At 47.2% G+C, this 57,671-nt stretch carries 56 protein-coding genes, 1 tRNA gene, 1 pseudogene, 1 riboswitch and 1 other annotated feature; of the genes and pseudogenes, 46 read left to right on the top strand and 12 right to left on the bottom strand.

Annotated elements, in window-relative coordinates:
- The first annotated feature begins 29 nt into the window (after positions 1-29).
- Positions 30-127: riboswitch (THF riboswitch) on the top strand.
- 69 nt (positions 128-196) lie between these two features.
- The 9 genes from H6A32_RS04015 to H6A32_RS03975 all read left to right on the top strand — a co-directional run bounded on the left by H6A32_RS04015 (position 197) and on the right by H6A32_RS03975 (position 9,690).
- The gene (locus H6A32_RS04015) at positions 197-763 is read left to right on the top strand and encodes a folate family ECF transporter S component (protein ID WP_207651995.1); all 567 of its coding nucleotides are present in this window, start codon (positions 197-199) and stop codon (positions 761-763) included.
- A gap of 25 nt (positions 764-788) precedes the next feature.
- Entirely contained in the window at positions 789-1,637 is an 849-nt protein-coding gene (gene thyA, locus H6A32_RS04010; protein WP_087168304.1) for a thymidylate synthase, read from the top strand.
- 18 nt (positions 1,638-1,655) lie between these two features.
- On the top strand, positions 1,656-2,156 hold the full coding sequence (locus H6A32_RS04005; RefSeq protein ID WP_087252569.1) for a dihydrofolate reductase: 501 nt from the start codon (positions 1,656-1,658) through the stop codon (positions 2,154-2,156).
- Between the two features lie 70 nt (positions 2,157-2,226).
- Positions 2,227-2,479, top strand: a binding site (T-box leader).
- Positions 2,480-2,601: 122 nt separating this feature from the next.
- Positions 2,602-4,320: a biosynthetic-type acetolactate synthase large subunit gene (gene ilvB / locus H6A32_RS04000; protein ID WP_087168300.1), complete on the top strand. Its 1,719-nt coding sequence runs from the start codon at positions 2,602-2,604 to the stop codon at positions 4,318-4,320.
- Between the two features lie 11 nt (positions 4,321-4,331).
- Positions 4,332-4,847, top strand: a complete 516-nt coding sequence (gene ilvN, locus H6A32_RS03995) for an acetolactate synthase small subunit (protein WP_430749570.1) — start codon at positions 4,332-4,334, stop codon at positions 4,845-4,847.
- Positions 4,848-4,936: 89 nt separating this feature from the next.
- A complete protein-coding gene (locus tag H6A32_RS03990; protein WP_346342239.1) occupies positions 4,937-5,977 on the top strand; it encodes a branched-chain amino acid aminotransferase in 1,041 nt (346 codons plus the stop codon).
- Positions 5,978-6,092: 115 nt separating this feature from the next.
- On the top strand, positions 6,093-6,854 hold the full coding sequence (locus H6A32_RS03985) for a class I SAM-dependent DNA methyltransferase (RefSeq protein WP_204863815.1): 762 nt from the start codon (positions 6,093-6,095) through the stop codon (positions 6,852-6,854).
- A gap of 22 nt (positions 6,855-6,876) precedes the next feature.
- Positions 6,877-7,758, top strand: a complete 882-nt coding sequence (hslO, locus tag H6A32_RS03980) for an Hsp33 family molecular chaperone HslO (RefSeq protein ID WP_087168296.1) — start codon at positions 6,877-6,879, stop codon at positions 7,756-7,758.
- Positions 7,759-7,779: 21 nt separating this feature from the next.
- Positions 7,780-9,690, top strand: a complete 1,911-nt coding sequence (locus H6A32_RS03975; RefSeq protein WP_204863814.1) for an NAD(+) synthase — start codon at positions 7,780-7,782, stop codon at positions 9,688-9,690.
- A gap of 94 nt (positions 9,691-9,784) precedes the next feature.
- On the opposite strand, the gene H6A32_RS03970 is transcribed toward H6A32_RS03975, so the two are convergent.
- The gene (locus H6A32_RS03970; RefSeq protein WP_087168294.1) at positions 9,785-10,483 is read right to left on the bottom strand and encodes a S1 RNA-binding domain-containing protein; all 699 of its coding nucleotides are present in this window, start codon (positions 10,481-10,483) and stop codon (positions 9,785-9,787) included.
- Between the two features lie 194 nt (positions 10,484-10,677).
- Here H6A32_RS03970 and H6A32_RS03965 point away from each other — a divergent pair, with 194 nt between their 5' ends.
- The 5 genes from H6A32_RS03965 (at position 10,678) to H6A32_RS03945 (ending at position 15,798) form a co-directional block, all read left to right on the top strand.
- Positions 10,678-12,330 carry a putative manganese-dependent inorganic diphosphatase gene (locus H6A32_RS03965; RefSeq protein WP_087168293.1) on the top strand — a complete coding sequence of 551 codons (1,653 nt, stop codon included), beginning with the start codon at positions 10,678-10,680 and terminating at the stop codon, positions 12,328-12,330.
- A 10-nt stretch (positions 12,331-12,340) separates the two neighbouring features.
- Positions 12,341-12,928, top strand: a complete 588-nt coding sequence (locus tag H6A32_RS03960) for a flavin reductase family protein (RefSeq protein WP_087168292.1) — start codon at positions 12,341-12,343, stop codon at positions 12,926-12,928.
- A 117-nt stretch (positions 12,929-13,045) separates the two neighbouring features.
- Entirely contained in the window at positions 13,046-13,732 is a 687-nt protein-coding gene (locus tag H6A32_RS03955; RefSeq protein WP_242958952.1) for a polysaccharide deacetylase family protein, read from the top strand.
- Between the two features lie 15 nt (positions 13,733-13,747).
- On the top strand, positions 13,748-14,479 hold the full coding sequence (locus H6A32_RS03950; protein ID WP_087168291.1) for a tRNA threonylcarbamoyladenosine dehydratase: 732 nt from the start codon (positions 13,748-13,750) through the stop codon (positions 14,477-14,479).
- 2 nt (positions 14,480-14,481) lie between these two features.
- Positions 14,482-15,798, top strand: coding sequence for a replication-associated recombination protein A (locus H6A32_RS03945; RefSeq protein WP_087168290.1), 1,317 nt, complete (start codon positions 14,482-14,484; stop codon positions 15,796-15,798).
- Between the two features lie 106 nt (positions 15,799-15,904).
- On the opposite strand, the gene H6A32_RS03940 is transcribed toward H6A32_RS03945, so the two are convergent.
- The 3 genes from H6A32_RS03940 to H6A32_RS03930 are packed head-to-tail and all read right to left on the bottom strand — an operon-like array spanning position 15,905 to position 18,533.
- Positions 15,905-16,417: a DUF4364 family protein gene (locus H6A32_RS03940; RefSeq protein ID WP_204863813.1), complete on the bottom strand. Its 513-nt coding sequence runs from the start codon at positions 16,415-16,417 to the stop codon at positions 15,905-15,907.
- Positions 16,418-16,432: 15 nt separating this feature from the next.
- Positions 16,433-17,371, bottom strand: a complete 939-nt coding sequence (locus H6A32_RS03935) for a TIGR01212 family radical SAM protein (RefSeq protein ID WP_204863812.1) — start codon at positions 17,369-17,371, stop codon at positions 16,433-16,435.
- A 1-nt stretch (position 17,372) separates the two neighbouring features.
- A complete protein-coding gene (locus H6A32_RS03930) occupies positions 17,373-18,533 on the bottom strand; it encodes an NAD(P)-dependent malic enzyme (RefSeq protein ID WP_204863811.1) in 1,161 nt (386 codons plus the stop codon).
- A gap of 210 nt (positions 18,534-18,743) precedes the next feature.
- Here H6A32_RS03930 and rho point away from each other — a divergent pair, with 210 nt between their 5' ends.
- The 8 genes from rho to hisC all read left to right on the top strand — a co-directional run bounded on the left by rho (position 18,744) and on the right by hisC (position 26,672).
- The gene (rho, locus tag H6A32_RS03925) at positions 18,744-20,114 is read left to right on the top strand and encodes a transcription termination factor Rho (protein ID WP_087252632.1); all 1,371 of its coding nucleotides are present in this window, start codon (positions 18,744-18,746) and stop codon (positions 20,112-20,114) included.
- 113 nt (positions 20,115-20,227) lie between these two features.
- A complete protein-coding gene (gene rpmE / locus H6A32_RS03920) occupies positions 20,228-20,434 on the top strand; it encodes a 50S ribosomal protein L31 (RefSeq protein WP_087168467.1) in 207 nt (68 codons plus the stop codon).
- A gap of 87 nt (positions 20,435-20,521) precedes the next feature.
- Positions 20,522-21,475, top strand: coding sequence for a DUF1385 domain-containing protein (locus H6A32_RS03915; protein WP_087168466.1), 954 nt, complete (start codon positions 20,522-20,524; stop codon positions 21,473-21,475).
- Positions 21,472-22,353 carry a peptide chain release factor N(5)-glutamine methyltransferase gene (gene prmC, locus H6A32_RS03910; RefSeq protein WP_087168465.1) on the top strand — a complete coding sequence of 294 codons (882 nt, stop codon included), beginning with the start codon at positions 21,472-21,474 and terminating at the stop codon, positions 22,351-22,353. Before H6A32_RS03915 ends, prmC begins: the two co-directional genes overlap by 4 nt.
- Positions 22,346-23,419 (top strand): peptide chain release factor 1, encoded by a 1,074-nt coding sequence (prfA, locus tag H6A32_RS03905; RefSeq protein WP_087252578.1) that lies wholly within the window; start codon positions 22,346-22,348, stop codon positions 23,417-23,419. The genes prmC and prfA overlap by 8 nt, the downstream gene beginning before the upstream one ends.
- An 83-nt stretch (positions 23,420-23,502) precedes the next feature.
- Positions 23,503-24,417, top strand: coding sequence for a DUF2156 domain-containing protein (locus H6A32_RS03900; protein WP_087168463.1), 915 nt, complete (start codon positions 23,503-23,505; stop codon positions 24,415-24,417).
- Entirely contained in the window at positions 24,414-25,610 is a 1,197-nt protein-coding gene (locus H6A32_RS03895) for a pyridoxal phosphate-dependent aminotransferase (protein ID WP_204863810.1), read from the top strand. The genes H6A32_RS03900 and H6A32_RS03895 overlap by 4 nt, the downstream gene beginning before the upstream one ends.
- A 6-nt stretch (positions 25,611-25,616) precedes the next feature.
- On the top strand, positions 25,617-26,672 hold the full coding sequence (gene hisC, locus H6A32_RS03890) for a histidinol-phosphate transaminase (RefSeq protein ID WP_204863809.1): 1,056 nt from the start codon (positions 25,617-25,619) through the stop codon (positions 26,670-26,672).
- A 64-nt stretch (positions 26,673-26,736) separates the two neighbouring features.
- Here the strand turns inward: hisC and H6A32_RS03885 are convergent, their stop codons facing one another.
- Positions 26,737-27,087: a helix-turn-helix domain-containing protein gene (locus H6A32_RS03885; protein WP_087252580.1), complete on the bottom strand. Its 351-nt coding sequence runs from the start codon at positions 27,085-27,087 to the stop codon at positions 26,737-26,739.
- Positions 27,088-27,292: 205 nt separating this feature from the next.
- Between H6A32_RS03885 and H6A32_RS03880 the strand changes: the two genes are divergently transcribed.
- From H6A32_RS03880 to H6A32_RS03840, 9 genes are all read left to right on the top strand, one after another.
- A complete protein-coding gene (locus H6A32_RS03880; RefSeq protein ID WP_087168459.1) occupies positions 27,293-27,757 on the top strand; it encodes a hypothetical protein in 465 nt (154 codons plus the stop codon).
- Between the two features lie 82 nt (positions 27,758-27,839).
- Entirely contained in the window at positions 27,840-28,901 is a 1,062-nt protein-coding gene (gene ispG, locus H6A32_RS03875; protein ID WP_087168458.1) for a flavodoxin-dependent (E)-4-hydroxy-3-methylbut-2-enyl-diphosphate synthase, read from the top strand.
- 13 nt (positions 28,902-28,914) lie between these two features.
- Positions 28,915-33,414, top strand: coding sequence for a PolC-type DNA polymerase III (locus H6A32_RS03870; RefSeq protein WP_204863808.1), 4,500 nt, complete (start codon positions 28,915-28,917; stop codon positions 33,412-33,414).
- A 164-nt stretch (positions 33,415-33,578) separates the two neighbouring features.
- Entirely contained in the window at positions 33,579-34,889 is a 1,311-nt protein-coding gene (locus H6A32_RS03865; protein ID WP_087252583.1) for a phenylacetate--CoA ligase family protein, read from the top strand.
- A gap of 1 nt (position 34,890) precedes the next feature.
- The gene (gene iorA, locus H6A32_RS03860; protein WP_204863807.1) at positions 34,891-36,645 is read left to right on the top strand and encodes an indolepyruvate ferredoxin oxidoreductase subunit alpha; all 1,755 of its coding nucleotides are present in this window, start codon (positions 34,891-34,893) and stop codon (positions 36,643-36,645) included.
- Positions 36,645-37,214, top strand: a complete 570-nt coding sequence (locus H6A32_RS03855) for an indolepyruvate oxidoreductase subunit beta (RefSeq protein ID WP_087168454.1) — start codon at positions 36,645-36,647, stop codon at positions 37,212-37,214. Before iorA ends, H6A32_RS03855 begins: the two co-directional genes overlap by 1 nt.
- A 9-nt stretch (positions 37,215-37,223) precedes the next feature.
- Positions 37,224-37,640, top strand: coding sequence for an ACT domain-containing protein (locus H6A32_RS03850; RefSeq protein WP_087168453.1), 417 nt, complete (start codon positions 37,224-37,226; stop codon positions 37,638-37,640).
- Between the two features lie 12 nt (positions 37,641-37,652).
- A complete protein-coding gene (locus H6A32_RS03845) occupies positions 37,653-38,978 on the top strand; it encodes a phenylacetate--CoA ligase family protein (RefSeq protein ID WP_087168452.1) in 1,326 nt (441 codons plus the stop codon).
- A gap of 11 nt (positions 38,979-38,989) precedes the next feature.
- On the top strand, positions 38,990-39,424 hold the full coding sequence (locus H6A32_RS03840) for an amino acid-binding protein (RefSeq protein WP_087168451.1): 435 nt from the start codon (positions 38,990-38,992) through the stop codon (positions 39,422-39,424).
- Positions 39,425-39,542: 118 nt separating this feature from the next.
- Here the strand turns inward: H6A32_RS03840 and H6A32_RS03835 are convergent, their stop codons facing one another.
- Positions 39,543-39,743 (bottom strand): cold-shock protein, encoded by a 201-nt coding sequence (locus H6A32_RS03835; RefSeq protein ID WP_087168450.1) that lies wholly within the window; start codon positions 39,741-39,743, stop codon positions 39,543-39,545.
- Between the two features lie 234 nt (positions 39,744-39,977).
- Here H6A32_RS03835 and H6A32_RS03830 point away from each other — a divergent pair, with 234 nt between their 5' ends.
- A complete protein-coding gene (locus H6A32_RS03830) occupies positions 39,978-41,006 on the top strand; it encodes an ABC transporter substrate-binding protein (RefSeq protein ID WP_087252585.1) in 1,029 nt (342 codons plus the stop codon).
- Between the two features lie 195 nt (positions 41,007-41,201).
- Here the strand turns inward: H6A32_RS03830 and H6A32_RS03825 are convergent, their stop codons facing one another.
- The 3 genes from H6A32_RS03825 to H6A32_RS03815 form a co-directional block, all read right to left on the bottom strand.
- Positions 41,202-41,843 carry a formate/nitrite transporter family protein gene (locus H6A32_RS03825; protein ID WP_204863806.1) on the bottom strand — a complete coding sequence of 214 codons (642 nt, stop codon included), beginning with the start codon at positions 41,841-41,843 and terminating at the stop codon, positions 41,202-41,204.
- 200 nt (positions 41,844-42,043) lie between these two features.
- Positions 42,044-42,114 (bottom strand) — tRNA-Gly (locus H6A32_RS03820).
- Positions 42,115-42,221: 107 nt separating this feature from the next.
- On the bottom strand, positions 42,222-42,479 hold the full coding sequence (locus H6A32_RS03815; RefSeq protein WP_087168447.1) for an HPr family phosphocarrier protein: 258 nt from the start codon (positions 42,477-42,479) through the stop codon (positions 42,222-42,224).
- Positions 42,480-42,765: 286 nt separating this feature from the next.
- On the opposite strand from H6A32_RS03815, the gene H6A32_RS03810 reads away from it, so the two are divergent.
- Entirely contained in the window at positions 42,766-43,059 is a 294-nt protein-coding gene (locus H6A32_RS03810; protein WP_087252587.1) for a phage holin family protein, read from the top strand.
- Positions 43,060-43,062: 3 nt separating this feature from the next.
- Positions 43,063-44,487 (top strand): GH25 family lysozyme, encoded by a 1,425-nt coding sequence (locus H6A32_RS03805; protein ID WP_204863805.1) that lies wholly within the window; start codon positions 43,063-43,065, stop codon positions 44,485-44,487.
- A 48-nt stretch (positions 44,488-44,535) separates the two neighbouring features.
- Here the strand turns inward: H6A32_RS03805 and H6A32_RS03800 are convergent, their stop codons facing one another.
- Positions 44,536-45,738 (bottom strand): GGDEF domain-containing protein, encoded by a 1,203-nt coding sequence (locus tag H6A32_RS03800; protein ID WP_204863804.1) that lies wholly within the window; start codon positions 45,736-45,738, stop codon positions 44,536-44,538.
- 151 nt (positions 45,739-45,889) lie between these two features.
- Here H6A32_RS03800 and H6A32_RS03795 point away from each other — a divergent pair, with 151 nt between their 5' ends.
- Complete coding sequence (locus H6A32_RS03795; RefSeq protein WP_204863803.1) at positions 45,890-46,570, top strand: hypothetical protein; 681 nt, start codon at positions 45,890-45,892, stop codon at positions 46,568-46,570.
- Between the two features lie 44 nt (positions 46,571-46,614).
- Entirely contained in the window at positions 46,615-47,544 is a 930-nt protein-coding gene (locus tag H6A32_RS03790; RefSeq protein ID WP_204863802.1) for a DUF1848 family protein, read from the top strand.
- Positions 47,545-47,591: 47 nt separating this feature from the next.
- Here H6A32_RS03790 and H6A32_RS03785 read toward each other — a convergent pair whose 3' ends face one another.
- Positions 47,592-47,792, bottom strand: a complete 201-nt coding sequence (locus H6A32_RS03785; RefSeq protein ID WP_204863801.1) for a hypothetical protein — start codon at positions 47,790-47,792, stop codon at positions 47,592-47,594.
- Between the two features lie 123 nt (positions 47,793-47,915).
- Between H6A32_RS03785 and H6A32_RS03780 the strand changes: the two genes are divergently transcribed.
- Together H6A32_RS03780 and H6A32_RS03775 are read left to right on the top strand one after the other, a co-directional pair.
- Positions 47,916-48,632 carry a phosphatase gene (locus H6A32_RS03780; RefSeq protein ID WP_191434045.1) on the top strand — a complete coding sequence of 239 codons (717 nt, stop codon included), beginning with the start codon at positions 47,916-47,918 and terminating at the stop codon, positions 48,630-48,632.
- An 87-nt stretch (positions 48,633-48,719) separates the two neighbouring features.
- Positions 48,720-49,013 carry a YerC/YecD family TrpR-related protein gene (locus H6A32_RS03775; protein WP_087168440.1) on the top strand — a complete coding sequence of 98 codons (294 nt, stop codon included), beginning with the start codon at positions 48,720-48,722 and terminating at the stop codon, positions 49,011-49,013.
- 46 nt (positions 49,014-49,059) lie between these two features.
- Here the strand turns inward: H6A32_RS03775 and H6A32_RS03770 are convergent, their stop codons facing one another.
- Positions 49,060-49,656, bottom strand: a complete 597-nt coding sequence (locus H6A32_RS03770; protein ID WP_204863800.1) for a DUF1836 domain-containing protein — start codon at positions 49,654-49,656, stop codon at positions 49,060-49,062.
- A 176-nt stretch (positions 49,657-49,832) separates the two neighbouring features.
- On the opposite strand from H6A32_RS03770, the gene pcrA reads away from it, so the two are divergent.
- The 8 genes and pseudogenes from pcrA to H6A32_RS03730 form a co-directional block, all read left to right on the top strand.
- Complete coding sequence (gene pcrA / locus H6A32_RS03765; RefSeq protein ID WP_204863799.1) at positions 49,833-52,073, top strand: DNA helicase PcrA; 2,241 nt, start codon at positions 49,833-49,835, stop codon at positions 52,071-52,073.
- Positions 52,074-52,313: 240 nt separating this feature from the next.
- Positions 52,314-52,562 carry a DUF4366 domain-containing protein gene (locus tag H6A32_RS03760; protein ID WP_087168437.1) on the top strand — a complete coding sequence of 83 codons (249 nt, stop codon included), beginning with the start codon at positions 52,314-52,316 and terminating at the stop codon, positions 52,560-52,562.
- Between the two features lie 55 nt (positions 52,563-52,617).
- Entirely contained in the window at positions 52,618-54,021 is a 1,404-nt protein-coding gene (rlmD, locus tag H6A32_RS03755; protein WP_346342238.1) for a 23S rRNA (uracil(1939)-C(5))-methyltransferase RlmD, read from the top strand.
- Positions 54,022-54,272: 251 nt separating this feature from the next.
- On the top strand, positions 54,273-55,256 hold the full coding sequence (locus H6A32_RS03750; RefSeq protein ID WP_204863798.1) for a ParB/RepB/Spo0J family partition protein: 984 nt from the start codon (positions 54,273-54,275) through the stop codon (positions 55,254-55,256).
- Between the two features lie 19 nt (positions 55,257-55,275).
- Positions 55,276-55,659: pseudogene (locus H6A32_RS03745) on the top strand (TnpV protein).
- 67 nt (positions 55,660-55,726) lie between these two features.
- A complete protein-coding gene (locus H6A32_RS03740) occupies positions 55,727-56,092 on the top strand; it encodes a hypothetical protein (RefSeq protein WP_243424850.1) in 366 nt (121 codons plus the stop codon).
- Positions 56,085-56,420: a relaxasome subunit MobC gene (locus tag H6A32_RS03735; protein WP_204863797.1), complete on the top strand. Its 336-nt coding sequence runs from the start codon at positions 56,085-56,087 to the stop codon at positions 56,418-56,420. The genes H6A32_RS03740 and H6A32_RS03735 overlap by 8 nt, the downstream gene beginning before the upstream one ends.
- Positions 56,421-56,698: 278 nt before the next feature.
- The coding region (locus H6A32_RS03730; protein ID WP_346342237.1) for a MobA/MobL family protein at positions 56,699-57,671 on the top strand (973 nt) is incomplete at its 3' end.

The following is a 57,671-nucleotide window of genomic DNA, read 5'->3' as shown; positions in this document are numbered from 1 at the left end:
TCGTGCTATAATCAGAGACGAAATGAACAGGCAGAGTAGAAATATGTGCGTTAAGTGCCATTCGGACGGGGAGTTGCCGGTGGACGAAAAGAAATTTCTTGCGGTACATATTTCGCATCCCGCTGCTGCACATAGACAGAGATTGATATACCTGCTGTGCGTGGCAAAAGGACTACTGCAAAGGAGGTATATTTTTATGGAAAAATGCAAGAAACTACGAGACATGTTCCGGGAATCAGCCCGTGAACTCAAAGACAGCCATACCATGGTTGTCATAGCGATGCTTCTGGCACTCGCTGTGGTGCTGGGATTTTTTGGAACCGTGCAGGTGACGGACTTTCTGAAGATCGGATTTTCCTTCCTGCCAAATGAACTGGCAGCAATGCTGTTTGGACCGTCTGTGGGCGGTATTGTCGCGGGAGCGGCGGATATTCTGAAGTATCTGGTAAAGCCGACGGGAGCCTTTTTTCCGGGATTTACCATCAGTGCCGTGGCGGGCGGCATCCTCTATGGAATGGTTCTGTACCGGAAGCCGCTTTCCGTGGGGCGGATTGTATTTGCGAAAGTACTTGTCGCAGTTCTGGTCAACACCTGTCTGAACACGTACTGGCTTACTGTCATGTACGGAAGTTCCTTTGCGGCGCTGCTTCCGGCAAGACTTCTGAAACAGATGGTGATGGTGCCGGTGGAGACGGTGCTGTTTTATCTCGTAGTACGGACATTATCCAGAGCAAAAGTATTTGCATTGATGAAATCAAATTAAAATGGAGAAAAACGGAGGTAGCAATATGAGTTATGCGGATCAGGTATTTGTCAGCATGTGCAGAGACATTATCGATCACGGCACAAGTACAGAAGGAGAAAAGGTGCGGCCAAAGTGGGAAGACGGAACACCTGCCTATACGATCAAAAAGTTTGCGGTTGTAAACCGGTATGATCTTGCGAAAGAATTTCCGGCACTGACCCTTCGGAAAACAGGGATCAAGAGCTGTACCGATGAGATGCTCTGGATCTGGCAGCGCAAATCCAACAACATCCATGACCTGAAACCTCATATCTGGGACAGCTGGGCAGATGAAGACGGATCCATCGGAAAGGCGTACGGATATCAGATGGGAGTGAAACATCAGTATAAGGAAGGAATGATGGATCAGGTAGACCGTGTTATCTATGATCTGAAGCACAATCCGTACAGCAGGCGGATTCTGACCAACATCTATGTTCATCAGGATCTGCATGAAATGAATCTGTATCCGTGTGCATACAGCATGACCTTCAACGTGACGAAGCGTCCGGACAGTGAAAAACTGGTGCTGAACGGAATCCTGAACCAGCGTTCCCAGGACGTGCTGGCGGCAAACAACTGGAATGTCTGTCAGTATGCGGTGCTGATGCATATGATGGCGCAGGTTTGTGACATGCAGGTGGGCGAGTTTGTTCATGTGATCGCGGACGCGCACATTTATGACCGTCACATTCCGCTTGTGGAGGAGCTGATTTCAAGAGAGCAGCACGAAGCGCCTAAATTCTGGCTGAACCCGGATGTAAAAGATTTCTATGACTTTACGCCGGATGACGTCCGTCTGGATGATTATGCGACAGGACCGCAGATTAAAAATATTCCGATTGCGGTATAAAGAAGAGGAGGCACACAGATGAATCTGATTGTGAATGTAGACAAAAACTGGGCTATCGGGAATAAAAACAAGCTGCTTGTCAGCATCCCGGCAGATATGAAGTTTTTCCGGGAGACAACAACAGGAAACGTGGTTGTTATGGGCAGAAAGACCCTGGAAAGCTTTCCTGGCGGACAGCCGTTGAAGAACAGAACGAATATCGTCCTTACAAGAGACGCGCATTTTCAGGTAAAAGGAGCAGTTGTAGTACACAGTCTGGAGGAACTTCTGGAGGAACTGAAGCAGTATCCGGATGAGAGTATCTATGTGATCGGAGGGGAGAGCGTTTACCGGATGATGCTCCCGTACTGTACCGAGGCTTATGTGACAAAGACGGACCATGCCTATGACGCGGATACATATTTCCCGAATCTGGATGAAGAGGAAGACTGGATCCTGGAAGGAGAGTCTGACGAGCAGACATATTTTGATCTGGAATACATATTTACAAGATACAGAAAAAGAACTACAAAAGACTGATGCCGGAGAAAAAGCTTGACAACAGATATCCCCACCCCGTATAATGTCAATAATTACTTTAACGAGACAGAGAAATGTAGTGAGTGGGAGGAGTACCTCCCGGCCGGATGCAAAGAGAGAAGGCGGGTGGTGGAAGTCTTCGTGACGGCGGGTGGGAACTGGCCCATGAACAGCGGACTGAAAAGGTCTTATCCGATGCAGGAAGTAAGATGTGATTAGGCTCCGACGTTGTTCCAGCGTTATCGGGAAACAGTATGAAAGTACTGGTTGAGTGCAGAGAAATTCTGAAGTTAGGTGGTATCACGGAGTTATTCGCCCTAAGCAAAGGCTTAGGGCGTTTTTTTCTACAGGAAGTCTTTTCGGATGCCCTGGGGAATAAAATTTCCGTACAGATGCAGGGAAGAATAGAGAGCCTTGACAAGGAGAAGGAAAAGGAGGAAACGGCATGAGGAAAATCAGTGGAAACAAGCTTCTTGTAAAAGCATTAAAAGAAGAAGGTGTGGATACGCTCTTTGGTTATCCGGGGGCATGTACGATTGATATCAGCGATGAGCTTTATAAACAGGGAGATATCAAGATCATTCTCCCAAGACACGAGCAGGCGCTGGTTCACGAGGCGGATGCTTACGCAAGATCAACGGGCAAGGTCGGGGTCTGCCTTGTAACAAGCGGACCCGGAGCGACGAACCTGGTAACCGGTCTTGCCACGGCAAACTATGACAGTGTGCCGCTTGTATGTTTTACAGGACAGGTGGCGCGGCATCTGATTGGAAATGACGCATTCCAGGAGGTCGACATTGTAGGAATTACAAGAAGCATCACCAAATACGGAGTGACGGTACATAGAAGAGAAGATCTGGGAAGAATTATAAAAGAAGCGTTCTACATCGCAAGAAGCGGGAAACCGGGACCTGTTCTCGTAGATCTTCCGAAAGACGTGATGGGTGAGCTTGGCTCTCCGGAATATCCGTCAGAGGTCAATATCCGCGGCTATAAGCCAAACACCAGCGTTCACATCGGCCAGTTAAAACGCGCGGTCAAGCTGTTAAACCACGCGAAGAGACCGCTGTTTCTTGCAGGAGGCGGAGTGAATATTGCGGAAGCCAATGAAGCCTTTACAAGACTGGTGGAAAAGACGAAAATTCCGGTGGTCACAACGGTAATGGGAAGAGGCGCTGTCCCGACGAATCATCCGTATTATGTGGCAAACCTTGGTATGCACGGAGCCTACGCGGCTAATATGGCGGTGGAAGAGTGCGATGTGCTGTTTTCCATCGGTACAAGATTCAATGACCGGATCACAGGAAAGCTGCACGCGTTTGCGCCGAACGCAAAGATTGTACATATCGATATTGATACGGCGTCCATCTCCAAGAATATCCATGTGGATGTGCCGATTGTAGCGGACGCAAAGGAAGCAATCGAAAAGATGCTGGAGTACGCGGAAGAGAAGGATACAAAAGAGTGGATGGAGAAAATTCAGGGCTGGGAGCAGGAACACCCGCTTCAGATGAAGAAGAGGGGAAATGTCATGCTTCCGCAGGATATTATCGAGGGAATCAATCATGTTTTTGATGAAGGAATCATTGTAACGGATGTAGGACAGCATCAGATGTTCGCGGCACAGTATGCGGAGATTACGCCGAAGAAACGCCTTCTGATGTCGGGAGGACTTGGCACGATGGGATATGGATTCCCGGGAGGAATCGGAGCAAAGATCGGCAATCCGGATAAACCGGTGATCGTTATTTCCGGTGATGGAGGCATGCAGATGAATATTCAGGAATTTGCCACAGCGGTTCTCGAAGAGCTGCCGATTATTATCTGTGTTCTGAATAATACCTACCTTGGAATGGTGCGTCAGTGGCAGAAGCTGTTTTACGGCAAACGCTACGCCATGACCAATCTTCTTGCAGGGGCTGCTCTGCGCCGCGGGGATGAAAAGCTGCCGGAATATACACCGGACTTTGTGAAACTTGCAGAAAGCTACGGGGCAAAGGGAATGCGTGTGGAGAAGAAAGAGGATATCGAGGCGGCACTTCTGGAAGCCTCAAAAGAGACGAAGGTACCGACACTGATCGAATTCATCATCGATCCGGAAGAAGTGGTCTACCCGATGGTGAAGCCAAACGGTACGCTCCATGAGATGCTGATGGACTGCTAGAGAAGGAGGAAATGGAAATGAATGGAATGTTGAAAAAAAGATGGATCTCTCTTTATGTGGAAAATCAGATTGGTGTGCTTTCCAAGATTTCCGGGTTGTTTTCGGCAAAATGCTATAATCTGGAAAGTCTGACGGTGGGACGGACAGAAGACCCGACGATTTCCAGAATGACGATCGAAACGCATTGTGATGAGGAGACTTTTGAACAGATTAAAAAACAGCTGAACCGGATGGTGGAAGTGATCAAGGTCATCGATTTTACGGATCTTTCAGTCTGCATGAAGGAGATCCTGTATGTCAAAGTGAAAAAATGCAGTCTGGAGGAAAAGACAGAGCTTTTCCAGATTGCCGAGACCTTCAAGGCGGAAGTGATCGATTACGGGAAAGACAGTATGCTGCTTGAATTTTTGCAGACGGCCACCAAAAATGATGCGGTTGTCAAGCTTTTGAAAGAAGAATTCCGGGATGTGGAAGTCGTGCGGGGCGGAAGCGTCGGAATTGAAGCAATCAGTATGGCAGAGCGGTAGCAGGAAAATCATACGGATTCAAAAAAAACAGAGCGCACTCTTGAATTTTTTCCAAAACAGTCTTATACTAGAAAAATAAGAAAACAAGATTGGAGTGGATGGAAATGGAAAAGAAAAATTTGGACTGGTCAAATCTGGATTTCGGGTATATCCAGACCGATAAAAGATATGTTTCCAATTTTAAAGACGGTGCGTGGGACGATGGATGTCTGACATCCGATGCCAGTATCGTACTCAACGAGTGTGCGGGTGTGTTCCAGTATGCACAGACCGTATTTGAAGGATTAAAGGCATACACAACAGAAGACGGAAAGATTGTAACATTCCGTCCGGACTTAAATGCTGAGAGAATGATTGATTCGGCAAAGAGACTGGAAATGCCGGCATTTCCGAAAGAGCGCTTTATTGATGCGGTAACACAGACAGTAAAAGCAAATGCCGCATGGGTACCTCCATTCGGTTCCGGGGCAACCCTTTACATCCGGCCTTATATGTTCGGTTCCAGTCCGGTGATCGGTGTGAGTCCGGCGGCTGAATACCAGTTCCGCATTTTAACCACTCCGGTCGGACCATATTTTAAAGGCGGAGCAAAGCCGATTACGATCAAGGTTTCTGATTTTGACAGAGCGGCACCGCACGGAACCGGCCATATCAAGGCAGGACTGAACTACGCCATGAGCCTTCATGCAATTGTGACAGCACACGAAGAAGGCTATGCGGAAAACATGTATCTCGACGCCGCTACAAGAACAAAGGTAGAGGAGACAGGCGGAGCCAACTTTATCTTTATCACAAAAGATAAAAAAGTTGTAACACCGAAATCATCCTCCATCCTTCCGTCCATTACAAGACGCTCGCTCCTTTACGTGGCAAAAGAGTATCTTGGGCTTGAGACAGAAGAACGGGAAGTGACTCTGGAAGAAGTTCCGGAATTTGCGGAATGCGGACTGTGCGGTACAGCTGCCGTTGTTTCTCCGGTGGGCAAGATTGTAGACCACGGAAGAGAAATCTGTTTTGCAAGCGGCATGGATGAGATGGGACCGGTGACAAAACAGCTCTATGACACATTGACAGGAATCCAGATGGGGCGGATCGAGGCTCCGGAAGGATGGATTCATGTAATTGAATAAGGAAAATGGAACAGATCCTCCGGGCAAGATGTCCGGGGGATTTTGATTTCCCCTTTAAAAAATATGGAAATCATGCTATAATAAGCCGGATTTATAGTCGGCGGGAGATGATCAAATGGATGCATATACAGGATTTGCGGAAGTATACGATACATTTATGGACAATGTCCCATATGCAGAATGGACAGAATATTATGCGGGGATTCTGAAAGAAAACGGAATCCGGGACGGGCTCGTTCTGGATCTTGGATGCGGCACCGGAAGCATGACAGAGCTTCTGGCAGGGCTTGGCTATGACATGATCGGAGTGGATAATTCGGAAGAGATGCTGGAGATTGCTTCGGAGAAGAAAGCGGCTTCCGGACATGATATCCTTTATCTTCTTCAGGATATGAGGGAGTTTGAGCTCTACGGTACGGTCCGCGCAGTCATAAGCGCCTGTGATTCCGTCAATTATATTACGGAGCCCGAAGAGCTGGCAGAGACGTTTGCACTGGTGAACAACTATCTGGATCCGGGCGGACTGTTTTTGTTTGATTTTAATACAGAATATAAATACAGGGAGATCCTGGGGGATACAACGATTGCGGAAAACAGAGACGAGTGCAGTTTTATCTGGGAGAATTTTTATGACTCTCAGGAGCGGATCAACGAGTATGATCTGACGATTTTTGTACGTGAGGGAGAACTGTACAGAAAGTTTGAAGAAACCCATTTTCAGAGAGGCTATACGGTCAGGGAAGTGACGGACTGTCTGAGGAAAGCCGGCATGGAACTTGTTGCGATGTATGACGGCTTTACGAAAGAGCAGCCGGACGAAGAAAGCACCCGCATCTGTGTAGTGGCAAGAGAATGTGGAAAGAACAGAGCCGAATAAAGAAAGAAATGAGGAATCAGTAATGAAAGATTATTTAGTAAGAGCAACCGCGGCGGGCAGCCAGATCCGTGCGTTTGCGGTGACATCGACAGAGATGGTAGAGACAGCACGACAGCACCACAATACAAGCCCTGTTGCGACCGCTGCGCTTGGAAGACTGCTGACAGCCGGAGCCATGATGGGAAGCATGATGAAAAATGATACGGACATCCTGACCATCCAGATCAAATGTGACGGACCGATTCAGGGACTGACGGTGACAGCAGACAGCAAAGCCAATGTCAAAGGATATGTGGAAAATCCGGATGTGATGCTTCCGCCTAAGAACGGCAAGCTGGATGTAGGCGGCGCACTGGGACTTGGTATTTTAAATGTAATTAAAGATATGGGCTTAAAAGAGCCGTATGTGGGACAGACGATCCTTCAGACCGGTGAAATCGGAGATGACCTGACTTATTATTTCGCAAATTCCGAACAGGTACCGTCCTCGGTAGGACTGGGAGTTCTGATGGAAAAAGACAATACGGTGAAATGTGCCGGAGGATTTATCGTGCAGGTAATGCCGTTTGTGGAAGAAAAAGTGCTGGAACAGCTGGAGGAAAATATCAGCAACATCCATTCTGTTACTGCGCTTCTGGAACAGGGACATACACCGGAATCTCTGCTTCAGGAAGTATTAAAAGGAATGGATATTGAGATTACTGATACCCTTCCGACACAGTTCTACTGTGACTGTTCTAAGACAAAGATTGAAAAGGCAATTATCAGTATCGGGGAAAAAGAGATCAAAGAGATGATTGATGAAGGAAAAGACATTGAAGTGAAGTGCCATTTCTGTAACACTGCATACAGCTTCAGTGTGGACGAGCTTTCCGCTCTGTTAAAACAGGCAAAGAAAAAATAAAAAGGAAAAGAGGAACGGGGCATGAAACAGGGATTTATCAAAGTGGCGGCGGCTACACCTGATATCCGTGTGGCAGATACGGCATTTAATACAGAAGAAATTATAAAAAAGATGAAAGAGGCAGCGGGAAACGGCGCAAAGATCATTGTCTTTCCGGAGCTTTGCATCACGGGATATACCTGCGGTGATCTGTTTACCCAGGATATTCTTCTGGAACAGGCAAAAGCAGGACTTTGCAGGATTGCCGAAGAAACAAAAGAACTGGAATCGGTTGTTTTTGTCGGATGTCCTCTTGCGGTGGACGGTGAGCTGTACAACACGGCAGCGGCCCTGAATAAGGGAAAGATTCTTGGATTTACAACAAAGACGTTCCTTCCGAATTACGGAGAGTTTTATGAAATGCGTCAGTTCACTCCGGGACCGGAAGAGGTAAGAATGATCCAGTTTGCAGGAGAAGAAGTACCATTCGGTCCGCAGATCCTTTTTGAGTCCATGGAGACTGAGGGACTGATCCTGTCAGCGGAGATCTGTGAGGATGTGTGGTCCCCGGTTCCGCCAAGCATCAAGGCGGCGCTGGAAGGAGCTGTGATTCTTGTGAACTGCTCCGCGAGCGATGAGACAATCGGAAAGAACCGTTACCGGGAGGAATTGATCAAAGGACAGTCAGCCAGATTGATTGCGGGATATGTTTACGCCAACGCAGGGGAAGGAGAGTCCACCACGGATGTTGTGTTCGGCGGACACAATCTGATTGCGGAAAACGGGACGATACTGAAAGCTTCCCGGCGGTTTGCGAATGAAACAATCTACAGCGAAATTGATATCAAGCGGCTGCTGTCCGAGCGCCGGAAAAATACGACATTCCGTTCTGCGGCAAAAAAGACACTGCCGGTTGTTCCGTTTTCCGTCAAAGAAGAGGAGACGGCCCTTACAAGAACCTTTTCCCCGGCACCATTCGTTCCGCAGGATGAAAAGGAACGTGCCGCAAGATGCGAAGAGATTCTGTCTATTCAGGCTATGGGGCTGAAAAAAAGACTGGTTCATACAAAGGTTTCCGGAGCAGTAGTCGGCATTTCCGGCGGACTGGACTCCACTTTGGCGCTCCTTGTGACGGCAAAGGCTTTTGATATGATTGGAATTCCAAGATCCCGGATCAAGGCGGTGACCATGCCTTGCTTCGGGACGACAGACCGGACATACAGAAACGCCTGCCAGATGTCATGCAGACTTGGTGCTTCTCTTCTGGAAGTGCCGATCCGGGAAGCGGTGACTGTACATTTCCGCGATATCGGCCATGATCTGAATGACCACAGTGTGACATATGAAAACGGTCAGGCAAGGGAACGGACACAGGTGCTGATGGATCTTGCCAACAAAGACGGAGGACTTGTCATCGGAACGGGGGATATGTCAGAGCTTGCTCTTGGCTGGGCGACGTATAACGGAGACCACATGTCCATGTACGGTGTCAACGCCTCTGTACCGAAAACGCTGGTGCGCCATCTGGTACAGTACTATGCGGACACCTGCGGGGATGAAGAGCTTCAGAAGATTCTGCTGGATGTGCTGGATACACCGGTAAGTCCGGAGCTTCTGCCGCCGGAGGACGGTAAGATTGCGCAGAAGACAGAAGATCTGGTGGGACCGTATGAGCTTCATGATTTTTACCTTTATTATGTGCTGCGTTTTGGATATGAGCCGTCCAAAATTTACCGGATTGCAAAGCATGCATTTAAAAGTGTCTATGATGATGAGACGATTCTGAAATGGCTGAAGAAATTCTACTGGAGATTCTTCTCACAGCAGTTTAAGCGTTCCTGCCTTCCGGATGGACCGAAAGTAGGTACGGTGGCTCTGTCTCCAAGGGGAGACTGGAGGATGCCAAGCGATGCTTCGGCGGCTGTCTGGATTCAGGATCTGGAACGGTTATAAGAGAAAGAGATAAAAGAAAGAGGGCGGATATCTTCCGGACTGTCCGGACATGAATCCGCCCCGGCTGTTTCAACCAGAACTGTCTGAAGAGGAATTACAGTTTGATATTTTTGAAAAGATCTCCAAGATTTGTTCCGATCTCTTCGGATTTTGGAAGCTCTACATGCAGTTCTTCTGTCTCTTCTTCTTTTTCTTCGGAAAGAGCTTTGATACTCAGGCTCAGTTTTCCATCTTTGATTCCGATGACTTTGACATTGACACGGTCTCCTGTCTTCAGGACATCGGCCGGTGTTTTGATCCGTTTTTCGCAGATCTGGGATACATGGACAAGTCCGGAGAGGCCATCGTCAAAGCGGACAAACGCGCCGTAGGACTGAATGGATTCCACGGTGCCTTCCATAACACTTCCAACCTGGATCTTTGAGATGCGTTCGGCACGCTCTCTGGCTTCTTCTTCTTTTAAAATCTCACGGGCGGAAAGAATGAGGCGGTGTTCTTCCGGATCTGCCTCAATGACGCGGACGGTGATTTCTTTCAGAAGATAGCTTTCCAGATCTTCGATATAGGAAAGAGAAAGTCTGGATGCCGGGACAAAACCGCGAAGGCCTTCCACCTTGACGATCACGCCGCCGTTGACCACACCTTCTACTTTCAATGTAAGGTTTGTACGGTTGTCCATATAGTTTTGTACGATATGCCATGGATCGGCGATATCAAACTGGTCTTCATAGTCTTTCATGGACTCTGCCTGCGGTTCCAGGGCAGATGTTTTTGTTTCTAATTCTTCGTTCATTGATGATGCACCCCTTTTTGTGTTTTCTCTAGAAAGTATATCATAGATTTTTTGTTAGAGAAAGCAAAGTGAAAGAATATTTTTATGAAAACCGAAAAAACAGTTGGCGCGGAATCAAAAAGATGATACTCTATTTTTATATCAAGTAAAAGATTGGCCGGCACGTACGGCATATGGGAGGAAATGTAAAAAGTATGTCAGATAATCAGAAAGACAGAAAGGTATATGTGGTAGGACATAAAAATCCGGATACGGATTCCATCTGTTCTGCCATTGCATACGCAGAATTAAAAAAGCAGATTACAGGAAAAAATTATGTGGCAAAAAGAGCCGGAGAGGTCTCGGAGGAGACCAGATATGTTCTTGACTATTTTCATGTGGAAGAGCCGGCGCTCCTTCAGAATGTATTTCAGCAGTTAAAAGATGTGGATATCCGGAAGATTGACGGAGTTTCCAGCCAGGCGTCGATCAAAGAGGCCTGGGCGATGATGCGGGAAAACAGTATTCGGACGCTGCCGGTTCTGAATGAGCAGAAGCTGGAAGGAATTATCACGATTGGAGATATTGCCAATTCCTATATGGAGCTCTATGACAGTTATCTGTTGTCCGACGCACGGACACAGTACAGAAGCATTATGAATACACTGGACGGGAAGATCGTCACAGGGAACGAGCATGCATATTTCGTGAAAGGAAAGGTTGTTATCGCAGCCTCCTCTCCGGATATGATGGAGAATTTTATCGATGAAGACGATCTTGTCATCGTTGGAAACAGGTACGAGTCTCAGCTTTGTGCGATAGAAATGGATGCAAGCTGCCTTGTCATCTGCCAGGGAGCGGAGGTATCGAAGACGATCCGGAAGCTGGCATCCGAGCGAGATGTAGTGATTATCAGTACGCCGCACGACACCTTTACGACCGCCCGTCTGATCAATCAAAGTATTCCGGTCAAATATTTTATGACCAAAGAACATTTGAGCACGTTCCATATGAATGATTACCTGGAGGAAGTACGGGATGTCATGTCCAAGAAAAGATACCGTGATTTTCCGGTTATTGATAAAAAGGGACGGTTCACCGGATTTATTTCCAGACGGAGACTGTTAAAGCCGAGGCGCAAACAGGTCGTTCTTGTCGATCATAACGAAAAGACGCAGGCGGTAGACGGAATTGAAGAGGCGGAAATTCTTGAGATCATCGATCACCACAGAATCGGAAATCTGGAGACGATGGGTCCGGTTTATTTTAGAAACCAACCGCTTGGCTGTACTGCGACCATTATCTATCAGATGTATCAGGAAAACCAGATTACTCCGTCCAGAGAGACAGCAGGTCTTCTCTGTGCAGCGATTATTTCCGATACCCTGTTGTTCCAGTCGCCGACCTGCACTCCGATGGATGAAGCGACTGCGAGAACGCTTGCTCAGATTGCGGGAATAAATATCGATGAGTTCGCAAAAGAGATGTTCAAAGCAGGAAGCAATCTTGCGAATAAATCTGTTTCCGAGATCTGTTTCCAGGATTTCAAGGAGTTCCATGTCAATGAGCTGACGTTCGGAGTGGGACAGATCAATTCCATGAGCAGCGAGGAACTGCAGGAGATCCGGGAAAAGGTATGTCCGGAACTGCCGGATGTGCTGAAAGAAAGCGGACTGGATATGGTATTCTTTATGCTTACGAATATTGTAGACCAGTCTACAGAGCTTCTCTGCTGTGGAGGAAGTGCAAGGCAGACCGTGATCGATGCTTTTGAGCTTCCGGAAGATACAGATCAGATCGTATTAAACGGTGTCGTATCCAGAAAGAAACAGCTGATCCCGACACTGGTGAGCGAACTGCAGCAGTAGGAGGGAGTATATGACAGACAAGGTGATTTTTAAACCAGGCAATATGCTGTACCCGCTCCCGGCAGTGATGGTAAGCTGTGCAGGGAAAGACGGAACAGACAATATCCTGACGGTGGCGTGGACGGGAACGGTCTGTTCAGATCCGCCGATGCTCTATATTTCTGTCCGGCCGAACCGGTTTTCCCACCATATGATCGAGGAAACCGGAGAGTTTGTTGTCAACCTTACGACGGAACAGCTTGCAAAGGCGGCCGATTACTGCGGTGTGCGTTCCGGAAAAGACGTCGATAAATGGAACGAGATGAAACTCACAAGAAAAAAGACAGAGTCCCTTCAGTATGCGCCTGCAATTGCGGAATGTCCGGTGAATATTGAGTGTAAAGTCAGAGAGATTATACGTCTTGGAACACATGATATGTTTCTGGCGGATGTAACGGGCGTTCAGGTGAGCAGTGAGTACATGAATGAAAATGGAAAGTTCGAGTTGAACAAGACAGGGCTGATTGCCTATTCCCATGGGGAGTATTTAACTCTTGGGAAGCAGCTCGGAACTTTCGGGTTCAGTGTGAAAAAGAAGAAAAAGAAAAAAAGAAAATAAACTTTGCAAAAACAAGGGAAGAACCCGGAGGCTGGAAAAATTTGTTCCAGATTCCGGGTTCTATCTGTATCTCCCGGTGAATAAAGTTACAGGAGAGAAGAATGAGGCGGGCACAGCGTGAAGGAATTCGGAAAACAGTGGAGACTTACAGCGGAGATCATCCTGATTGCGGCAGTCTGCATGGCGGGAATGTGGCAGAACACAAAGAAAACGATCGAAAGCATCAGCGATGTGAAGAAAAAAGAGGAGGAAAAGAGGATTGCCATTACATTTGATGATGGCCCGGACGGTATATCTACTCCTGTACTTCTGGATGGTTTGAAAGAGAGGGGAGTCAGAGCAAGCTTTTTTGTGATCGGTCAGGAGGCGGAGGAACATCCGGATCTGATCCGGAGGATGCAAAAAGAAGGACACCTGATCGGGAATCATACGTACCATCATGTGGAACTGACGAAAGTAGATCAGGAGACGGAAAGAAAGGAGATTGAAAAGACGAATGAAGTAATCGAAAATATCACGGGGGAAACGGTTGCTTTTATCCGGCCTCCGTACGGCTCGTGGAGAGAAGAAACTTTGGAAGAAATCGATCTGATTCCGGTAAAATGGGATATTGATCCTCTTGACTGGTGCACGAAAAGTACCGGGGAAATCGTAAGAAAGGTAGTGACGCAGGCAGAAGAAAATGGTATTATTTTATTACATGACTGTTACGGGACTTCCGTGGAGGCGGGACTTCAGATCATAGATACCCTGCAGGAGGAAGGATACCGGTTTGTGACAGTCGATGAACTGATTATGGATTAAGGAAAGTGAAATAAGATGCTGCATGAATTTTCGAGGACAGAATTATTATTAGGAACAGAAGGAATGGACAGGCTGAGACACTCCTGCGTTACCGTGCTTGGGGTAGGAGGTGTCGGGTCTCACTGTATCGAGGCACTGGCCAGAAGCGGTGTGGGACATTTGATTCTCGTGGACCATGACAAGGTATCTCTGACAAATATCAACAGGCAGTCCATTGCCCTTCACAGTACGGTCGGACAGTATAAAACGAAAGTCATGAAAGCAAAGATTGCCGACATTTCACCGGAGATTCAGGTGATGACTTACGAGGAGTTTGTACTGGAAGAAAATCTGGAACAGGTGTTTGAAATCCGCCCGGATTATATTGTGGATGCTATCGATACCGTGACGGCAAAGCTTGCGGTGGCAGAGTATGCCAAAGAGCATCAGATTCCGCTGATCAGCAGTATGGGAACCGGAAACAAGCTGCATCCGGAGATGTTTGAGATTGATGATATCCGAAATACATCCGTATGCCCGCTGTGCCGCGTGATGCGAAAAGAGCTGAAAAAGAGGAATGTGGAGAGCCTTAAGGTACTGTATTCCAAAGAAAAGCCGGTGGATATTTCCGACCGGGTGACAGAAGAGGAAAAGGGGGCCAGAAGATCGCTTCCGGGCAGTATTTCCTTTGTTCCGCCTGTGGCCGGGCTGATGATCGCCGGAGAAGTGATCCGTAATTTGAGCGGATACCGGGAGGGAGACAGATAGAGATGGATTTATTTGAATATGCAAGGGAAAAACAAAAAGAGACAGAGTCACCGCTTGCGTCAAGGCTCAGGCCGGAGACACTGGAAGAAGTGGCAGGACAGCAGCATATCATCGGAAAGGACAAGCTGCTTTACCGTGCAATCAAGGCGGACAAGCTAAGTTCCGTCATTTTTTACGGCCCGCCGGGGACCGGAAAAACGACGCTTGCCAAAGTCATCGCCAATGCAACAAGCGCAAGATTCTGCCAGATCAACGCGACAGTTGCAGGGAAAAAAGATATGGAAGCGGTGGTGGAAGAGGCAAAAAAGGCAAGGGGAATGTACCAGCAGAAGACGATTCTGTTTATCGATGAGATCCACCGGTTTAACAAAGGACAGCAGGATTACCTCCTGCCGTTTGTGGAGGATGGTACGGTGATTCTGATCGGGGCGACGACGGAGAATCCGTATTTTGAAGTAAACCGGGCGCTGATTTCCCGGTCCACCGTCTTTGAATTAAAGCCGTTGTCCAAGGAGGATGTGGAAAGCCTGATTCACCGGGCTGTCTACGATGAGAAGAAGGGAATGGGAAGCTATCACGCCAGGATCGATCCGGATGCAAGCGCATTTCTGGCAGATATGTCGGGTGGCGATGCCAGACTGGCGCTCAATGCGGTGGAGCTTGCCGTTTTGACTACCGAAAGAAGCAGTGACGGGTTCATTCATCTGACACTGGATGTTGTATCAGAATGCATCCAGAAAAGAGTAGTCCGTTACGATAAGGACGGGGACAACCATTATGATACCATATCCGCCTTTATCAAAAGCATGCGGGGATCCGACCCGGACGCTGCGGTGTACTATCTGGCAAAGATGCTTTATGCCGGAGAGGATATCCGGTTTATTGCCCGCAGAATCATGATCTGCGCATCGGAGGATGTGGGAAACGCAGACCCGATGGCACTGACCGTGGCGGTATCGGCAGCCCAGGCAGTGGAGCGGATCGGGATGCCGGAGGCACAGATTATTCTGTCCCAGGCCGTGCTTTACGTGGCTTCCGCTCCGAAGAGCAACTCTGCAGTGCGGGCGGTTTCCGAGGCAATGGAAAGTGTGAAAAGCAAAAAGACAACGGTTCCTGCGCATCTTCAGGATGCCCATTATGGAGGGCACGAGCAGCTGGGACATGGAATCGGTTACCGGTACGCACACGATTATCCGAACCACTACGTTGACCAGCAGTATCTTCCGGATGAAATCAAGGAAAGTGTATTCTACCATCCGGGAGATCTGGGAAAAGAAAAAGAATTAAAAGACTGGCTTTCCTATATCAGGAAACAGTAAAGAAGCGGATGTCCTCATCCGGAATATTATATGCAAAAAAGAACCCCGTGAGAATTCTGGAGCTGCAAACCGGAATCTCACGGGGGTTTATTCTTTTCAATACAAATTACAGCAGATGTGTCATAATGTAGGCGTAGATTTCCTGATTCTTTGCGGCCCAGTTCGCCGCCATGGTTTCAGCCTCCTCGTGAGAAGGGACCGTAACTGTCAGATCGATCAGAGGCATGGAGTGTTCGATCACCTGGCAGTGTACGGAGAATTCTCCATTTGTGTTCCGATAGTAATCGGATTTCACAGACACTTCATTTTTCAGCGAAAATTTCTTCTCGATAAAAAAGTCGTCAATATCCTTTTTAATTGCGTCTGAAATTTTATTCTCGAAAAAGCAGATTGATTCGGCTCCTTCCTCGGTCAGATGGTACATCGTACGGTTGTGTGTTGTCTCCTCCCGGATCAGACCGGACTCGGTAAGTTCGGAGAGCGCTTTTTGGAGGGTAAAGTAAGTCGTATACCCTTTTCCAAGAACAAAATCGGAAATCTGAGCGTTTGCAAGAGGAAAATCTACCTTGCTGAGCATGTACAAAATGATCAGTTTATAGAGTGTGAATGTTTCTGCCATAGTGCATACTCCTTTCTAAAGAGCGTGATAGTGTTTGCCCTGCCAGATATTTCTTTCCCTGAAAGATTTTTCCATCTGATTGAGAACCAGCCGCTTGTTTCCGGTCCAGAGGGGAGCGGCAAGCAACGATTTCGGACCGTCCCCGGTCAGACGGTGGATAACAATATCAGGTCTGAGACAGCACAGGCAGGTCCCCAGAAATTCCAGATATTCTTCCATGGTTGGAAGAAAAAATGGGTGCTCCAGATAATAGTCGTACAGATCGGTATCCTTGAGTACGTGGAGCAGCTGAAGCTTGATCCCCTGGATATCCTGTCTGTTCAGATACTCTATTGTTTCCAGCATATCAGCCTCGGATTCACCGGGCAGATATAAAATCGTATGGACGATCACAGAAAGACCAAGGGCACGGAGTTTTTTCAACGCCTCCTCAAAAACCGGAAGAGGATAACCTCTCCGGATAAACTCGGCTGTGGATTCATGAATCGTCTGAAGGCCAAGCTCAATCCAGACCGGTTTGATCAGGGAGAGCCGCTCCAGGAGGTCAAGAATTTCCGCAGAGAGACAGTCCGGACGGGTAGCAATGGAAAGCACCTTCACCTCTGGATCTGTCAAAGCCTGGGTAAATGCCTTTTCCAGAACTTCCAAAGGGCCGTATGTATTCGTGTAGGCCTGAAAATAAGCAATATAAGAATGTCCCGAGTATTTGGATTTCTTTTTTTCTTTTTCCACCCGGAGCTGTTCCGGGATGGAAAGAGAAACGTCCGCCGCGAAATCACCGCTGCCTCCACGGCTGCAGAAGATACAGCCACGTGTTCCGCAGGTGCCGTCACGGTTCGGACAGGTACAGCCGGCATTCAGGGACAGTTTGTACAGTTTTTCATGAAAAGTCTCTTTGATATAATAATCCAGCGAATTATACCGCTTTTCGCCCCAGCGTACAGTCGCGTCCATCTTACGGAATCAGAGCCTTGATGGCTTCGCTCACGGCATCGGCTACACGAGGATCAAATGCTTCCGGAAGAATGCTGGTTTCGCTCAGTTCCTCCTCCGGAACAAGAGAGGCGATGGCATTGGCAGCAGCCAGCTTCATCTCTTCCGTGATCTGGGAGGCACGTCCTTCGAGGGCACCCCGGAAAATGCCAGGGAATGCGATCACGTTATTCACCTGATTCGGGAAGTCGCTCCGTCCGGTTCCGACAACTTTTGCTCCGGCTTCCTTTGCAAGATCCGGCATGATTTCCGGTACCGGGTTTGCCATGGCAAAGAGGATGGAGTCCGAATTCATGGATGCCACCATCTCTTTTGTGACGATGCTCGGGGCGGAGACACCGATGAAAATGTCCGCACCTTTTAACGCATCCGCAAGGGTACCGTGGATCTGATCCGGATTCGTCAGTTCGGCCATCCGTTTCTGCATCCAGTTCAGATGCTCGGAATCCCGGCAGATCGTTCCATTGATATCACACATGGTGATGTGGGAAAATCCATAGGTCAGGAGGAGCTTTGTGATAGCAACTCCGGCGGAACCTGCACCGTTTACGACAACGCGGCAGGATTCCTTTGATTTTCCGACAACCTTCAGCGCATTGATGACGCCTGCAAGAACGACAATGGCAGTGCCGTGCTGGTCATCATGGAAGACCGGAATGTCCAGAAGCTCTTTTAACCGTTCTTCGATCTCGAAACATCTCGGGGCGGAGATGTCTTCCAGATTGATGCCTCCGAAGGCAGGGGCAATATTCACTACGGTACGGATAATCTCTTCTGTATCCTGTGTATCCAGACAGATCGGAACTGCATTGACCTGTCCGAATTCTTTAAACAGAACCGCTTTTCCCTCCATGACAGGCATTGCGGCACGGGCTCCGATATTGCCAAGACCAAGAACCGCGCTTCCATCGGAGACAACGGCAACCGTATTTGCTTTCATGGTGTATTTGTACACCGCTTCCGGATCTTTGGCGATCACTTTGCAAGGCTCCGCAACTCCCGGTGTATATGCCACTGCAAGGTCCTCCCTTGAACGGACATGTGCCTTTGCCGTCGTTTCGATCTTTCCGTTCCAGATTTCATGCATTTTCAGTGCTTTTTCCAATGTATTATTTTCAGCCATACTATTCACCTTTTCTTCATTAATAATGTATGATTATGATCACTTCTTCAATCATACCATTCTTAAAACAGGGGCGCAATTAAATTTTGGAAAAAACACTTTTCATTTTGAAAATTGTGATGTATACTTTACGTATTAAGTCAGTCAGGTCGAGTCAGACTATTTTTTCCCATGAGACCAGAATAGAAAGGAAAATAGAATATGATGGATATGAAAGAAAAATACGAAACGCTTTCACTGGCAGTACTGAAAGATGTGGCGAAAGCAAGGGGGCTGAAAGGAACATCCGCGTTAAAAAAATCGGATCTGATTGAACGCCTTCTTGAAGAAGATAGAAAAACACAGAAGACAGAGGAAACAGAACCTGTAAGAGAAAACAGGCATGATCATGAGCACGTCCAGAGAGAAGACGTAAGAGGGGAAAAGGGTGCCGGACTGGAACTGTCTGACCTGGACAGCGGTATGACGGCCCATGGAATCCTGGAAGTACTCCCGGACGGATACGGATTTATCCGCTGTGAGAACTATCTTCCGGGAGAGAATGATGTTTATGTTTCCCCGTCCCAGATCCGGAAATTCGGACTCAAGACAGGGGATATCGTTTCCGGAAATACGAGAATCAAGACACAGTCTGAAAAATTCAGTGCGCTGTTATTTGTAACGAAGATCAACGGACTTCCACCTGCGGTTGCAGTGAAACGGAAAAACTTTGAAGACATGACACCGATTTTTCCAAATGAGCGTCTGAGACTCGAAAATGAGAGAAGCAGCACGGCGATGAGAATTGTAGACCTGCTCTCGCCAATAGGAAAAGGGCAGAGAGGGATGATTGTATCTCCTCCGAAAGCAGGTAAGACGACACTGTTAAAAGAAGTGGCTCTCTCCGTTCTGAGAAACAACCCGGAGATGCATCTGCTTGTTCTTCTGATCGATGAACGTCCGGAAGAAGTAACCGATATTAAGGAAACAATCCGCGGGAAAAATGTGGAGGTCATCTATTCTACCTTCGATGAACTCCCGGATCACCATAAGAGAGTGTCCGAAATGCTGATTGAGCGTGCAAAACGTCTTGTTGAGCATAAAAAAGATGTTATCATTCTGCTTGACAGTATTACCAGACTTGCAAGAGCCTACAACCTTGTTGTACCTCCGAGCGGACGTACCCTTTCCGGTGGTCTGGATCCGGCGGCCCTGCATATGCCGAAACGCTTTTTCGGAGCCGCAAGAAACATGCGGGAGGGCGGAAGCCTTACCATTCTTGCCACTGCACTTGTAGATACCGGAAGTAAGATGGACGATGTCATTTACGAGGAATTCAAAGGAACCGGAAACATGGAGCTTGTTCTTGACCGGAAACTTTCAGAAAAGAGAATGTTCCCGGCGATCGACATTCCAAAATCCGGAACAAGACGGGAAGATCTGCTTCTTACCCCGGACGAGCAGGAGGCTGTTTACATTATGCGCCGCGCTCTCAATGGAATGAAGTCCGATGAGGCGGTTGATACGATTCTCAACCTGTTCAACCGGTCGAAGCATAATTCAGAGCTCGTGCAGACTGTCAAAAAAATGAAGTTTATTTAAAAAGAGGGTTGCAAAACAAAAACAGGTATGATACAATAAACCCGCTGTTTAGAAGACGATTAGTCGCAGAGAAATCTGTGTGAGACGAATAAAAGCAAGAAGAGGTGAAAATCATGAAAGAAGGAATCCATCCAGCATATCATCAGGCAACTGTAACATGCAACTGTGGGAATACATTTGTAACAGGATCCACAAAGGAAGATATCCATGTTGAAATCTGCTCCAAATGTCATCCATTCTACACAGGACAGCAGAAAGCAACTCAGGCTCGTGGCCGTGTTGACAAGTTTAACAAGAAATACGGAATCGAAAGCAAATAAGATTCAGAAGTACAGGGCTGAGGTTTTCATATCTCAGCTCTTTTTCGTTACTTTAGAAAACTGTTATTTAGCAGAGAAGGAGTTTCAATGAAGTCATCAAATGTAGGAGGACAGGCGGTTCTGGAAGGCGTGATGATGAAACACAAAGACCGGTACGCCGTGGCGGTAAGGAAGCCGGACGGGACGGTTGTTGTGGAGCAGGATGATTACAAAAGCATCGTCGGTTCCCACCAGAAGCTGCTTAAAACACCATTTATCCGCGGAATCTTCAATTTTATCGATTCAATGATTCTGGGTATGAAGACGCTGACGTGGTCAGCCGGCTTTGAGGAAGAAGAGGAGGAGGTACTGACGGAAAAGGAGGCCAGGAAAAGGGAGAAACTGGATCAGGTGATCAACGGGGTCGTCATGGCGGTTTCTTTCCTGATTGCCATCGCAATTTTTATGGTTCTTCCGTATTTTCTGTCAGATCTGTTCAAGACGGTCATTCCGTCCTATGTTATCCGGACGATTCTCGAAGGCGTGATCCGGATTCTGATTTTTGTCGGCTATATCTGGCTGATCTCCAGGATGGAGGATATCCGGCGTCTGTATCAGTATCATGGTGCCGAGCATAAATGTATCAACTGTATCGAGCATGGACTGCCGCTTACAGTAGACAATGTCAGAATCAGTTCCAAAGAGCATAAACGGTGCGGGACGAGTTTCCTCATGTTTGTTATGATTGTGGGAATTGTCCTTCTGTTTTTTGTCCAGACGGAGTCTCATATTCTGCGGGTTGTAATCCGGATCGCGCTGCTTCCGGTCATTGCGGGAATTTCCTATGAGATTATCCGGCTGGCTGGAAACAGTGATAACGTGGTAGTTAACCTGTTAAGCAGACCGGGGCTGATGCTTCAGGGTCTGACGACAAAGGAACCGGACGACAGTATGATTGAGGTTGCGATTGCTTCTGTGGAAGCGGTCTTTGACTGGAAGGCGTACCTTGCAGAAAATTTTCCGGTCCGTGAAGAATCCGGAAGAAAAGAGGAGGCCGTATGACATTCCGGGAAGCACTGAACTGGGGAAAAGAAAAGCTTCAGCATGCAGGGATTCCGGAATATGATCTGGATGCCTGGCTTTTGCTGGAGCATGTGTCTGGCCTTTCCAGAGCCATGTATTTTGTGAGAGACAGAGAAGAGATGGAAGAATCGTGCCGGGAGCAGTACGAGGAGGCCATAAGAAAGCGCGAAAGCCGCGTCCCGCTCCAGCACATCACCGGGGTGCAGGAATTTATGGGATATGAATTCCACGTCAATGAGCATGTGCTCATTCCCCGGCAGGATACGGAGATCCTTGTAGAGGAGGCAGACCGGGCTGCAGATGATACAGGCGCGAAGCGGATTCTGGATGTCTGCACCGGATCGGGCTGCATCCTGTTAAGCCTTTTAAAAATGAATGAAAACCGGACCGGAACCGGATCCGATCTTTCGGAACCGGCCCTTAAGATGGCGGAGGAGAACCGCAGACTGCTTGAGATTCCGGAAGAACGGGCCGCATTTGTGCAAAGCGATCTGTTTGAAAGAATTGAGGGGACATACGATATGATCGTTTCCAATCCCCCCTACATCAGGACGGAAGAGATCCGGAAGCTCCAGGAGGAGGTCCGGCTCCATGACCCCTACGGGGCACTGGACGGAAAAGAAGACGGGCTGTATTTTTACCGCCGCATCATTTCAGAGGCGGGCGGTTATTTTGACCATCAGGGGACGTTGCTTTTTGAAATCGGATACGATCAGGCGGAGGATGTCAAAAGGCTGATGGAAGAGGCCGGCTACAGTCAGATCTATGTAAAAAAGGATCTGGCAGGGCTTGACCGTGTAGTAGGCGGCGTGTACAATAAAGCAAGAGAAAATGAGGAGGAATTAACAAATGTTTGATAAACTGGACGATTTGCTGATTCGTTTTGAAGAGATTATGGGAGAGCTTCAGGAACCGGACGTTGTCAATGATCAGACGCGGTTCCGCAGTCTGATGAAAGAGCAGAACGATCTGGCTCCGATTGTGGAAGCATATAAAGAATACAAAAAATGTAACGAGACAATCGAGGACAGCCTTGCCATGCTGGAGGAAGAGTCGGATGAAGAGATGCGGGAGCTTCTGAAAGAAGAGCTTGCCGATGCCAGAAAACGTGTAGAAGAGCTGGAGCATGAACTCAAGATCCTGCTTCTCCCGAAAGACCCGAATGATGACAAGAACGTTATCGTCGAGATCCGTGCCGGTGCCGGCGGAGACGAGGCTGCGCTGTTCGCGGCAGAGATCTACCGGATGTATATTCACTATGCAGAACGGAGAAGATGGAAATGTGAGATGATTTCACTCAATGAGAATGGAATCGGCGGTTTCAAGGAGGCAGTCTTTATGATCTCCGGACAGGGCGCTTATTCCAGACTGAAATACGAAAGCGGGGTACACCGTGTACAGCGTGTGCCTGAGACGGAAAGCGGCGGCAGAATTCATACATCCACCATCACGGTTGCTATCATGCCGGAGGCGGAGGAAGTGGATGTTCATATCGATATGAACGACTGTAAATTCGACGTATTCCGTGCTTCCGGAAACGGTGGACAGTGTGTCAACACGACAGACTCTGCTGTACGTCTGACCCATATCCCGACAGGTATCGTAATCTCCTGTCAGGATGAGAAGTCCCAGCTGAAAAACAAGGATAAAGCGCTCAAGGTTCTGCGTGCAAGACTTTATGAACTGGAGCAGGCAAAGCAGCATGATGCGGAAGCCGAGGCAAGAAGAAGCCAGGTTGGAACCGGAGACCGTTCGGAGAAGATCCGGACGTACAACTTCCCGCAGGGACGTGTGACAGATCACCGGATCAAGCTGACACTTCACAAACTGGATACCGTGTTAAACGGAGATCTGGATGAAATCATTGATTCGCTGATTGCGGCCGATCAGGCGGCAAAACTTGCGAACATGCAGGAAAACTAACTGACAGACAGGATGCCCTATATCGGTATGGCACCGGATGTAGGGTTTTTGTATTCGTGGAAAAGAAGAAGGTATAATACAGTATGGATGAATGGAAATTTAACCGTGTCCAGCTAAAGGATCAGGAACTGATTAAGGAATATTTTCGGAAATACCCGTCAAGAAGCTGTGACAGAACATTTTTTGGAGTTATGCTTTGGGGAAGACATTATAATCTGGATTTTGCCTTTACAGGAAAAGCTATTCTGTTCCGGGAAAAGACAGAGAGCGGGTACGGTTTTGCATGGCCTGCAGGACCGGATGAGGAAATCCGGGAACTGATCCCGCAGATGGAGAAACACTGCGAGGAGCAGGGAGGAGAGTTTCATATGTACGGACTTTCCGAGGCACAGTTTGCCCTTGTCGACAGCTGGTATCCGGGAAAGTACCAGATTGAATATGACAGGGATGCGGCGGATTATATTTATGAGTCGGAAAAGCTTTGTACCCTGTCTGGAAAAAAGCTTCACGGTAAACGGAACCACATCAATAAGTTCAAGGCCACGTATGAGGACTGGGCATATGAGCCGCTCACAAAGGACAATCTGGAAGAATGCTTTCAGATGGCTCTGAAATGGAGAAACGAAAACGGATGTGACGAAGATGAAGAGAAAAACTGCGAGATGTGTGTAACGCTCAATTCTCTGAGACTGTTTCAGGAGCTGCATCTCAAAGGTGGAATTCTTCGTGTAAACGGTAAGATTGTCGCATTTACCGTCGGGGAACCGGTAAGTGATGACACGGTTGTTGTCCACATTGAAAAGGCATTTGCCGATGTGCCGGGTGCATATACAATGATCAACCAGCAGTTTGTGGAACATGAATGTATGGGATACCGCTATGTCAACAGAGAGGATGATGCCGGACAGGAGGGGCTTAGAAAAGCAAAGCTTTCCTATAAGCCGGCAATGCTGCTTGAAAAAGGAGTTTTATCAAAAGTACAGGAGGTATCAGAATGATTGCAGAGAAGATGAAAGGGATGGTGGCAAACAGTTCCGCGATCCGTGCGATGTTTGAGGAAGGAAACCGGCTTGCCGGGATTTACGGGGCAGAAAACGTCTATGATTTCAGTCTTGGAAATCCGAATATTCCGGCTCCGGAAGCGTTGACAAACGCCATGATGGATGTGCTGAAAGAGGAGGATCCGGTTGTGCTGCACGGATATACGAACAGCAATGCAGGGTATGCGGACGTCAGAGAGGCTGTTGCACAGAATCTGAACGAGCGTTTCGGAACTTCCTTTGAAGGAAAGAATATTACGATGACAGTAGGAGCGGCAGGCGGCCTGAATGTCATTCTGAAAACACTGATCAATCCGGGAGATGAAGTGATTGTCTTTGCGCCGTATTTTGGAGAATACAGAAGCTATGTCAACAATTTTGACGGAGTGCTTGTGGAGATCTCCCCTGATACGGAGACATTCCAGCCAAAACTTGACGAGTTTGCCCGGAAGATCACGCCGAAGACCAAAGCGGTGATCGTCAACAATCCGAACAACCCGACCGGTGTCGTATATTCCGAGGAGACAGTAAAGAAGATGGCTTCCGTTATGGAGGAAAAGCAGAAGGAATACGGAACGGATATTTATCTGATTTCCGACGAGCCGTACCGTGAGCTTGTGTACGGGGATGCCGAAGTTCCATTCCTGACAAAGTATTACGACAATACGATTGTAGGTTATTCATTCAGTAAGTCCCTTTCTCTTCCGGGAGAGCGGATCGGATACCTTGTGATTCCGGATGAAGTGGCAGACAGTGCGGACGTAATTTCCGCTGCCAACGTAGCAACCCGGATTCTTGGATTTGTCAATGCACCGACACTCCAGCAGAAAGCAGTGGCAAGATGCCTGAATGAGAAGGCGGACATCGCTTTTTATGATAAGAACAGAGAAACCCTGTACGAAGGGTTAAAGAAGGCGGGATTTTCCTGCATTAAACCGGAAGGAGCATTCTATCTGTTTGTCAAGTCTCCGGTGGAAGATGAAAAGGAATTCTGCAGCAGAGCGAAAAAATACAATATTCTGATGGTGCCGGGAAGCTCCTTTGGATGTCCGGGCTATGTCAGACTTGCATACTGTGTCGCATACGACACGATTGTACGTGCGCTCCCGAAATTTGAAGAACTTGCGGCCGAGTACCGCGGACAGGAGTAGACGCGTATGAGACTGGAAGAAAATATCCGCCGGGTGACTCCTTATGTTCCGGGAGAGCAGCCGCAGCAGAAAGTAATCAAACTGAATACCAATGAAAATCCGTATCCGCCTGCGCCGGGAGTGGAGCGGGCACTAAAGGAGATGGATGACGGAAGACTCCGTCTGTATCCGGATCCGGAAATCCGCATGCTGACAGAGAGCCTGGCCGAATACTGCCAGGTGAAACCGGAACAGATTTTTGTAGGAGTGGGATCAGATGACGTACTGTCAATGAGCTTTCTTACCTTTTTTAATTCCGGAAAGCCGATTCTGTTTCCGGATATTACCTATTCCTTTTACAAGGTGTGGGCAGAACTCTACCGGATCCCGTATGAATGCTGTCCGCTGGATGAGAAGATGCACCTCAGAAAAGAGGACTACTGTAAGGAAAACGGAGGCATCATTTTCCCGAATCCGAATGCGCCGACGGGAATTTATGAGAGCCTGGATGTGATTGAGGAGATTTTAAAGCAGAATCCGGACGTGATCGTCATTGTGGATGAGGCGTATATCGATTTTGCAGGAAAGCCGTCCGCCATTTCCCTGATTGACAGGTATGACAATCTTCTGGTGACACAAACCTTTTCCAAGTCCAGATCCATGGCAGGAATGCGGATCGGATTTGCGGCAGGGAACGAACGGCTTATTCGCTGGCTCCAGGATGTGAAGTATTCTTTCAATTCCTATACTATGTCCTATCCGGCTATTGTCTGCGGGACGGAAGCGGTAAAAGATACGGAGTACTTCCGGAAGACGACGGAAAAGATTGTCGCCACAAGAGAATGGAGCAAAGAGAGACTGGCGGATCTGGGATTTGAATTTCCGGATTCCAGTACAAACTTTATTTTTGCAAAACATCCGAAGTATGATGGAGAAAAACTGTTTCAGGCTTTAAAGGAACGGCAGATTTATGTCAGACACTGGAAACAGCCTGAGATCGCGCAGTATTTACGAATCACTGTCGGAACAGATGAGGAAATGAATCAGTTTTTTGACACGTTGGAAGAGATTATGAAAGAATAAGTCAGGAAAAGGAGGAATCAAAAATTCCTCCTTTCCTGATTTCTGAAATATTGTGTATGGATGATCATTGCCTGTCCCTCAAAGCCAGGAGGTTTGCATATTCCAGCAGATCCTGCTTTGACTTCGGGGAGAGAGACATGAAAACAGTTTTGAGCTGATACTGAATAATCCGTTCGTTTATGGCAGGCCCGGACGAAGAAACTTCGACCGGATGCGACTCCTTGCCGGAAATGAGATAATCGGTACTGACATGAAAAAACTGCGCAATCATATACAGTTTGTCATAGTCTGGCTGTCGGTTTTTGGTCTCGTATCCGGCGATGGTTGATCGGGATACCTGAAGGTATTGTGCTAGCTGGTCCTGAGTTACGTCTGCGTTTCTGCGCAGCAATTTTAGTCTTTCTGAAAACCCCATATATTGCCTCCTATCTTTAGTGTGGCTACATTTTAGCAATAGAAACGTGGGGAAAACAGGAAGTGTGTCGGAAAGGAACACAGATGGATCGGTATGTGTCGAAAAGCATTAAAAGGAGCCGGAGACGAATCCCGTGTTGACAGGTATGAATAAAAATTTTATAATTTACTTAGAATAAAAGAAGAAAAATATGGAGGTAATCCGGATGTTAATTGCCAAAAATGATGAAAAAGAGAGAAGTTTCCTGTTTCGGATTGTAATCTGGACAGCGTCTGTTCTCATCATTGCGGTTGCAGCGTACTTCCTGATCCGGTCATTTGCAAGAAATCCGATTGCTGGGACATGGGAATATCAGGATGACAATATTACAATGACCATTCAAAGTGATGATAAAGTTAAACTTCAGTTTGATAATCTGCAGGATGTTCCGGAACTTGCGGTGACAATGGACTGTCAGGTGGATAAAACGGAAAAGACGCTGGTGATCGGCGGACTGCAGCAAAGTGAGATTGACAGAATCCTGGAGCAGTATGATGGACAGTTGACCCAGAGTGCTCTGGATACAGCGCTTTCCATGTTTACGACATCGTTTGACTACAGCATGGAACGGCAGACGTTGACGCTTACGGACCGCGAATACGGTGAACAGATGATATTTGATAAAAAATAGAACTTTCCCCTCTATACAGGAAAACGGATATGACGTGTGACTTGGGTAGAGGGGGATTTTATTCATGTAGAGGAGGAAGAGTATGCTGCGCACACAGACAAAAGTAATTCAGATAGGAAATGTAAAGATCGGAGGCAGTTATCCGGTTGCCATCCAGTCTATGACAAACACAAAAACAGAAGATGTAGAAGCAACGGTAAAGCAGATCCTGGCTCTTGAGCGGGCAGGCTGCGAGATTATCCGGTGTGCCGTTCCGACAATGGAGGCTGCAGAAGCACTCAGAGAGATCAAACGCAGAATTCATATCCCGCTTGTGGCGGATATCCACTTTGACTACCGGCTTGCCATTGCGGCCATTGAAAACGGAGCGGACAAGATCCGTATTAACCCGGGAAATATCGGGGATCAGGACCGTGTGAGAAAAGTGGTGGAGAAGGCCAAAGAATACAAGGTTCCGATCAGGGTAGGAGTCAACAGCGGCTCTCTGGAAAAGAATCTTGTGGAAAAATATGATGGCGTGACGGCCGAAGGGCTGGTGGAAAGCGCGCTGGATAAAGTGCGTATGATTGAAAAAATGGGATACAACAATCTGGTTGTCAGTATTAAGGCATCTGATGTCATGATGTGTGTCAAAGCGCATGAACTACTTGCTCCGCAGTGTCCGTATCCGCTTCACGTCGGTATTACGGAAGCAGGGACTATCCTTTCCGGCAATATCAAATCTTCCATCGGGCTTGGAATCATTCTTTATCAGGGAATCGGAAATACCATCCGCGTCTCTCTGACGGGAGACCCGCTGGAAGAAGTCAAATCCGCAAAGCTGATTTTAAGGACATTGGGGCTGAAAAAGGGCGGCATCGAGGTCGTTTCCTGTCCGACCTGCGGCAGAACCAGAATTGACCTGATCGGCCTTGCAAACCAGGTGGAAGACATGGTGCAGGATATCCCGCTTGACGATGTGAAAGTGGCAGTCATGGGCTGTGTTGTCAATGGACCTGGTGAGGCGAAGGAAGCCGATATCGGAATTGCCGGAGGCGTCGGAGAAGGACTCCTGATTAAAAAGGGAGAGATTGTAAAAAAACTCAAAGAAGAAGAACTCCTCCCGGCCCTTAGGGAAGAGCTTCTGAACTGGAAAAAAGATTGAGGACGTATGACATATGGGAAAAGACTTTTTTGAAGTGTTTCCGACTCTGAACCTTTCGGAGGAGACAAAATTTCTGCTGAAAGATGTCAGGGTTACGAAAGTTTCAACGAATTCAACAAGAGATTTTATCCGGATTTATCTGTTTTCCACCCATCTTCTGCAGAAAAAGAAGATTTATGAACTGGAATATGCTATCAAGCACCAGTTGTTTGACCGGACGATGATCCAGGTGGAGATTCTGGAGAGCTATCAGCTGTCAGAGCAGTATACGCCGGAAAACCTGATGCACGAGTATTATGACAGTATCCTTCTGGAGCTGGAGAAGAGAAGCGCCGTTGAGAGAAGCATGTTTGAGCATGCGGACTATGATTTCGAGGACAGCGTTCTGAATCTGAAGCTTCAGAATTCTATCGTGGCAGAAGGAAAGAAGGAGGCGATTGTAAGCCTCCTTTCCGAAGTGTTTAATGACCGTTTTCATGTGCCTCTTTCCATTAAAGTCGGCTATCAACCGCCGAAAAAAAAGAGCGCGCTTGAGTTTAACGAACTTCAGCTTCAGGCAGAAGTGGATGAAATTATTGAGAGAAACGAGGCACTCCGCAAGGAGAAACGGAAAAATACGGAAGAGGCGGATGCCGGAGAAAACGGGACAAAAGAAGAGAAAACAAAATCTGCTCCAAAGACATTGAAAGAAAAGCGGTTTGGAAAAGAGATGAAGAAACCGTTTGTCAGACGTGATTTCAGAAAATCGGATGATCCGAACATGATTTACGGACGTGACTTCGATGATCCTCCGATCGAACTCTCCCAGGTGTTGGGTGAGATGGGCGAGATCACCATCCGGGGAAAGGTCATCAGCTTTGATACGAGAGAGATCCGGAATGAAAAGACGATCCTCATGTTTGCCATCACCGATTTTACCGATACGATCGTTGTCAAGATGTTTGCCAGAAACGACCAGCTCCCGGACCTGCTTGGCGACATAAAAAAGGGTGCATTCCTGAAAGTAAAGGGGATTACCACGATCGACAAATTTGACGGGGAGCTGACCATCGGTTCTGTGAGCGGAATCCGGAAAATCAGTGACTTCACCGTGCAGAGAAAGGATCTCTACCCGGAAAAGCGTGTAGAGCTGCACTGCCATACGAAAATGAGCGATATGGACGGGGTATCGGAAGTCAAAGATATTGTAAAGCGTGCGTATGACTGGGGACACAAAGCGATTGCCATTACGGACCACGGTGTCGTTCAGGCATTCCCGGATGCCAACCACTATATCGAATCTCTGGATAAAGACGATCCGTTTAAAATTATTTACGGCGTGGAGGCGTATCTGGTGGATGATCTGACGGAGATTGCCCAGGGGGCGAAGGACCAGACTCTTCAGGATACATATGTGGTATTTGACCTGGAGACGACCGGATTCAGCCCGATTCAGGATAAGATTATCGAGATCGGAGCGGTCAAGGTGGAACATGGAGCGATCACAGAACGTTTCAGTACTTTCGTCAATCCGAAGATTCCGATTCCGTTTAAGATCACGGATCTGACCGGTATTACCGATGACATGGTGATGGATGCCGAGCCTGTCGAGGAAGTCCTTCCAAAATTTCTGGACTTTGTGGGAGATGCGGTTCTGGTAGCCCACAATGCAGGATTTGATGTCAGTTTTATTGAGCAGAACTGTAGATATCAGGAGATCGAGAAGGAATTTATATCGGTGGATACGGTGGCCCTCGCCCGGGTGCTCCTTCCGACTCTTTCCAAGTATAAGCTGAATGTTGTGGCAAAGGCACTGAACATTTCGCTGGAAAATCATCACCGGGCCGTGGATGATGCCCAGGCGACGGCCGAGATTTTTGTCCGGTTTGTCGAAATGCTGAAAGACAGGGAAATTTTTACATTGAAAGAGCTGAATCACTTCGGCTCCATGAATCCGGACGCAATCCGGAAACTTCCGTCCCACCATGCGGTCATTCTGGCGAAAAACGAGACCGGGCGTGTGAATCTGTACCGCCTGATTTCCATGTCCCACCTGCAGTATTTTTCCAGAATGCCGAGAATTCCAAAGAGCGAATTTTTACGGTACAGGGACGGCCTGATTATCGGAAGCGCCTGTGAGGCAGGCGAACTGTTCCAGGCTGTCTTAAATGGAAAATCAGAAGAACAGATCGCAAAGCTGGTGAATTTCTATGATTATCTGGAAATCCAGCCGATCGGGAATAACCGGTTCATGATTGCAAGCGACCGTGTTTCCAATGTAAAAAGCGAGGAGGACCTGCGGGATTTGAACCGGAAAATTGTAAGGCTTGGCGAGAAATTCTGCAAACCGGTTGTGGCAACCTGCGATGTTCATTTCCTGGATCCGGAGGACGAGGTCTACCGTAGAATCATCATGGCGGGAAAAGGCTTTTCTGATGCGGATGAACAGGCACCGTTGTATCTGCATACGACGGAAGAGATGATGGAGGAGTTTTCCTACCTCGGAGCGGCAAAAGCCCATGAGGTTGTAATCGAGAATCCGAATAAGATTGCGGACATGATTGAAAAGATTGCTCCGGTCCGACCGGACAAATGTCCTCCGGTCATTGAAAATTCCGATCAGACCCTGCGTGATATCTGTTATAAAAAAGCCCATGAAATGTATGGAGATCCCCTCCCGGACGTCGTGACGGAACGGCTGGAGAGGGAGCTTCATTCCATTATCTCCAATGGATTCGCCGTGATGTATATTATTGCCCAGAAGCTGGTATGGAAGTCCAATGAGGATGGATATCTGGTTGGTTCCCGTGGATCAGTCGGATCTTCCTTTGTCGCTACCATGGCAGGAATCACGGAGGTCAATCCGTTAAGCCCGCATTATTATTGTCCGCACTGCCATTACAGTGACTTTGATTCCGAGGAAGTACGCGCGTTTGCGGGGGGCTGCGGATGGGATATGAAGGACAAGGACTGCCCGGTATGCGGACATCCGCTCGTCAAAGACGGGTTCGATATCCCGTTTGAGACTTTCCTTGGGTTTAAAGGAAACAAAGAGCCGGATATTGACCTGAACTTTTCGGGAGATTATCAGAGTAACGCTCACAAGTATACGGAAGTCATCTTTGGAAAAGGGCAGACGTTCCGCGCAGGGACCATCGGTACCCTGGCGGACAAGACCGCATTCGGATTTGTGAAGAACTATTATGAAGAGCGGGGCAGCAGGAAGCGAAACTGTGAGATCGACCGGATCGTACAGGGATGTACGGGAATCCGGAGAAGTACAGGGCAGCATCCGGGAGGAATTATCGTTCTTCCTCACGGTGAGGACATCAACTCCTTTACCCCGGTGCAGCATCCGGCAAATGATATGAATACGGATATCATTACGACCCATTTTGACTACCACTCCATTGACCACAACCTATTAAAGCTTGACATTCTGGGACACGATGATCCGACCATGATCAAGACACTGGAGGAGCTGATCAATTCGGACGCCATGGACAATGAATATGACGGCGTAGAGAATGTATTTGACGCCAGAGATATTCCGCTGGATGACCCGAAAGTCATGTCGCTGTTTGCCAATACGGAGGCACTCGGCATCACGCCGGATGACATTGACGGATGTCCGGTTGGATGCCTTGGTATTCCGGAGTTCGGAACGGACTTTGTTATCCAGATGGTAGTAGATACAAAGCCAAAGACCCTCTCCGACCTGATCCGGATTTCCGGGCTTTCCCACGGAACCGATGTGTGGCTGAATAATGCGCAGACGTTGATTCAGGAGGGAAAGGCAACGATTTCCACGGCGATCTGTACCCGTGATGATATTATGACTTACCTCATCAACAAAGGGATGGACAGTGAGCTCTCTTTTACGATCATGGAGAAAGTGCGAAAGGGAAAAGGACTCACGCCGGAGTTTGAAGAGTCGATGAAAGAGGCTGGAGTACCGGACTGGTATATCTGGTCCTGTAAGAAGATCAAGTATATGTTCCCGAAAGCGCATGCGGCCGCCTATGTTATGATGGCATACCGGATTGCCTACTGTAAGGTCAACTATCCACTTGCGTATTATGCTGCCTACTTTGGAATCCGTGCAGACGCCTTTTCCTATGAGCTGATGTGTCAGGGAAAGGAAAAACTGGCATACCATATCCGGGAATATAAAAGCAGACAGGACCGGCTGAGTAAAAAAGAGCAGGATACGATGAAAGATATGAAGATCGTGCAGGAAATGTATGCGCGAGGTCTGGAGTTTATGCCGATTGATATTTATGAGGCAAAAGCGACCAAGTTCCGGATTGTGGACGGAAAGCTGATGCCGCCCCTTTCCAGTATCGATGGAATGGGAGACAAGGCGGCAGAAGCGGTGGAACAGGCATCGAGGGACGGCAGGTACCTTTCCAAAGATGATTTCCGACAGAGAACCAAGGCCAGCAAGACGGTGATTGATAAGATGTCGGAACTGGGACTTCTTTCCAATCTTCCGGAATCCAATCAGTTATCTCTGTTTGATTTTGCAGATTAATGCTTTAAACGAATAAAGGAATATGATATACTAAAGAGGATAAGCCAAAGAGGCGGGTCCTCTTTTTTCTGTGCAAAAAGCCGGAAAGACTTCTGCACAGAAGGCATTGCATGGAACAGGGAAGCGTTTTATTCCCAAATTAATCTGACCAGGAGGAAGAAAAAATGATATGGGCAAAGGAGGAGACACTGCCTAGAGAAGAACTGGAAGAGATCCAGCTCCGGAAGCTGCAACAGACAGTTTCCTACATCTATGAGAGGGTGGCTCCTTATCGGGGGAAAATGGACAAAGCAGGGGTGGCTCCGGAAGATATCCGTTCGCTGGATGACTTGAGGAGACTTCCGTTTACAAGCAAAAAGGATTTCAGAGATAATTATCCGATGGGGCTGTTTGCGGTTGATAAAAAGGAACTGGTACGTTTTCACGCAAGTTCCGGCACGACCGGAAAACCGACGGTTGTCGGATACACGAAAAACGATCTGGATATCTGGCTGAATAATGTAGCAAGAGTTGCCTGCATGGGAGGAGCGCGCGCAGATGACATCGTGCAGCTCTCATTTGGATACGGCACCTTTACCGGTGCGCTGGGACTGCACGGAGGACTGGAAAAGATCGGAGCTGCCGTGATTCCGATGTCATCCGGCAATACGAAAAAACAGATCATGTTTCTAAAAGACATGGGCGTGACACTTCTTGTGGCGACACCGTCCTATGCGCTGCATCTTGGCGAAGAGATCCGCAGGGCCGGGATGGATCCGGCGAAAGATCTGTGCCTCCGGACCGGACTCTTCGGAGGCGAAGGAATGACCGAGGCGATGCGCGAGGAGATGCACCATGTATGGGGCGATCAGTTCTTCTGCACACAGAATTACGGCATGAGCGAGCTCTGCGGACCGGGTGTGGCAGGCGAGTGCAGAGAGCTTTGCGGCATGCACGTAAATGAAGACTGGTTCATACCGGAAATCATCGATCCGGAGACAGAAGAAGTGCTGCCGCCGGGAGAGCGTGGAGAGCTTGTCGTGACCTGTCTTGGAAAGGAGGCTCTTCCGATTATCCGTTACCGGACCGGAGATATGACCCGGATTTTCTATGAGCCGTGCAAATGCGGAAGAACGACCGCAAGAATCGAAAATCTTTCCGGAAGGGCAGATGACATGCTTGTCATCCGCGGCGTCAATGTATTCCCGACGCAGATCGAAGAAGTACTGCTCAAGATCGATGAGATCGGGCCACACTATGAAATCCTTGTAGAAAGAAAGAACAGACTGGACGTTATGACCATCACAGTGGAACTGATTGATGACAGGCTGCTTGACAGCTACGGAAAACTCAGCGAACTGGAAAAGAAGATCAAGGCGGGACTGAAATCCCAGCTTGGCCTTGCAACAGAAATCCGGCTGGTAGCGCCTTATTCTCTGCAGAGATTTGAGGGAAAGGCAAAGAGAATCAAGGATTTACGAAAGGATGGATTATAGAATGTCAGAATCAAAGAAAGTCATAATGCTTGGAAACGAAGCAATCGCAAGAGGGGCGTATGAAGCCGGAGTCAAGGTGTCGTCAGCCTATCCGGGAACGCCGAGTACGGAAATCAGCGAAAATCTCGTGAAATACAGGGATGATCTGTACGCGGAGTGGGCACCGAATGAGAAGGTGGCGGCAGAAACCGCGATCGGAGCCAGCATCTCAGGAGTACGTGCCATGGCATGTATGAAGCACGTAGGGCTCAACGTAGCTTCCGACCCGCTCTATACGGTTTCTTACATGGGAGTCAACGGAGGACTGCTCTTTATGGTGGCGGACGATCCGGGACTTTACAGTTCCCAGAATGAACAGGATACGAGAATGATTGCAAGGGCTGCGGGCGTGCCGGTTCTGGAACCGTCAGACAGTGCGGAGGCAAAAGAGTTTGTCAAAATCGGATTTGAATTAAGCGAACAGTTTGACCGTCCGGTCATCTTCCGTATCACCACAAGACTGGCACACTCTCAGGGACTTGTGGAACTCAAAGACCGGGAGGAGATTCCGGACAAACCATATGAAAAGGATATCCGGAAAAATGTCATGATGCCTGGAAACGCAAAATTCCGGCATGTGGAAATCGAAAAGAGAAATAACGAATTAAAAGAAGCGGCAGATACGCTTCCGATCAATAAAATAGAGATGAACGATACCAGAATCGGAGTTATCACAAGCGGAATTCCGTATCAGTATGTGAAAGAAGCACTGCCTCAGGCTTCGGTCTTAAAGCTTGGCATGGTCAACCCGCTTCCGGAAAAACTGATCCGGGAGTTTGCATCTAAAGTTGAGACACTGTATGTGGTGGAGGAACTCGATCCTGTCATCGAAGAGCAGGTAAAATCCTGGGGTATTCCTGCCATTGGAAAAGAGATCTTTACCATTCAGGGAGAATACAGTGCCAATATGATCCGCAAGGCCATCCTCGGAGAAGAAGTACGGATGGATCCGCCGGCAGATGTGCCGCAGCGGCCGCCTATTCTCTGTCCGGGATGCCCGCACAGAAGCGTCTTCTATGTTCTCAACAAATTAAAGATGCATGCGGCAGGAGACATTGGATGCTATACACTTGGAGCAGTGGCACCGCTCAGCGTGGTGGACACGACAATCTGTATGGGAGCAAGTATTTCCAGCCTCCATGGAATGGAGAAAGCAAAAGGAAAAGAATACATCAAAAACTGGGTGGCAGTAATTGGAGATTCGACATTTTTACATACCGGTGTCAATTCCCTGATGAACATGGTTTACAATCAGGCTACCGGAACGGTGCTGATTCTGGATAATTCCACTACCGGAATGACAGGCCATCAGGATCATGCGGCGACCGGAAAAACACTTCAGGGAGATCCGACTTACGCAATCAACATTCCGAATCTGTGCCGTGCAATCGGTGTGCCGAATGTACAGGAAATCAATGCTTTTGACATTGTAGCGCTGGAGAAAGCGATTAAGGAAGAAGTGGCAAAAGACGAAGTATCCGTCATCATTACAAAGACACCATGCGTACTTCTTGACAAGAGACCAAAACCGCTCTATGCTGCGGATCCGGAAAAATGTAAAAAATGCGGCATGTGTATGAAACCGGGCTGCCCGGCCATGACAAGAAATGAAGACGGTACGATCCGGATTGACGACACCATGTGTACCGGATGCGGACTCTGTGAATCCCTCTGTAAGTTTGGAGCGATTGAACTGGTAAAGGCAGGTGAAAAGTAATGGGAGTAAAAAATATTATGATCGTCGGTGTCGGAGGCCAGGGAACACTTCTGACAAGCCGGATTCTTGGAGGACTTGCACTGGATGCAGGATATGATGTCAAACTTTCTGAGGTCCATGGAATGGCGCAGAGAGGAGGAAGTGTTGTAACCTTTGTCCGCTATGGAGACAAGGTGGCAGAACCGATCGTGGAGGAAGGCTGCGCAGATATTATTATCGCGTTTGAACGTCTGGAAGCACTGCGCTATGCACATTTTCTGAAAGAAGGGGGAGCACTGATCCTGAATGACTGGAGGATCGATCCGATGCCGGTTGTGATCGGCGCGGCCAGGTATCCGGAACACATCATTGAAACGCTGGAAGAGAAACATAAAGTCTACACTGTCAACGCGACGGAGGAGGCCAAGAAGCTTGGAAATCCAAAAGTATTCAATATGATTGTTCTCGGTATCGCATCCAGACATATGGATTTCACAAAAGAACAGTGGTACCGGGTGATTGAAAAGACGGTGCCGCCAAAGACAATCGAGATCAATAAAAAGGCATTTGAAACAGGAGCAGCACGATAGGAGGACGAAATGAAACAGGTATCGGTATTTGTGGAAAACAGACCGGGAAGTCTGATGGAAGTAACCTCAAAGCTGATGGAGGCGGAGATCAATATCCGTGCGGTTGCTTCGTTTGATACTCCGGAGTTCGGAATCCTGAGGATGGTGGTGGACCAGCCGGAACGGGCGAAAGAGACGCTGACCAGACTGGGATTTGTGGTACGGATCTATGACGTGGTCGGAGTAGAATTAAAAGATGAAAAAGGAAACTTAAACAGAATGCTGTCCATTCTGGCTGACGGACAGATCAATCTGAATTATATCTATTCGTTCGTGATCCGTGATAATAACGCACCGGTGATGGTATTTTCGACAGATGACATGGAACGTGCGGAAAAGATTCTTGCGAAGGCAGGAGTAAAGCTTGTCTCGGATGAGGAGTTATAGGAGGAAAAGAGCATGATAACAGACAAAACATGGAAGGAACAGATCCGTGATCCGCAAGCAGAATGTATGAGCGAAGATGAACGGATGGTACTTCAGGGGGAAAAACTGAAAAATCTTGTAAAAAGAGTGTACGGGGTCGTTCCTTTTTATACGGAAAAGATGAAAGAACTCGGTGTAGAACCGGGAGATATCAAAGGAATCGAAGATATCACGAAACTTCCGTTTACGACAAAGGAGGACCTGCGTGACAACTATCCGTTCGGATTTCAGGCAGTGCCGAATGAAAAGATCGTAAGAGTTCAGGGAACGTCCGGCACGACCGGAAAACTGACGGTCATGGCCTATACGCAGAAAGACGTGGATATCTGGGGCGAGTGTGTGGCGCGCTGCCTTACGATGGCCGGACTGACAGCGCAGGACCGGATTCATGTCTGCTATGGATATGGACTGTTTACCGGAGGAATGGGACTGGATTTTGGAGCGCAGAAGCTTGGAGCCATGGCAATCCCGATGTCAGCCGGAAATACGAAACGCCAGTTGATGTGTATGGAAGATTTTGGCGCCACGGCGTTTGCCTGTACACCGTCCTATGCGATGCATCTTGCAGAAGCCATGCAGGAAGCAGGTGTCGTTGAAAAGATGAAAATCAAGGCGGCAGTATGCGGAGCAGAACCTTGGACTGTGGAGATGCGGCACAAGATCGAGGAGATTCTGAAGATCAACTGCTTTGATATTTACGGGCTCTGTGAGATCAGCGGACCGGGTGTTGCGATGGACTGCATCCACCATGAAGGACTCCATGTGAATTCTGACTTCTTCTATCCGGAAGTACTCGACCCGGCCACACATGCGCCGTTGAAAGACGGAGAGACCGGAGAGCTGGTATTTACCACGCTGGACAAGGAAGCCGTACCGTTAATCCGTTACCGGACGAAAGACCTTACAAGCATCTGCCATGAGACATGCAAATGCGGACGTACAACACCGAGAATTTCCAAGTTCAAAGGACGTACAGATGATATGAAAGTCATCCGCGGCGTCAATGTATTTCCGACTCAGGTGGAAACAGCACTCTTTGGAATTGGAGAAGTCATTCCGCATTATCTGCTGATTATCGACAGAGAGGACAATATGGATGTACTTACGGTCATGGTAGAAGTGGATGAGAAATTTTTCTCGGATGAAATCCGGAAACTGGATGCACTCCGCCATAAGATCGGTGATGTCTTAAAGCAGGCGCTTGGCGTTTCTGTCAGAGTCAAACTGGTAGAGCCAAAGACGATCGAGAGAAGTGAAGGAAAAGCAAAACGTGTAATTGACAACCGGAATCTTGTATAGGAGGGAAAATCATGAGTACAATTCAGCAGTTATCGGTATTTCTGGAAAACAGAGAAGGAAGACTCGATGAAGTTCTGCATGCGCTTGGAACGAACGGCGTCAATATTGTCGCCCTCAGCCTTGCAGATACAACAGAGTACGGGATGTTAAGAATGATTGTCTCAGATCCGGAAAAGGGGAAAGAAGAGTTGAAGAAGATTGGAATCACGGCAATGCTCACACCGGTTATTGCCCTGAGAGTTCCGCATGCAACCGGGTCTTTGAGCAAAGCGATGCATCAGCTTGTGGAAGGCGGAATTAACGTAGAATATATGTACGCATTCGCGAACGGTAAAGATGCTTCCGCAGTCCTAAAGACAGATGAGCCGGAAAGAGCGGCAGACATATTGAAGCAAAGTGGATTCGGTGTCTGGAAAGCAGATGAGGCTTATAAGGCAAATTTGTAAAGAAACGTATCAAAAAAGGCTGTCATCGACAGCCTTTTTTGTAATCCAGATTCTATGGCTTTTAAATATCTAAATTGAAAAACGAATTTATATAAATAAAAGATGCATACAATTTCGATTATAACCTGGTCACATTAACAGCCTGAGGACCTTTTTCTCCTTCTGTTACTTCGAATTCAACAGACTGTCCTTCTTCCAGAGTCTTGAATCCATCCATATTCAGTCCGGTATAGTGTACAAATACATCGTTTCCGGATTCATCACAGATAAATCCATATCCCTTCTGGTTGTTGAACCATTTTACGGTACCCTTGTTCATAGTGCTACCTCCATAAAAAATAAAAACAATAAGCCATACATCGAATATACGATGTTACTAGAGCATAGCACTTTTTGCGTGAAAAGTCAATGATTTGTCGAGAAATATAGAGCGTAAAAGAAGAATTGTCCGAATTTCAATAAAATTCTGATAAATACGGAATGAGAAGCGGCCTTCACACCTTTCGTGGGAGTGCATAATCTGATGGTATGAAACAGTTTTGTGGAGGTTATTATGAAAAAGAAGCTTTTGTCCGCACTTCTTGTTGCTGCTCTCGCAGCATCTGTACTTGCCGGATGTGCAAAAGAAGAGACCGGTTCATCAGAATCGGACAAAAAGGAGGAAACCAGACTTACAAAAGTAACTTTGAATGAAGTTGCCCATTCCATTTTTTATGCCCCGATGTATGTGGCTATCGAGGAAGATTATTTTAAGGACGAAGGGATTGATCTGGAACTTGTCACCGGATTTGGAGCAGACAAAACCATGACGGCAGTGCTCTCTGGTCAGGCGGACATCGGATTTATGGGATCGGAATCTTCCATTTACACGTATAATGAAGGTGCCAAAGACTATGTTGTCAATTTTGCCCAACTGACACAAAGAGCAGGAAACTTCCTCGTATCGAGAGAACCGATTGAAGATTTTTCATGGGAAGATCTGAAAGGGAAGACGGTCCTTGGTGGCAGAAAAGGAGGAATGCCGGAGATGGTCTTTGAATATATCCTGAAACAAAACGATATCGATCCGGAAAAAGATGTAATGATCAATCAAAACATTGATTTTGGTTCCACAGCAGCCGCTTTTTCCGGTGGGCAGGGAGACTTTACGGTAGAATTTGAACCGGGGGCCACCACACTGGAAGCTGCCGGAAAAGGCTACGTTGTTGCCTCGCTTGGCAAAGAGAGCGGTTATGTGCCTTATACGGCATTCTCAGCGAAAAAGAGCTATCTGGAGGAGCATCCGGACCTGATCCAGAGTTTTACGGATGCCCTTCAAAAAGGGATGGATTATGTAAATACACACACACCGGAGGAAATAGCAAAAGTCATCCAGCCACAGTTTAAAGAAAATGATCTGGAAACAATCACAACGATCGTTTCCCGGTATTATGAGCAGAAGACATGGAAAGAAGATCTGATATTCAATCAGGACAGCTTTGAATTATTACAGGACATTCTGGAGGATGCCGGCGAACTGGATTCCAGGACTCCGTACGAAGATCTTGTCACAACGGAATTCGCAAAAAAGGCTGCGAAATAAATTTTTAATACTTTTTTGATATTTTGAACACACTTTCTTCACAATTGACATGTATTATGAAACTACAAAGTAAGTAATACTTTGTGAATAAACTTTTTCATAACTTTTTCCCTCAGCCAGTACATTCCCTGTACTGGCTATTAAAATGCAAAAAACAGGAAAGAGCACGTACATACGAAACTCTTTCCTGTCTTTTTATTTTGCAGATGTGTCCAGACGTCGGATGGAGTATCCGACAGCGGCACCGCCGATGATATTTCCTATCGTCACGCAGAAAAGCACTTTCAGGATCTGATCCGGGGCGATCGGGAAATTGAAAGTATATACGGACAGATAATACATATCCGCTACAATATGTTCAAATCCGCAGAAGACGAAGGCGGTGATAAAAAGCCACACATAAAAAATCTGGGCAAACGATCCCTGTTTCTGCCGGATTCCTCCGACGAAAACCGCGAACGCTACAAACAGGCCGCAGAAGATACCAAGAAGAATCAGGCTGACCGGGGAATCTCCGATCTTCGGTGTTACGATTTCTTTCACACGCTCAAGAATTCCAGCCTCAAATCTTGTAAAATGAATGAGTACGGCAACAATCAGTGTACCGATCCCGTTTCCGATCCAGGCAATCGCCATATCGCTGAACCGGTAAGAACGATCATAGGCCGCAAGAGGGCAGACCCTTGTAAATAACCGGTTGTGAAGATTCAACACAAGTAAAATACCTGTTGAGAAAAAGAAACTTGCGATGATCTTGTCCGGTATACTTAAATACACCATGGCGCCCATGGCAATGTATGCCCCTGCAATAATACTGCTGATCCACTTTTCTTTCATATTAACTCCTCATCACTTCTTAATCTTGTCGTAAAGATACTATGTACCGGAGAAATTGTACCCATATTTCCGACAAAAAGCAAGCTTTTTATCGAATAAAAAAATAACCAGAACATGCACACGCATATTCTGATTACCATTTGGATTCCCTTTTTGAAAGCCCCGGTATCGAAACCCCGGTCAAACCAAGGGCTCCTGACAGCAGATAACGGGAGTCGAACCCGCCTTTCCAGCTTGGGAAGCTAGCGTTCTACCGATGAACCATATCTGCAGATAAATACAGTATATCACTTCCCGGAGAAAATGCAAGGGAAAGACTTCCGGTTTTCCGGATTCCTTTCCCTCTGCATATTCCGCTATTTTACTGTGTACCGGAATCTATAAATTTTCACTGAAGAATTTCTGAAGTGTTTCAACTGCCTGATCTTCGTCTTCACCTTCAGCTGTCACTTTTACTTCCATGTCTTTCTTAACGCCAAGTCCCATTACACCGAAGATTGTTTTTGCGTTTGCAGCTTTGCCATCCTTTTCAATCTTGATGTCGCTTTTAAATCCTGCTGCAGCTTTTACAAGCAGTCCTGCCGGTCTTGCATGGATTCCTTCTGGATCAGTGATTACATAAGTAAATTCTTTCATTGTCTGTTTCTCCTTTTCTTTATTTACTTCCGTCCAAGTGCTGCCGCATCGTATGCACTGCCCTGGAAGGGTACTTCCGTTCAGTTTTTGTACATACTGTCAGTACCTGTATTTATGCTAACACAAAAGTGTGCTAAAGGCAATAATTCGGGGACAAAAGCACTGCTTTTTTTAGGAAATATGGAAGGAAAAATGAGAAAATTCCATGTTCCGAAATAGAAATTTTCACATAAATTAGAGTGAAGAGGGGAATAGCCTCCCGGAAAAAAAGAAAGGATGGAAAAATATGGAACTGATTACGGAGTATATCAAACCGGAACTGATTGTAGTCGCAGTTGTATTGTATATTGTAGGCATCGGCCTAAAGAAAACGACTGTAGTGAAAGACAAATGGATTCCGGTGATTCTTGGAACCGCCGGTATTTTGCTCTGCGGCATCTGGGTATTTGCAAACGGACCAGTGGGCTCAGGACGGGAAGCGGCACTTGCGATATTCACGGCCATTGTTCAGGGAGTTCTTGCTGCAGGAGCAAGTACTTACGTCAATCAGATTTTGAAACAGTTGCAAAAGGAGGAATAGGCTATGGCATATTATGCAGACATTTCCCGGTACAGGCCGGTTAAAGACTGGAGGCTTGTAAAGAGAAACTGTCCATTCTTGATCTCAAAGGCGACGGAAGGGACGGATTACACAGATCCTACGCTGGATGATTTTATCAGAGGCTGTGAGAACAATGAGATTCCATACTGGCTGTATGCCTATCTCCGGAACGGGAATGAACCGGCTCAGGCAGTCTTTCTGACAGAGGTTTGCAAGGCCAGAGCCGGTAAATATTTTGTCGGATACGCGCTTGATGCGGAAGAGGGAAATGCGGCCACCGACGTAAAGAGAGCAATGGATTATCTTGCCGGAAGCGGAAAGAAGTTCATGCTGTACACCGGTTATGCGGATTACAGCAGATATCAGGAGATTATCCGGTCACGCCCGTCCGGCTGCGCATGGTGGGAATCACGGTATGGCCTGAATAACGGGACTTATAATTCCGGCTATCCCTGCCACAGTGGAGTAGATCTTCATCAGTATACGAGTATCGGGCACTGCCCTGGAATTACCCCGCAATGCGATCTGAACCGGCTGACGGGAAGCAGGACGGAGGCGTGGTTTTGTACAGGAGAGCAGACAGCAGAAGATCCGGATGGAACAGTCTTTGACCATGCGGGCGTTTTTCAGGAGAGGAAGGACCGGAAAGGAGAAGTGTCCTACCAGGGTCATCTTCGTGGTATCGGATGGGCAAACTGGCAGTGTGACGGAGCAATGGCCGGCAGTACCGGACAGAGCAGGAGAGTGGAGGCACTGCGGATTTCTCCAGTGAAGCATATGGATGTGACCGTACATATCCGGGATATCGGCGACAAACTGTACAAAAATATTACAGAATCTACAATTATCGGAACAACCGGGCAGGAAAAACGGCTCGAAGCACTGAAAATTGAATCCGGGGATACAGTATATTTGTACCGTGTGCACCAGAAAAATCTCGGATGGAGCAGGTGGTGTGTCAACGGACAGTGGGCCGGTGAAAAAGGGAAGTCGCTGCAGATCGAGGCAGTGGAAATCCAAGTTGCGGATATTGCCTATCTGGCACATGTGCAGGGAAACGGAGATACCGTCTGGATGGCGGACGGCATGACTGCTGGAACGACCGGATCCGCCCTCCGGCTTGAAGCCCTGCGGATTAAAAGCCAGCACTGCGGCAATATCGAGGCACAGGCCCATATTCAGGACGAAGGATGGATCGACTACGGGACAGTGAATCAGAATATCTTGATCGGAACGGCCGGGGAAAAGAAACGTCTGGAATGTCTGCGGCTGAAAGGAAATTTCGAGTGGAGAGCACATATTCAGGGAACCGGATGGACTCAGTGGACCCGGGCGGATGGCGTGTCCACTCTTGGCACAGTCGGACGGTCTCTCAGAATGGAAGCAGTCGAAATGAGGAAAATATAAAAATCTCCGGAGGACATTCTCCGGAGAAAAATGAGGCGGATGTGACATTCAGGATCCGTTGAAGATATGAATATTATTTTTACCATTTGCCTTTGTGCGATAGAGAGCGCGGTCGGCTTTCAGGAGCAGACTTTCATAATCGTCTCCGGAGCCGCGTGAAGCGATTCCGGCACTGTAGGTGATCCGGATGGTAGTTCCCCCTATGCTGTCCGGAGAAAGCGCGGTATTCAGAACATACCGCGCTTTTTTTATGATATTTTCCAGCGCCTGGTCAACAAACAGAATCAGAAATTCATCTCCGCCAAAGCGGCAGATGTAATCTTCCGATCCAAGCATGGAAGTGAGTTTACGCGCGGTCATACGTATGATTTCATCTCCGGTCCGGTGACCGTAAGTATCATTGATCCCTTTGAATTCGTCGACGTCTATGATCATCAGATGAACAGGAGTATCAGGTCTGGAACCGGTAAAACAGTAAAAATAGTATTCAAACATGGATCTGGTAGGAAAACGTGTCAGTCCGTCGCTTTTCGCCAGCAGATCTTCGCTGACCTGCATATAATTCATGATTTTCCCTTCTGAATTGCGAATCGGGATCAGACGGTTTTTGTCATGACCGATAAATACACCATTTTTCCGGTATCGTGTTTCATATTCCTGCGTTTCTCCGTCAGACGCACGGCACAGGATCTCATCCAGGCTTTTCACAAGAACATGCCCTCTTTCCAGCTGATACAGGGAAGTGGCCTCAGAATTGAAATAACTGCACTGAACTGCCTGTCTGTTTTTATAGATAATGGTAGTATCCAGATTGCAGATGACAATTTTGTTCGGCATGTTATTGAGATAGAATTCCAGCCGCTCTCGTTCATATTTCAGACTTTTCATTTCAGTAATATCCATGATCGTGACATACCAGCTGTCATTTTCCGGATCGTATTTTGCGGTGTCGTGAATCCAGAAGATTTCCCCTTTTTTATTATGCATCCGGTATTCGAAGTCCAGATCTTTCCCAAGAGCGATATGTTCCTTGACCGATATCAGAATCGGGGCCACATCATCCACCACCAGATCGGCAAAACGATTGCTGAATAAAATGGCAAATTCATCCTTCTCATAACCGATCATCTGATAAAAATAATCATTTGCGTACAATATGGTAGAGTACCGGTCGTTTTTACAATACAGTACGCCTGCGTGAATGTGATTCATTATAGTTACAACCCGGCGGTCTAAAGAAGTTTTTGACATAAGTACCTCCCGAAGAATTTCCTTTCTGGTGACAGTATTCCCATCAGTCCGGTTTTTTATAAAAGGGGAAGCAAAGCTGTTGAATCCGGACTGCCCGGATGACAGTTTTTTTAAAGTATGTTATACTGAAAAAAACTGAAAGGAGAAAAAGATGAAACAGTATGTAAAGAAAACAGTTGTTTTTATTCTGACAGCGTCACTTATGTTGCTGACAGGATGCCAGCAGCCGTTTGATGCGACAGGATATACACAGGCCGTTCTGGATATGGTGACAAGGGGAGAAACAAAGGCATACGAGGCAATTTCCGAGTCCAGCGAAGAAGAAGCGAAAAAACAGTACGAGGCAGCGATCGATTCCTACATGCAGGAATTTGATTCCCTTGGATTTTCGGACGAGCTGACGGAAAAGTACCGGAGCTATATTCCAAACCTGATGCAAAAGACAAAATATACCGTGCAGGAAGCAAAAGAGCAGGATGACGGAAGCTTTGAAGTTGGCGTGGAAGTAGAACCGATCATTATGTTCGGCGGTGTAGAAGAGCTGCTCCAGCAGAAACTGCAGGATTATCTGTCCCAGGTGCAGAACAATATTCTGAATAATCAGGCGGCGCCTACCGATGAGGAGATGACGGAGGCAGCGGGAGAGATGCTCTACGAATGTCTCAATACCGCTCTTGAAAATCCGCAGTACGGTGACAAGACAACCATTACCGTCCATGTACAGGAAAGTGAGACGGAAAATGTATGGGAGATCCCTGGGGAAGACGTGGATGCGCTCATGACAGCACTGATCGATACGACAGGTGCGGAAGAAGCATTTACCCTGTCCTGATCAGGTGTTTCAAAGGAAAGCCCTGGAGGAAAGGAGTGGGAGCTGTGATAATCAATACCGGGATGCGGACAGATATTCCTGCCTGTTACAGCGACTGGTTTTTCCGGAGGATCTGGGAGAAATATGTACTTGTGAGAAATCCTTACTATCCGCAGCAGGTCACACGGTACCGTCTGACGCCGGATGTGGTAGACTGTCTTGCATTTTGTACCAAGAATCCGGAACCGATGCTTGGAAGACTCGATGAGATTTCGGTATTTCCGCAGTTCTGGTTTGTGACGATCACACCCTACGGAAAAGAGATCGAACCGCAGGTACCGGACAAGAGAAAGGTACTGGAATCCTTCCGCGTGCTTTCCGAAAAGGTTGGAAAACGGGCTGTCAGCTGGCGTTATGATCCGATTTTTCTGTCGGACCGGTACAGCCTGTCCTTTCATATGGAGGCGTTTGAAACGATGTGTGCATACTTAAGCGGATATACCGATCAGTGTGTGATCAGTTTTATTGATCTGTATGCAAAAACGAAGCGGAATTTTCCGGGAGTCCGGCCGGTTCGCAAAGAGGAACGGCTCTGTATCGGAAAAGAGTTTGCACAGATTGCAGGGAAGTATCAGATCCGGGTACGTTCCTGCTGTGAAGGTACAGAACTTGCACCGTACGGCATCGATATTTCAGGCTGTATGACAAAGGAGATTCTGGAACATGCGGTCGGCATGGAAATGCAGATTCCGGGCGGGAAAAAGACTCCGAGAGAGGGATGCAGCTGTGTTCTTGGAAGTGACATCGGAGAATACAATACATGCGGGAACGGCTGCATTTACTGCTACGCAAATGAGAACAAGGATCTTGTACAAAAGAAGATGAGAGAACACGATCCAACCTCCCCGTTACTGACCGGACATCTCCGGCCGGAGGATGAGGTAAGGATCGCAAAGCAGGAGAAATACTGTACAGGACAGATGACGTTGTTTTAAAAGAAGATGCCCGTCTGCGGAAACTTGCCGCAGGCGGGCATCCCTTTTCAGGATTGATCAGAGTCTTTTTGGGATTTGATTTTTGGAGCAGTATAGGCGTAGACTTCTTCATAAGACTGAAGTTCTGCTTCAGACTGCGGTGCGGATGGAATCAGGCCGGTACAGTCGTTGGCAGAAGCAGAATTGGCCAGATAATCATAAGAATCTGGATTCTTCCGGGCTTTCTTTACAGTTGAATCTTTCTTCATTTGGATCACCTCAATCAAAAGTATGGACGGAAATGAAAGAAGTATGTATCATTGTTCTTAATGGAAAAATATGTTAAACTAAAGCAGTAAAGTAGAAAAGATATAAAGAAAGAAGGGATCTTTTTGAAAATCTTAGTAGATTCACATTCTCATACTGTGGTAAGCGGGCATGCCTACAGTACGAGAATGGAGATGATTCAGGCCGCAAAAAACAGGGGACTGGAGGCGCTTGCCTTGACGGAGCATGCACCGGAGATGCCTGGAGCGTGCCATGAATTTTATTTCCAGAATTATACAGTCGTACCAAGAGAAGTGGACGGGCTTCACATTCTGATGGGTGTGGAACTGAATATCATGGACGAGTACGGTACGGTAGATCTTCCGGCAGGTGTTTTGAAGTCGATGGATCTGGCCATTGCGAGTATCCATGGACCGTGCTATGGAGAAAGCCGTTCCAGGGAGCTGAATACACAGGCCTATCTCAACGTGATGAAAAATCCGTATATTCATATTATCGGTCATCCGGACGACGGCCGGTTTCCGATCGATTACGAAAAACTTGTCAGAGGAGCGAAGGAGACCAATACGCTTCTCGAGATGAATAATTCCTCCCTGCGTCCGGGCGGATTCCGTGTGAATACTAAGGTCAACGCAAAGGAAATTCTGGAACTCTGCAAAAAAGAGGGCGTTTATATCACAACAGGCAGTGACGCACATATCGACGCAGACGCCGGAGAGTTTAGCTGTATCGAAAAAATTCTTCAGGAGACCGATTTCCCGGAAGAACTGATTGCCACAACGTCTTATGAAAAATTTTACAGTCTTATCAAACGGAAATGATAACAACTGCTGGACTTTATGAATTTAGTGTGCTAAAATAGTACTCGGCAGAAACATTGCCCGACGAACAAGATATGGAGGGTAGATATGAGTAGGAAAATTAAGACAGAGGCTGTGGACAATCTGTTTGAAGGGATTCTCAGCCTGAAAAATAAGGAAGAGTGTTATATTTTCTTTGAAGACATCTGTACGATCAATGAGCTCTTGTCTTTATCTCAGAGATTTGAGGTGGCAAAAATGCTGCGTGAGCAGAAGACGTATCTGGAGATTGCAGAGAAGACCGGAGCATCAACCGCGACGATCAGCCGTGTAAACCGTTCTTTGAACTACGGCAATGACGGGTACGATATGGTATTTGACAGAATTGAAAACAAAGAGTAATCATAAAGACGCTGAAAGTCTCACGGCCCTCAGCGTCTTGTTCTTTTTATTTTTTCTCATCGGAGAAAGAATCAATCAGTTTTTCGATAATTGTCTTTTTGATGTAGACATCAAAGCTCAGCGAGCAAATAAATGCAAACAGCTGCAGATATTCCTGATCCTCCTTCGGTGCATCCTGATAAGTCCGGGAAGATTCCTCCCAGAGATTTTTGATATCCTCCTGAACTGAAGTGATCCGGCTCTTTTCCAGCTGGCAGACCTCTTTGTACACCGCAGACAGATCAAAATCTTCTGATGTCTGGAAATACTTCTCGGTCAGAGGCTTCAAAAGCAGCTCAATGTCGTGGATCGAAAGCAGATTTTTAAAATAGTAGATAAAAATCAGAACAAGAAGGTGCTCTTTGGAATATTTCTTCTTTAACGGAGGTGGAAGAAGATGATTCTTGGCATAATTGTTAATCATCGTCTTCGTAAGAATCTTGTCCTGCTCGTAGCGCTTCGTGGAACTTAGCTGTGTCTCCATAAATGTCGTAACCTGATCCATATAAAGATCGATATTGGGAATTTCTTCGGAATGAATATAATCAATCCGGGAAAGACTCTCCAAAATACTGTTCAGTAAATCATTCTTATCAATTGTCATAATGTCAAAACCCCTCGTGTAAAAAAACTTCATATATTCATTATATAGTTTTGAAAACTAGATAGCAAGTTTTTTTGCGAAAAGTGGGATCAGAAGAATCTTCCAATGCCTTGAAATGCCGAACAGATGTATGGTATACTGATAAAACTACGAACAGAGATGGGAGTACATAGAAAATGAGTATTTATGATTCGTTGAATGATATGCAGAAAGAAGCGGTCTATCAGACAGAAGGACCGGTGCTGATTCTGGCGGGAGCCGGATCGGGAAAGACGAGGGTGCTGACGCACCGCATTGCCTATCTGATTGAAGAAAAAGGGGTGAACCCGTGGAATATTCTCGCCATTACATTTACCAATAAAGCAGCGGGCGAAATGCGGGAACGCGTGGATCAGCTGGTCGGATTCGGATCCGAGAGTATCTGGGTCAGCACGTTTCATTCTGCCTGTGTGCGGATTTTGAGACGATTTATTGATCGGCTCGGATATGACACAAACTTTACGATTTACGATACGGACGATCAGAAGTCGCTGATGAAGGAAGTATGCCGTTATCTCCAGATCGATACGAAGATGTACAAAGAACGGGCACTTTTATCAGCGATTTCTTCCGCAAAGAATGAGATGATCAGTCCGGAGGAGTACCGTCTTGATGCGGAGGGCGATTTTTCCAGAAAGAAGATTGCCGAAGTCTATGCGGAATACGAAAAGCAGCTCCGTGCCAACAATGCACTGGACTTTGACGATCTGCTCGTGAAGGCCGTCCAGCTGTTCCAGACACAGCCGGATGTGCTGGAGTATTATCAGGAGCGGTTCCGTTATATTATGGTGGACGAGTATCAGGATACGAACACGGTGCAGTTCCGCCTGATCCAGATTCTGTCATCCAAATACCGGAATCTGTGTGTGGTAGGGGATGACGATCAGTCCATCTACAAGTTCCGGGGAGCCAATATCAAGAACATCCTGAACTTTGAAGAGGAATTTCCGGATGCGGTGGTAATCAAGCTGGAGCAGAATTACCGCTCCACCTCCACCATCCTGAATGCGGCCAATGCCGTGATCCGCAACAATCACGGCCGGAAGGACAAGACACTCTGGACCGAGAATCCGGAAGGGGAGAAGCTGGTCTGCCGTCAGTTTGACAATGCCTACGACGAGGCGGACTATATTGCGGGAGCCATTCAGAAGAAAGTCAAGGAAGAGGGCGCTTCCTATAATGAATGTGCCGTTCTGTACCGAACTAACGCACAGTCTCGTATGTTTGAAGAGCGCTTTGTATCCACCAACATTCCATATAAAGTGATCGGAGGCGTCAACTTCTATGCAAGACGGGAGATCAAGGATCTGCTTGCCTATCTCCGTACCATCGAAAACGGGCGGGACGATCTGGCAGTACGCAGAATTATCAATGTGCCAAAACGGGGAATCGGACTGACTTCCATCAACCGGGTGCAGGAATATGCTATCCAGAAAGAAATCGGATTTTATGAGGCGCTTCGGGCAGCGGACCTGATTCCGAATATCGGACGCGCCGTTTCCCGTCTGGAATCTTTTACCGCCTTGATCGAGCATTTCAAAGAGGAATCAGGCCGGATGACACCGCTTGCCCTGTTAAATGATATTATCGAGACGCTGGATTATGAAAGCTATCTCGAAGAGATCGATATGGAAGACGCCGAAAGCCGGATCGAAAACGTGGAAGAATTAAAAAGCAAGGTGGCTTCCTACGAGGAAAGCTGTGAGCAGACCGGAGAACAGCCGACGCTGTCCGGATTCCTGGAGGAAGTAGCGCTGGTGGCCGATATTGACAATCTGGACGAGGAGAGCGATTATGTCGTTTTGATGACTTTACACAGCGCGAAAGGACTGGAATTCCCGTATGTCTTTCTGGCGGGAATGGAGGACGGGCTCTTCCCAAGTTATATGACCATCACAGCAGATGATCCGATGGAACTGGAAGAGGAGAGACGCCTTTGCTACGTCGGTATTACAAGAGCCATGAAAGAGCTGACGCTGACCTGTGCAAGGAGAAGGATGGTACGGGGCGAGACCCAGTACAACAAATCTTCCCGGTTTTTACGGGAGATTCCGGAAGAACTTCTGGGCGGCCACAAAGAGCTGCATAAAGAAAAGCCGCAGATGGAGATTGCAAGAAACCAGGCCTACGCCAAGGCAAAAGCAGCTTTTCATTCTCAGGCATTCGGTATCAAAAAGCCGGTGCAACAGTTTAAGGTGGCTTCCGGAGAAGGACCGGGTTATGACGTGGGAGACCGTGTCCGTCATATGAAGTTCGGTGAAGGACTGGTGACAGCGATCACAGAAGGCGGCCGGGACTACGAAGTAACGGTCGAGTTCGATACGGTCGGAGTGAAAAAAATGTTTGCGGCATTTGCGAGACTCAAGAAGGTTGAGTAGGCGCAGATCAGACAGACGGACAAAAGAGCATGGGGAATTGTAATTTTAAAAGTACGGTTCACCCCAAACCGCCGTCCGCATGCGCACTCGTCGTGCTTCTGAGTATGGTGTGAACAGCACCCTTTAAAATGACAAAATCAGGAAAAGTTCACATAAAAGGATGGCATTCTGTCTATGATAGTGGTATAATTACCAAAAAGAATAAGCGTTGAGATGGCAACATCGGAAAGGAGAGGGAGCATGAGCGGAAAGTTTGAAGAGATTATGGCAGCTTCCAAATTAAGCGAATTATTACAGAAAAAAGATGAAGATAATACGAAAAAGGTGATTGTTTGGGTACTGGCAATTATTGGAGCCGTAGCAGCGGTAGCAGCGATTGCTTACGCAGTATACTCATTCTTTACACCAGATTATCTGGAAGATTTTGAAGAAGATTTCGATGACGATTTTGACGACGACTTCTTCGATGACGAAGATGAAGTAGAGTAAAACTTGGAAAAGCAAGAGAAGATAGGGTAGGAAATCAACTTCCTGCCTTATTTTTTTGAGAATCAATACAGGAGAGAGAAGAACCATGAAAAAAGGAACCATATATGAAGGAACTGTCTGCTGCGTCAAATTTCCAAATAAAGGAATTGTGAAAGTGGAAGGCGAAGAGCAGGATATCATCGTGAAGCATGTGATTCCGGGACAGAAAGTAAAAGTGGCAGTCAATAAAGTGAGAAAAGGGAAAGCCGAAGGACGGCTTCTGGAAGTCCTTGAGACATCGAAAGACGAGATCCCGTCGCCGTGCCCACATTTCGGACAGTGCGGAGGATGCTCCTACCAGAGCCTTCCGTACGAAAAGCAGCTGGAACTCAAAGAATCCCAGGTACGGGAACTTTTGAAAGACCGGATTCCGGAAGGAGTATTTGAAGGAATCAAGGAAAGCCCGGTGCGGGAAGCGTACCGGAATAAGATGGAATTTACATTCGGCGATGAATATAAGGACGGCCCGCTGTCACTTGGCATGCATAAGCGGGGAAGCTTTCACGATATTGTGACCGTTTCCGGGTGCCGGATCGTGGATGAGGATTTCCGGATGATTCTGGAATGTACCAGAGAGTATTTTGAACAGCAGAAGGTGCCGTTCTATCACCGGATGCGCCATGACGGATATCTCCGCCACCTGCTTGTAAGAAAGGCGGTAAAAACAGGAGAAATTCTGGCGGACCTGATTACAACATCCGCTTATACAGGGGAAGAAGCTCTGCTGAGAGGGTGGAAAGAAGCACTGCTGGCATTACCGCTGAAAGGAACTTTTGCGGGAATTCTGCATACGAGAAACGACAGCCTGGCTGATGCGGTAAAAGATGAAGGAACAGAAATTCTGTATGGACAGAACTATTTTTATGAGGAACTTCTGGGACTGAAATTCAAGATTACACCATTCTCCTTCTTCCAGACCAATTCTCTGGGGGCCGAGGTACTGTACGAGACAGCACGGGAATATATCGGAGATACGAAGGATAAAGTTGTCTTTGACCTGTACAGCGGAACAGGCACCATCGCCCAGATCGCGGCACCGGTAGCAAAAAAAGTGGTCGGCGTCGAGATCATCGAGGAAGCGGTTGAGGCAGCGAGAGAAAATGCGGCATTGAATGAACTGGATAACTGCAGCTTCTGGGCCGGTGATGTGCTGAAAGTAGTTGATGAGCTGCAGGAAGTGCCGGATCTGATTATCCTTGATCCTCCACGTGACGGAGTACATCCGAAAGCACTGGAAAAGATCATTGGATTTGGGGCAGAGAGGATCGTTTATATCTCCTGCAAACCGACCAGTCTGGCGAGAGATCTGGAACTGCTGACAGGAAAAGGATATGTGCCGGAACGGGTAAGCTGCGTGGATTTATTCCCGGGCACGGTGCATGTGGAGACTGTCTGTTGTCTACATCGGGTGAATTCGTAGAAATGCTGAATTTTCAGCACTTTGCGAGGTATATTAGCTTTTCACCAACGGGAAAACAGGGCAAGAAAAAGCAGATTATGAGTGGGATTGAAGTGACTGTAGTTCTGCACCTCGTGTAAGTGAACACATTTGAAATCCGTTCATAACTTCTAAATTAAATACTTGAAAAAGCCGAAAGGACGCTTGTTTTCAGAGATTCTGAGATGAGTGTCCTCTTTCTTATGCCGGAAAAGAACAAGGAGGAATGGGAAATGCCAAAGAGAAAAGAAATGTGTTCATCAGTAAGTATTGAGCCGGATAAGGGCATTGTAATGATGAGTATTTCAGAATTACATGATTTTAAGGGGCATCCTTTTAAGGTGGAAAGGAACCCGGAATTATTTGAACTTCGACAAAGTATTGAAAAAGAGGGGATACTGATTCCGCTGCTGATAAGGAAAAATCCCAATGGTGACGGTTATGAGATTATTGCCGGACATCGGAGAAAGGAAGCTGCGATTTGGGCAGGAATCACAGAACTTCCGGTGATTATCCGGGAACTGGATGATGATCAAGCCACTATTGCTATGGTGGACAGCAACCTGCAAAGAGAGAAAATTCTTCCAAGTGAAAAAGCATTTGCCTATAAGATGAAACTGGAGGCCATGAAACAACAGGGCAGGAGAAATGATTTAACTTCGGGTCAAGTTGAACCGAAGTTGGAAAATGAAACATTAGAAATCTATCCGCTGGAAAGCGAAATAGACGAAAACGGAAGAGTGATCATTAAACAAAAATCTGGTAAAAAAGGAATTCGAAGTAATGAACTGCTTGCCAGACAGGTGGGGGAGAGTGTCAATCAGATCAAGCGGTATATCAGGTTGACACATTTAATCCCAAAGATTTTGGATATGGTGGATCAAGAAAAGCTGGCACTGACTTCCGCAGTGGAGATTTCTTTTCTGACGGAAGAGGAACAGTACGAATTACATGCAGTCATGGAAATAGAACAGAGTATTCCAAATCTGTCTCAGGCAAATCGGCTGAAACGTATGAGCCAGCAGAATCGTCTGGATATGGACAGTATTTATGAAATTATGGAGGAGGTGAAACCGAATCAAAGGGAACAGGTAAAGATTCCATTGGAAAGGGTGGGGAAATATTTTCCGGCAGATTACACACCTTTACAGCAAATCGAGTTGATTGAAAAACTGTTAAGGGAATGGGCGAAACAGAATAAAAATATCAGCAGATAAAAATGGAGGGAAGATCGATATGAACAGAGAGAACAGTATATTTGAACAAATGGGTGGAACTTATGTGCAGCTTGGAGGTTACCTGCTTCCAAGTTTAGGGATTGCTCCGATAGAGGAATCAAGATCCATTGGAAAGTATGGTTTGCTTCGCAAAAGTTATCTGATAGACCATAAGACGGGCTGGTATCAGTCTATGCTGCTAACTGGAAAGCTGGATAAACATTTGGTGGATATAGACGAACAGGCAAGGGAACGGTTTGAACGGATCATTGAGCAGATGAAGCGAGTGTAACAGGTCACCGAAGAATTAAAGGCAAAGGATCCGCTTGCATGGGTACAGGCAATGAACAGCATTTGTAACCGGGCGGATGAAATCGTCCGGCAGGAACTGATTTATAATTAGACAGGGAACATGGAAAGGGAGGTAATTCATACCTCTCTTTTCTTATGGAAAAAAGGAGGCGATTCTGATGAAGAAAGAACGAAAGATTATCAATACCAACATCCGACTGAATCTGATGAATGAGCAGGACAGACAAGCCTGGAACTATCTGCGGGGTATGGACAGGAAGAAATATAAATCTTACACAAAGGCAGTTGTCCTTGCGTTGAATGATTATTTCTCCAGACAGGAACAGATTGAGGCTGATCCCTATTTGGAAACCCGGAAAAAGGAAGATGAGTTTTTAAACCGTGTGGAAGAAGCTGTGGAGCGGGGGGCAAGGCAGTCCATGCCCCTTGTACTGGCGGGAAATCTTCTGGAGTTATTGAAACCCGCTATGGAGCAGATAAAGGAAAACAGACATGAAGAAAAGGAGGAAACAAAGTATGAGTAGATCAAAGAGAACCGTGGAAGAACGGATTGCCGAGCTGAATAAAAGAGAACAGAATATGCTGGAAAAGGCAAGTCGGCTTAAGGCACAGAAGAAAGAATTGGAAAAACGTTATAAAGAAGAACAGAAAAAAGCCAGAACTCACAGACTCTGCCAGATTGGCGGAGCTGTGGAATCCGTGCTGGGTGGCCCCATTGAAGAAGCGGATATTCCAAAGCTGATCGGCTTTTTGAAACGGCAGGAAGAAAATGGGTGCTATTTTTCCAGAGCAATGGGCAGGGAGCCCAAAGAGAAGAAATATACAGAAGCAACCAGGCGGGAGGACTTTTAAAATCCGATGTATTGTTTCCGGCAGGAAATATACAACGGCGCACTTATAGACAACCAGAGGTCGTCTTTTTATAAGTGCGGCATTTCATGCAGACCAATTTCCCATTGGAAGGGCTCTCCGAGGGGCATTTCATGCAGACCACCCTATGCGGTTGGATGGCACCAGTTTTGCACTGGACGCACCCTCCGGGGGCGATTTCATCGAGACCAATGTTGCATTGGAGGCAGTCTTGCAGACGGCTTGAGAAATACATTTGCCGAAAGAAGGAGGTGGAAGCCGTGGCAATTTTTCATTTCACAGTAAAGATTGTGGGGCGAAGCAAGGGTAAATCGGTCATTTCTGCATCTGCCTATCTAAACGGCGATGTGATGAAAAATGATGAGACCGGGAAGTTCAGCTACTATACCGGGAAGAAAGAAGTAGTCTACCGCCAGTTATCCTTGTGTGAGAATGCCCCGCCCCAGTGGGCAGAAGTACCAGCGGAAAATATCGAACGCTTCCAGAAATCCGTTCGTTATAAAAGGGCAAAAGACAAAGAAGAGGCGGTGGAACAATTTAAGCTTATTTGGCGAAAACAAAAGTTATGGAATGAGGTTTTAAAGGTGGAGAAAAATTCCAATGCCCAGTTGGGACGTTCTATGGAGATATCCTTGCCTCGGGAGTGGGGCCGGGAGGAACAGATCCTCTACACAGATGAATATATCCAAAGGAACTTTGTGGACAAGGGAATGTGTGCAGACTGGGCAATCCACGATAAGGGGGATGGTAATCCACACGTCCATCTTCTGCTTACCCTGAGACCTTTTGAGGAAGACCACAACTGGGGAAATAAAGAAACAAAGGACTGGGATTTTGTACGGGATGAATCAGGAAAGATTGTGAATGACCCTGCTCATCCAGACTGGTGGCAGGATAAAAAGAATCCGGAGCACTGCGGTATACGGATTCCGGTTATGGATGAGGAAGGAAAGCAGAAAGTGGATTCCCGGAATCGGAAACAGTGGAAACGGGTGCTTGTGGATACAACCGGGTGGAACAATCCAACGAACTGTGAACTGTGGCGGAGTGCATGGGCGAAAACCTGTAACCAGCATCTTCCGCCGGAGAAACAGGTTGACCACCGTTCCTATGCCCGGCAGACGCCGGGGATCAGGCCATGGCAGGGGGATTCCTGTGGGACTGGAGGAAGGAATAAGCGGTTTTATCCGCAAAACCGCCGGAGAAAAGGGAATACTCCGGCAGCCGGGCAAT

The organism is Drancourtella massiliensis, from assembly GCF_016900655.1.
GTDB classification, from domain to species: domain Bacteria; phylum Bacillota; class Clostridia; order Lachnospirales; family Lachnospiraceae; genus Sellimonas; species Sellimonas catena.
This window is presented reverse-complemented; position numbering and strand designations above follow the sequence as displayed.

Excerpts from the sequence above, each read along its gene's own strand:
- H6A32_RS04015 (WP_207651995.1), top strand. The coding sequence starts at position 197 with ATGGAAAAATGCAAGAAACTACGAGACATGTTCCGGGAATCAGCCCGT.
- thyA (WP_087168304.1), top strand. The coding sequence starts at position 789 with ATGAGTTATGCGGATCAGGTATTTGTCAGCATGTGCAGAGACATTATC.
- H6A32_RS04005 (WP_087252569.1), top strand. The coding sequence starts at position 1,656 with ATGAATCTGATTGTGAATGTAGACAAAAACTGGGCTATCGGGAATAAA.
- ilvB (WP_087168300.1), top strand. The coding sequence starts at position 2,602 with ATGAGGAAAATCAGTGGAAACAAGCTTCTTGTAAAAGCATTAAAAGAA.
- ilvN (WP_430749570.1), top strand. The coding sequence starts at position 4,332 with ATGGAAATGAATGGAATGTTGAAAAAAAGATGGATCTCTCTTTATGTG.
- H6A32_RS03985 (WP_204863815.1), top strand. The coding sequence starts at position 6,093 with ATGGATGCATATACAGGATTTGCGGAAGTATACGATACATTTATGGAC.
- hslO (WP_087168296.1), top strand. The coding sequence starts at position 6,877 with ATGAAAGATTATTTAGTAAGAGCAACCGCGGCGGGCAGCCAGATCCGT.
- H6A32_RS03975 (WP_204863814.1), top strand. The coding sequence starts at position 7,780 with ATGAAACAGGGATTTATCAAAGTGGCGGCGGCTACACCTGATATCCGT.
- H6A32_RS03970 (WP_087168294.1), bottom strand. The coding sequence starts at position 10,483 with ATGAACGAAGAATTAGAAACAAAAACATCTGCCCTGGAACCGCAGGCA.
- H6A32_RS03965 (WP_087168293.1), top strand. The coding sequence starts at position 10,678 with ATGTCAGATAATCAGAAAGACAGAAAGGTATATGTGGTAGGACATAAA.
- H6A32_RS03960 (WP_087168292.1), top strand. The coding sequence starts at position 12,341 with ATGACAGACAAGGTGATTTTTAAACCAGGCAATATGCTGTACCCGCTC.
- H6A32_RS03950 (WP_087168291.1), top strand. The coding sequence starts at position 13,748 with ATGCTGCATGAATTTTCGAGGACAGAATTATTATTAGGAACAGAAGGA.
- H6A32_RS03945 (WP_087168290.1), top strand. The coding sequence starts at position 14,482 with ATGGATTTATTTGAATATGCAAGGGAAAAACAAAAAGAGACAGAGTCA.
- H6A32_RS03940 (WP_204863813.1), bottom strand. The coding sequence starts at position 16,417 with ATGGCAGAAACATTCACACTCTATAAACTGATCATTTTGTACATGCTC.
- H6A32_RS03935 (WP_204863812.1), bottom strand. The coding sequence starts at position 17,371 with ATGGACGCGACTGTACGCTGGGGCGAAAAGCGGTATAATTCGCTGGAT.
- H6A32_RS03930 (WP_204863811.1), bottom strand. The coding sequence starts at position 18,533 with ATGGCTGAAAATAATACATTGGAAAAAGCACTGAAAATGCATGAAATC.
- rho (WP_087252632.1), top strand. The coding sequence starts at position 18,744 with ATGAAAGAAAAATACGAAACGCTTTCACTGGCAGTACTGAAAGATGTG.
- rpmE (WP_087168467.1), top strand. The coding sequence starts at position 20,228 with ATGAAAGAAGGAATCCATCCAGCATATCATCAGGCAACTGTAACATGC.
- H6A32_RS03915 (WP_087168466.1), top strand. The coding sequence starts at position 20,522 with ATGAAGTCATCAAATGTAGGAGGACAGGCGGTTCTGGAAGGCGTGATG.
- prmC (WP_087168465.1), top strand. The coding sequence starts at position 21,472 with ATGACATTCCGGGAAGCACTGAACTGGGGAAAAGAAAAGCTTCAGCAT.
- prfA (WP_087252578.1), top strand. The coding sequence starts at position 22,346 with ATGTTTGATAAACTGGACGATTTGCTGATTCGTTTTGAAGAGATTATG.
- H6A32_RS03900 (WP_087168463.1), top strand. The coding sequence starts at position 23,503 with ATGGATGAATGGAAATTTAACCGTGTCCAGCTAAAGGATCAGGAACTG.
- H6A32_RS03895 (WP_204863810.1), top strand. The coding sequence starts at position 24,414 with ATGATTGCAGAGAAGATGAAAGGGATGGTGGCAAACAGTTCCGCGATC.
- hisC (WP_204863809.1), top strand. The coding sequence starts at position 25,617 with ATGAGACTGGAAGAAAATATCCGCCGGGTGACTCCTTATGTTCCGGGA.
- H6A32_RS03885 (WP_087252580.1), bottom strand. The coding sequence starts at position 27,087 with ATGGGGTTTTCAGAAAGACTAAAATTGCTGCGCAGAAACGCAGACGTA.
- H6A32_RS03880 (WP_087168459.1), top strand. The coding sequence starts at position 27,293 with ATGTTAATTGCCAAAAATGATGAAAAAGAGAGAAGTTTCCTGTTTCGG.
- ispG (WP_087168458.1), top strand. The coding sequence starts at position 27,840 with ATGCTGCGCACACAGACAAAAGTAATTCAGATAGGAAATGTAAAGATC.
- H6A32_RS03870 (WP_204863808.1), top strand. The coding sequence starts at position 28,915 with ATGGGAAAAGACTTTTTTGAAGTGTTTCCGACTCTGAACCTTTCGGAG.
- H6A32_RS03865 (WP_087252583.1), top strand. The coding sequence starts at position 33,579 with ATGATATGGGCAAAGGAGGAGACACTGCCTAGAGAAGAACTGGAAGAG.
- iorA (WP_204863807.1), top strand. The coding sequence starts at position 34,891 with ATGTCAGAATCAAAGAAAGTCATAATGCTTGGAAACGAAGCAATCGCA.
- H6A32_RS03855 (WP_087168454.1), top strand. The coding sequence starts at position 36,645 with ATGGGAGTAAAAAATATTATGATCGTCGGTGTCGGAGGCCAGGGAACA.
- H6A32_RS03850 (WP_087168453.1), top strand. The coding sequence starts at position 37,224 with ATGAAACAGGTATCGGTATTTGTGGAAAACAGACCGGGAAGTCTGATG.
- H6A32_RS03845 (WP_087168452.1), top strand. The coding sequence starts at position 37,653 with ATGATAACAGACAAAACATGGAAGGAACAGATCCGTGATCCGCAAGCA.
- H6A32_RS03840 (WP_087168451.1), top strand. The coding sequence starts at position 38,990 with ATGAGTACAATTCAGCAGTTATCGGTATTTCTGGAAAACAGAGAAGGA.
- H6A32_RS03835 (WP_087168450.1), bottom strand. The coding sequence starts at position 39,743 with ATGAACAAGGGTACCGTAAAATGGTTCAACAACCAGAAGGGATATGGA.
- H6A32_RS03830 (WP_087252585.1), top strand. The coding sequence starts at position 39,978 with ATGAAAAAGAAGCTTTTGTCCGCACTTCTTGTTGCTGCTCTCGCAGCA.
- H6A32_RS03825 (WP_204863806.1), bottom strand. The coding sequence starts at position 41,843 with ATGAAAGAAAAGTGGATCAGCAGTATTATTGCAGGGGCATACATTGCC.
- H6A32_RS03815 (WP_087168447.1), bottom strand. The coding sequence starts at position 42,479 with ATGAAAGAATTTACTTATGTAATCACTGATCCAGAAGGAATCCATGCA.
- H6A32_RS03810 (WP_087252587.1), top strand. The coding sequence starts at position 42,766 with ATGGAACTGATTACGGAGTATATCAAACCGGAACTGATTGTAGTCGCA.
- H6A32_RS03805 (WP_204863805.1), top strand. The coding sequence starts at position 43,063 with ATGGCATATTATGCAGACATTTCCCGGTACAGGCCGGTTAAAGACTGG.
- H6A32_RS03800 (WP_204863804.1), bottom strand. The coding sequence starts at position 45,738 with ATGTCAAAAACTTCTTTAGACCGCCGGGTTGTAACTATAATGAATCAC.
- H6A32_RS03795 (WP_204863803.1), top strand. The coding sequence starts at position 45,890 with ATGAAACAGTATGTAAAGAAAACAGTTGTTTTTATTCTGACAGCGTCA.
- H6A32_RS03785 (WP_204863801.1), bottom strand. The coding sequence starts at position 47,792 with ATGAAGAAAGATTCAACTGTAAAGAAAGCCCGGAAGAATCCAGATTCT.
- H6A32_RS03775 (WP_087168440.1), top strand. The coding sequence starts at position 48,720 with ATGAGTAGGAAAATTAAGACAGAGGCTGTGGACAATCTGTTTGAAGGG.
- H6A32_RS03770 (WP_204863800.1), bottom strand. The coding sequence starts at position 49,656 with ATGACAATTGATAAGAATGATTTACTGAACAGTATTTTGGAGAGTCTT.
- pcrA (WP_204863799.1), top strand. The coding sequence starts at position 49,833 with ATGAGTATTTATGATTCGTTGAATGATATGCAGAAAGAAGCGGTCTAT.
- H6A32_RS03760 (WP_087168437.1), top strand. The coding sequence starts at position 52,314 with ATGAGCGGAAAGTTTGAAGAGATTATGGCAGCTTCCAAATTAAGCGAA.
- H6A32_RS03750 (WP_204863798.1), top strand. The coding sequence starts at position 54,273 with ATGCCAAAGAGAAAAGAAATGTGTTCATCAGTAAGTATTGAGCCGGAT.
- H6A32_RS03740 (WP_243424850.1), top strand. The coding sequence starts at position 55,727 with ATGAAGAAAGAACGAAAGATTATCAATACCAACATCCGACTGAATCTG.
- H6A32_RS03735 (WP_204863797.1), top strand. The coding sequence starts at position 56,085 with ATGAGTAGATCAAAGAGAACCGTGGAAGAACGGATTGCCGAGCTGAAT.